Source organism: Yoonia sp. SWMV100, assembly GCF_056108365.1.
Genome location: NZ_JBWBAQ010000002.1, coordinates 676,559 through 730,704, shown reverse-complemented (window position 1 = coordinate 730,704; position 54,146 = coordinate 676,559). Strand labels below are relative to the sequence as shown.

Below are 54,146 nucleotides of genomic sequence, written 5' to 3'. Positions count from 1 at the left end.
CTGTTTGATCAATTGTGCGAAGAGGTGGCGGGATATTTCGCCGGGACGCGGGTGCAGTTTACGGTGCCGCTCGCGCCACGCGGGTCCGCATTTCAACAGCGGTTCTACACAGCGCTTTGTGCCATCCCTTACGGCGAAACCCGCACCTATGGAGACTTAGCCAAATCGCTAAATGTTTCCGCCCAAGCCATCGGACAAGCCTGCGGTGCCAATCCGATTGCCGTCCTGATCCCCTGTCATCGGGTGTTGGCCGCACAGGGTCTAGGCGGCTATTCTGGCGAGGGTGGGATTGAAGCGAAAGTTGCGCTGTTGCGGTTAGAGGGCGCGGCGGGCCTGTTGATTTGAATGCTGTTCCTAGTCGTCAACAATGGTGACGCTCTTGGTCCTGATTTCCTCCAATGACGGGGCGCCAAGGTCTGCTGCCTGAATTTCGCTAATAAATGCATGCGTAGGTGCGCTTCGGCTTCCTTTAACGTGCATCACTGACTCGCCGCTTTGCGCGCCGGTCGGCATCTCGGCTAAAGGGTGGTAGTGCACATAAAGCTCGACGTCTTGTACCCAAACTTTGAACTCAACGGTTTCTCCGGCCTCACCTCTGTGTCCCGATAGGCGCTTTGCATTATCCCAGCGCCGAATTTCGCCGCCACCGCTTTGGAAGTTTAGCATGGTTTGCATCAATACATCGGGAAAGCTCTGTCCATTGATCGCGCGCAAATCACTGAGGCTGCTACCTGCATCGGGCCTCGAAACAAGCGGGGTCGATTCCTTTGCCAACACGTAGCGTTCGGTCGCTGCAGACCAGCTGCCCAGTTCTTCCATGGCAAGCATAATCAGATCGACATCATTATCTGATAGTTTGCTTGCATCAAGCGTCGTTTTTTTGCCGATGGTTTTTCGTGCTGTAACGTAAGGGTCGGGCGCTTTTTCTGGTTCTGCGGATGCGCTGTTGGAACTCGATGGGATTCCCACCCCGTTATCGACATCCCGGAACTTGTGTTTGCTGATGTAGTCTACAATTTCCGACGCCGAATTGAAGGCTGCTGTTAAAGTTTCGACATATCCTGCACATGTTTCCGCGACATATTCGGCACCATATTGTGTTTCGATGGCTTCGCCCCATTTCGTAAGGGCATCAGACGTTATTTTTTTTTTTTGCTTTGCTGTGAGGTCAACAACCCGCTGTAATGTGAGTAAACTTGCTGATGACGTGATCGCCCGCATTTGTAATGCTGTGTCAGCTACGCGCTGTAACGCCTTCGCGCCCATTACATCCGCCTCTTGCTCCAGCCCCACGTCATCATTCACTGCGACGCCCTTCATTTGCATCGTCGGCTTTACCCGCCCTTGGGCTTGTTGCACCACGTGCCATGCCTCGTGGGGCAGGTGTTGTTCCTGACCGGGGCCGAGGTGGATGTTGCTGCCTTGGGCATAGGCGTGGGCCTGCACGGTGGCGGGTTTGTCAGAGTTGCGGCGAACCTTGACGTGGTCCATCGACATGCCAGACAGGTTTTCAATCCCAGCTTTCAGGTTGTCAGGCAGGCCGGTATTGTTTGCCTTGGGCGCAGGGGCTTCTGCACGCTGGATGAACTTGCCTTGCAGCTCGTCCTCTTCCATGCGCTGGATCGCTTTGCCCTGCATCAATTCTTCGTCTTCCATGCGCTGAATGAACTTGCCCTGCAATTCATCCTCTTCCATCCGTTGCAACGGCGGTCGGGCATTGGCCATGCGCTGCAACGCAGCAAGCGATTGGCTTCCGGCGCTTTGGTCAGCAACGCGCTGCAGCGCCGAGGTGGGCTTGGGCGATTGGCGGGCAGTGGCGGGCGCACGTAAATGTTGCGCAGCGTAAAGTGATTTCATCGAAAAATCCCCAATTCGGGCGAGCGTCAATTTAATAACGCTTTTATAGCACGGGGAATAATTTTCGCCTAACGTTAGTTCAACGCGATGATCTGGCCGGAATGATCTGCTGTGTCACGCCAACAAACAGCAGATAGATCGAGGTTGTGACCAACCCCCAATGCGCCAAGCTGTCGGGGTGAAATTTAACCCACGCAGCCCAGCCAGCGAAGAATGTCCAAGCCAAAGCGACAGGCAATGTCACGTTTCGCCACCGTTCGGTCCGCACCGGATGCACGAACTTCAGCGGCAAGAACATCGCGATGGCAAGGCTGGCAACAAGCGCCAATGAAACCCAAAAATTTGGCTCCAACGCAAAAATCACTAAAACCAGCATGTTCCAGCAACCCGGGAAGCCGGAAAAGGAGTTGTCCTTGGTTTTCATGCGTGTATCGGCAAAATACATCGCCGAGGTAAAGGTGATCAGGATGATCGCACACCAACCGGTCCAACCGGGCAAAAGCCCCGATTTGAACAGCGCATAAGCGGGCACAAAGACATATGTCAGGTAGTCGATGATCAGATCCAGCAGGACACCATCAAAGATAGGCGCGTTGGTTTTGACATCATATCGCCGGGCCAATGGGCCATCGATTCCATCCACGAAGAACGCGACGACCAGCCACAGGAACATAAGGTTCCATTTTTCTTCGACGGCGGCCAGCATCGCAAGCATCGCGAAAACGGCACCGGTGGCAGTGAGAAGATGAACAGCGAGGGCTTTGGTTTTTAAAGTCATGCGTGCTTCATTGCGTAAAACGCTCTGTTGGGCAATCTGTTAGTCACGCTTTCGGGTGGGCCTTATCGTAAACTTCCATCAGGCGTGCTGAATCTACCGCGGTATAGGCTTGCGTTGTGGACAGGGATGCGTGGCCAAGCAATTCCTGAATCGTGCGCAGGTCGCCGCCTGCCGACAACAAATGCGTCGCAAAGGAATGGCGCAGCGCGTGGGGCGTTGCGGTCGCGGGCAGGCCCATCTGCATCCGGGTTTGTTCCATCACTTTTTGAATTGCGCGGGGCGCAAGCGGGCCGCCGCGGATCGCACGAAACAGAGGCGCGCGCGGCTCTTTAGGGTAGGGACAGACCCGCAGATACGCATCAACCGCATCGCGCGCGACGTCGATCACGGGCACGATACGGTCCTTGTCGCCTTTCCCGGTGATCCGCAACACGCCCGGCAGGGGCGCGTCGGCGCCTTTCAGGCTAAGTGCTTCGGATATCCGCAGGCCGCAACCGTAAAGCAATGTGATTACGGCGGTGTCACGGGCGGCAACCCACGGTTGGCGGGCTTGCATTTCGACCATGTCGATCATTGCGCTTGCGGCGTCTTCGGCCAGTGGCCGCGGCAGCTTTTTCTGGAACTTTGGAGAGCGGGTCGACAGCACAGCGGTCGGTTCAAATCCTTCGCGTTCGGCCAGCCAGCGATAGAAAGACTTGACCGCTGACAAAGCGCGGGCAAGCGACCGCGCGCCCACACCGCGCCCGCGTTCATGGGCCATCCACGACCGCATGTCGCGCACGCCGATCTGGGCAATCGGCGCGAACCCTTGCAGCCCGCCGTTGTGCTGGGTCATGAAAGACAGAAACCCAAGCACGTCTGATTGATAGGCTTTGAGCGTGTTGTCTGATGCCCCCGCCAGCGCGCGCTGATGGTCCAGCCATCTGGCTAATGCGTCGGTAAGCGCGGCCGAAATCATCGGGATTACCCGAGCCAGCGGCGCATGACGCGTTCAAATACACCTGTGAAAAATGTCAATAAATCAGTACCTTGTTGGGCGCTGAACTGCTGCGGGTCTTCGGACCCCATGATCAGCATGCCGGGGCGGTTGCCTTTGCCAAGGTCGAGTTTAAGGCAGGCCTCGGATTGGATATAGCCAGCGCGGCTACCGTAAAGGCTGGCGCCCTTGTTGTCGAATTTGCGCAGCGTGATTTGACGCACAGGCATGTTGCGGCCAAGGGTGATGTAATCGTCAATAAACCCTTCTGGAACAACGGCGACCGCCGGCCCCATGTCATTGTCCGCCTCTGGTTCTGCGCTTTCCAGGACCAGCCGGATGGCATCGACGCGCAGGGTGTTCGCGACGTCCCCGGCGAGGTCTTCCAAAAAGGTGGTGAAGGTGTGCGCGTCCATCATCCGCAAGATTGCGCGGTGCACCTGGTTGGTGCCGGCAAGATTGTCGTAGGCGGCGGCGATGACGTTGCGGTGGGTGTCTTCAAGGCGGTCAAACCGCGCCTCGAGACGTTCCATCGCGATGCCGCGCAGGTCGACGATATTGCCGCCCATCTTGTCGTCGTTGCCGCCGACAAGGGCACGCATGACGTCTGGATCCTCTAGTAATAGGTTTGGATTCGCGATGATCTGTTCGCGCAGGGTGTCGTCCATCACAGGTTTTGTCATTGGCTGCTCTTTTGCTTTTTTTAAAACTGTAGCAGACTGGGGCGCGGGGTTCCGCAACTATTTTCGCGGGCGGCCAGTTGGTGACTTTTGGGACTCACTTTGCCGCGCCAAGGGACGTTGTCCGTTTCGCCATATCGCGGTTTGACCCGTTTGGCGCAGATCGTGGCCCGATGGCGCGGGTCTAAGTTACAAGCCAGGAATGGCAGTGCGGGGACGCATATGTTTGCGTGAGATAGTCTTCATCTCACCTGTCTGCTTTTTGCGGTCATTGATTCTGCGGGGCGTACGACTGATTTCTATCACGATCGCGCCGCAATCCATCGCAAAAGGGTGCCGCTCTGGTCGGGCCCTTGCCTGACGAGGACGCTGATCGGTCCCGCGCTGATAGGACGAGCTATCAGCGCGAAATTTACACCTGCGTCTTGCCTTTAGCATCAATATAGCTGCCCAAGTCCCCTTGGCTTCACAGACGAAAGAACAATCACTGACGCGCCGTGAACCGCGCGCTTGTGCAAATGAATCACATCTTGATTCAGCATACGGATACAGCCGGACGACACTGCCTTGCCCAATTCACGTGGCGACGCAGCTCCATGCACACGGTAGAGCGTGTCTTCGCCGTTTTGGAAAAGATAGAGTGCTCTTGCGCCCATCGGATTGCCCGGTCCGGGATCCATACCCCCATTTGCGACAGAGTACGGTTCGAGGTCGGGTTTCCTTAATATTGTTTCTTCAGGCACATTCCATCGCGGCCATTTACGGCAAAATTGGAGCCTTGCAGTCCCCTCCCAAGCGAATCCGGCAGCACCCACGCTGACGCCATATCGGGTCGCGTAATCTTCGGATTCGACAAAATAGAGCATGGCAGCGTCAGGATCGATAATGATGGTGCCACGGGGATGATTGGGCCATAAATTTATGACCTCTTGGCGCCAAAGGTGAGGAGCAATGGTTCCTTCCGGAATGGCCGGTACCGGGAAAGGTTCGTCCCAAATCGCTTGATAGAATTCGGGCAGCGCTGGATACGATGGCGCAGTGGGCACGGTTTCAGTGCGCGTTGCGTTGTCTTGGATCGGCTGGGTGCAGGCAGCAAGAACTGCCGCGCCACCAGTGGCGACGAAGGTACGTCTGTTCAACATTGGTATGATCTCTCGTTCTGGAGGAAAGTGGCGCGATACGCCGGGTTTCAATCAGACAGAACGAGGAGGCGAAGTTGGTGGCGCCTGGGCGTAACGCGGAACGAAATTTTGTTGTTCAAAGGCCAATTGCGCCTTGCGCGGGAAAAACAAGAGATCGTCAATGCCAGACAGTGATAGGGCGTTTGCTCCGCACTGCGGCTGTTGAAGCACGGCGATACGTTTGTTTTTCACGGGGGCGGCAAAGTTTGCTTTGGTCACATCAGCATCTTGTATAACGGGCGCTTCGTCCGAAAAATAGCCATTCCCATCAATGTCACCTGTCGCCGCCGACGCAGCAGCAATGCTGCACCAAGGCAGGATGCTAAAAAGCAACAGCGCGGTCATAATTGTTTTAAGAAAATGCATAGATGCAAGATACCCGTGAGCGGGATCGAATTCAAGGCACCGCAAAACCGTTGCTATGACGCGTGCAAACAGTGGCGGCATCCCCGCCAAGTCACGCGCGCGTCACTTGGCGGGGGTAGTTGGTTACAGGATTTTAATGCCCGCTTTTTCGATGTCGGCCATGAAACCAGCCAGACCTTTGTCGGTCAGGATGTGATTTGCCATCGCTTTGATCACAGCGGGTGGTGCTGTTGCGACGTCTGCGCCGATTTTGGCGCAATCGGACATGTGGTTGGCAGACCGGATCGACGCGGCAAGGATTTGCGTTTCAAACCCGTAGTTGTCGTAGATTGTGCGGATGTCTTCGATCAGGTCCAGACCGTCGATGTTGATGTCGTCCAAACGGCCGATGAAGGGGCTGATGAATGTGGCGCCCGCTTTGGCGGCAAGCAGCGCCTGATTGGCCGAGAAACACAAGGTTACGTTGACCATGATGCCTTCGTCGGTCAGGGTTTTACAGGTTTGCAGCCCGGCCCATGTCAGCGGCACTTTTACAGCGATGTTGTCAGCGATCTTCGCCAGTTTGCGGCCTTCGGCAAGCATGCCTTCGGCGTCAAGCGCCACAACTTCGGCAGAGACGGGACCAGCGACCATGTCACAGATTTCTTTGGTCACTTCTAGAATGTTGCGGCCTGATTTTGCGATCAGGGACGGGTTTGTTGTGACCCCGTCGACCATCCCAAGGTCATTGAGTTCTTTGATCTGGTCGATCTCGGCTGTATCTACGAAAAACTTCATGGCTTCACTCCGCGTATGGGTTGGTCTTTGTTGTGACAGCGTTTACCTGAAGGCAGGCGCAGCGTGAACCCTCAAAAGGTGGATATGACACAGAGCTATTTTCACGAAGGCGATTTGATTGGCGTGCTGACGGCGCAGCCTCTTGACCGGATGCTGGATTACAAGGCGCCCGAAGGCGGGTGTCATCTGGGCGCATTTGTCGAGGTGCCGCTGGGGCCGCGCAAGGTGTTGGGCGTCGTATGGGGACCGGGCAAGGGCGACTATGACCGCAGCAAGATCCGCGCGGTGATCCGTGTGCTGGATGTGGCACCGATGCGCGATGAAATGCGTATGTTCCTGACGCGTGCTGCGGATTACACCCTGACCCCGATGTCGGCGATGTTGCGCCTTGCAACCCGCGCGCCGGGTTTGGGTGAAACGCAATCCATGCGCACGGTGTACCGGCTGGGTACGGCAGAGCCGGCGCGGATGACGCCCGCGCGTGAAAAGGTGCTGGAGGTGTTGCGCGATTATGGCGGGCTGTCGTTTACGTTGGGCGAACTGGCCGAGATGGCGGGTGTTGGCACATCGGTTGTCAAAGGATTGGTCAAGCAGGGCGCTGTCCGCGAGGAAGACGCCCCGCGCGATACCCCCTATCCAACGCTGAACCCTGATCACGGCGGCAAAGCGTTAAGTGCCGATCAGTTGGTTGGGGCAGAGGCCCTGCGCGCCGCTTTGCGCACCGATACTTATGGCACGACGCTGCTGAAAGGTGTGACCGGATCCGGCAAGACCGAAGTTTATCTGGAGGCCGTCGCCGAATGTCTGCGCATGGGCCGTCAGGCGTTGGTGCTGTTGCCCGAGATTGCCCTTTCGGGCGAATTCATCAACCGCGTCGAAGCCCGGTTCGGCATGAAGCCTGCCGAGTGGCATTCGGGTGTGACCATGACCGAACGGCGCCGCTGTTGGCGGATGGTCGGGCAGGGCGACGCGCAGATGGTTGTCGGTGCGCGGTCAGCGTTATTTTTGCCCTATCAGAACCTTGGCTTGATCGTCGTCGATGAAGAACATGACACATCTTATAAACAAGAAGACGGTGTGCTGTATAATGCCCGCGATATGGCGGTGCTGCGTGCCGCGATCAATGGCGCGCAGGTGGTACTGGCGTCGGCCACGCCCAGCCTTGAAAGCTGGGCCAATGTCGAGGCGGGAAAGTACCGGCGGCTGACCCTGACGTCGCGATTTGGTGCGTCTGTCATGCCGAAGATGTCCGCGATCGATATGCGTGCCGAAGACCTGCCAAGCGGACGGTGGGTGTCACCCACCCTGCGTGATGCGATTGCGCAGCGTCTGGAAAAGGGCGAACAATCGCTCGTGTTTTTGAACCGCCGGGGCTATGCGCCGATCACTTTGTGCCGGGCCTGTGGGCATCAGATTGCCTGTGATCATTGCGATGCGCGGATGGTGGAACACCGGTTCCTCAAACGTCTGATGTGCCACCAATGCGGTGAGACGAAACCGATGCCCACGATCTGTCCACATTGCGAAGCCCAAGACAAGCTCAGTGCGGTTGGCCCCGGCGTGGAGCGGATGGGCGAAGAGGTGGCCGCGCTGTTCCCAGAGGCCCGCATCGCGGTATTGTCGTCGGACCTTTACGGATCGGCGCGTGCGATGAAAGCACATATCGAGAAGATCGCCCAAGGTGGCACCGATATCATTATCGGCACGCAGTTGGTGGCGAAGGGACACAATTTTCCTTTGCTGACGCTGGTGGGCGTTATCGATGCCGACCTGGGGCTGCAAGGGTCCGATTTACGCGCGGCGGAACGGACGTTTCAATTGATGCGGCAGGTGGCGGGCCGCGCCGGACGTGCACAGGTACCAGGCGAGGCGATGTTGCAGACCTATCAGCCGGAACATCCTGTGATCCGGTCAATCCTTGCCGGTGATGAAGAGGCATTTTGGGCAGCCGAAGCAGCCGAGCGGCGCGCAGCGGGCGTACCGCCTTATGGGCGCATGGCCGGGATAATTTTAAGCAGCCCCAATGTGCAGGACCTGTTTGATTTGGGGGCGGATATGGCGCGTCGGGACGAACCGCTGCGCCGGATCGGGGCGCAGGTGTTCGGCCCCGCGCCAGCACCGATTGCACGGGTACGTGGTCGCCACCGGGTGCGATTACTGGTGAAGGCCGACAAAGGGGCGCCGTTGCAACAGGCGCTCGCGCAATGGGTGGGGCAGTTTCGGTTGCCCACCAATGCCCGATTAACCATCGATATCGATCCGCAGAGCTTTTATTGACTTGGCAGTGGGTTCAAATCCACCCTAGGCGGTGTCGCCCATTGCTGCGCGCCAGTGCCGACGACACAGCGATACATAGCGGTCGTTACCGCCGATAGCGATTTGATCGCCAGCGGCAAGAACGGTCCCTTCGGCGTCTTTGCGCACGACCATCGTCGCTTTTTTTCCGCAGTGGCAAATGGTGCGAACCTCGCGCATTTCATCAGCAAGCGCGAGCAGCGCCGCAGACCCGGGAAACAGGTTGCCCAGAAAGTCCACCCGCAGCCCGAAGGCCATGATGGGCACCCCCAGATCGTCCACAGCACGGGCCAATTGCCAGACTTGCTCTGCATCCAGAAACTGGGCTTCATCGACAAAGATGCAGGCGCAGGGGCCTTGATCAAGGCGGTGTTTGATTTTGGTGAACAGGTTTTCTGACGGGGCGAATGTGTCGGCGTCCGCACCAATGCCAATGCGGCTGCCGATGCGCCCCTGTCCCGCGCGGTTGTCAAGCTGCGCAATCATCAGATATGTCTGCATGCCACGTTCGATATAGTTATGAGACGCCTGCAAAAGCACCGTCGATTTACCAGCGTTCATGGTCGAATAATTGAAGTATAGTTTTGCCATGCGGCTCCATACCGCTGGCGTGTTGATCTTGGCAAGACCAAGACAGGGGGTGTTGCCGGGCCCGGCAAAAATAGCCCCTGGATCGCGATCCGTAAACAAAGGCGCCCGTCGACGCCCAATACTTGTAACAACTACCTCAGAACACGAGGCAATTTCTAAATGACATATCGATCACGAATGATTAATGGGAATAAGATTGCGATTTTCCCCGCAAAGTGGGGCGTGGACGGAGATGATGAATGACGAACTACCTCAAACGGCACACTGAAAGTCTGGTTAAAGATGTTGGGATTGAAACAGCCTGCGCCCTGACCGGGAAATCTAAGGCGACGCTGGGGCGATATTATTCGGACAATCCTGAACACGCTGACCGGTATATGCCTGTTGACGCCGTCGCCCTGCTGGAGGCAAAGGCGTCATATCCGCATGTGACATCGGCGCTTGCTGAAATGCGGGGTATCACGCTGACCTATGATACGGACCAGTCCAATATCGACGGCGGGGTCAACGACGATGTGATCCGCCTGAGCCACCGCTTCGCGCTTTTGATGGCCGAGTATCAGACATCGATCGCGGACGGTGTGATCAGCGTGAACGAAGCAAAGCGGCTGTTGAATGAAACAACCGCGCTGCAAAAGGTGTTGATCGAAATGAAGCTTCACCTAGAGGAAAACAAATAGCGTCATGGACATATCCGATATGCCAAATGTTTTTCCGGGTGCGCTGCAACCTTTGGACTTTAAACAGCTTTCTCATCCTGACGACGACGGGCACCCACCGCGCATTTTGTTGTTATACGGGTCGCTGCGTGACGTGAGCTATTCGCGCCGCTGCGCAGAAGAAGGCGCGCGCGTGCTGCGGGCGCTGGGCTGTGAAACCCGGTTTTATGACCCATCAGGCTTGCCGTTGACCGATGACAATGCCGATGAAACCCACCCCAAAGTCGCGGAGCTGCGTGATTTGGTGATGTGGTCCGAGGGTATGGTTTGGTCCAGCCCCGAACGCCACGGCGCCATGACGGGGGTGATGAAAACCATCATCGACTGGCTGCCGCTGTCGCCAATCGGCGGTATTCGTCCCACGCAGGGGAAAACGCTGGCGCTGATGCAGGTCAGTGGCGGATCGCAGTCGTTTAACACCGTCAATCAAATGCGGATTTTGGGGCGCTGGATGCGGTTGATCACGATCCCAAATCAGTCGTCGGTCCCGATGGCATGGAAAGAGTTCGAGGAAGGACGCATGAAGCCATCGGCGTTTTACAACCGAATCGTTGATGTGATGCAAGAGCTTGCCCGCTTTACCGTCATGACACGTGGACGCAACGCGATGCTGACCGACCGCTATTCAGAGCGGGTGGAAACGCTGCAAGATGTCCACAAACGGGTCAGTGGTTAAATCAGCGGCACAAGCGGGACGCCACATGCGGACAGGCAACATAAGGTAGTCAGGATTATCAGGCGTTTCATGCGCGCTCCAAAATGACGGACCCGACAGAGTAGCCGGCCCCAAATGAACAGATCACGCCCTTGTCGCCGCGCAGAAAATCACTGGAGTGTTTGGCAAACGCGATGATTGATCCGGCGGATGACGTGTTGGCGTAGTCTTGCAAAATATTGGGCTGTTCGTGCGGTTCTGGCGTGCGCCCCAGCACTTTTTTGCCAATGTAATCGTTCATCGCCTTGTTCGCCTGATGCAGCCACAGACGGCGCAGATCAGACGCCGCGATGCCCGCATCAGCCAAATGCGCGGCGATATGTTCGCTGACCAGCGGCAGCACCTCTTTGAACACCTTGCGCCCGTTTTGCATGAACTGCATGTCGCGGCGGTCGTCCATTGCGTCATGGGTGCGGCGCAAGAAGCCGTTGTTATTACGGATATTATTGCTGAACTGGGTGGCGCAGCGGGTAGAGAGCACCTTGAAATGGCGCTGATCCAGTCCCTCGTCACGCTCAAGGTATGTGGCCGTTGCCACATCGCCAAAGATGAAATGGCAGTCGCGGTCGCGCCATTCGAGGTGGGCACTGCAAATTTCGGGGTTCACCACAATGGCAGACCGGATCGACCCGGCGCGGATCATGTCGGCGGCGGTCTGGATGCCAAAGGTCGCGCTGGAACAGGCGACGTTCATATCGAACGCAAAACCACCCGCACCCAAAAGCTGCTGAATTTCAATCGCGACCGCCGGATAGGCGCGTTCCATATTGGATGCGGCGCAGATCACCAGATCAATGTCGTCAGCGGTCCGGCCTGCCGCCGAGATCGCCTTTTGTGCGGCATCAACCCCGATTTCGGCCATATAGCCGGGTTCATCGTCACTGCGCTGCGGCAGATGCGGGAACATGCGGGCAGGGTCGAGCGGGCCTGCTTTATCAAGCACATAGCGCCGTTCGATTCCCGACGCCGCCACGATAAATTCAACAGAGGAATAGGGCTTTGCCGCGACCAATCCGGCCTCGATGGCGGGGGCGTTTTCGGCATTCCACAAGTCGGCATAGGCGTTGAACGCGTCGACCAGTTCTGCGTTGGTGATCACCTGCGATGGCGTGTAAACCCCGGTGCCTGTGATGGCGACTTTATGCATGGATCCCTCGCAATCTGGTTCAGGATCACCCTAAAGCGGAGCAGGGTACGATGTCCACACCGAGACAAAGTGACCTAGGGGAATATGGCAGTTTTTGACCCGTCTGGGGGCTGCCACAATGGGCCGAACCTTTGCGGGCGGTCAGGTGAACACAACGATCCAGCCATGGAACGGGCCAGAGGACTCCCTATGTATCGCGTATCAGCCGGGCGCTGCGTGATCAGTGGTTCGATGGTTTTGTGGTTGTCGTATTAAACCACTGGTTTTGTATTTCTCAGCGAATTACGTTTCCTAATAAACCGACGACCTTCAAAGGTGTCGTTACTTAAATTGATCAAAAAATATAAAGTGGATGTTCGTATTCCAATAGGAATGGCTGTTTGCTATCTCTACCGAGCTTGGAGAGAAGGATAAAATTTTGACAGATTCGACAGCAGGCGCGAAAATTTTCGAGGCCAAAATTTCAAACGTAAATTATGCGTCTTCAATTTCTATCTTTGATTCATCAGCACCTATTATGTTTACCTTTGACAATATGGGTAGTGCCGGACCATTTTGCGCAGCGGAATGGATGGGGACATGAATTTTTTGCGAAGCAGCGCATAAATGTTGTGTCCTTCATGGAGGGACGTCAAACGCGGTGGTATCGCCATGAAAGTTTCGTTGATATTGTAGAGAAGGCGTATAGGCTATCCAATGCAGACGCATTTCCCGCGAGGATCGCCTACGGAGTATCTATGGGAGGCTACGCCGCGGCGGCATTTGGACCACTGCTAAATATAGACCGTGCCCTGTTAATGAGTCCGATATCGAGTTTGAGTAGAAATATCGCCCCATGGGAGACGCGCTGGCCTATCGCACAAAAGCAAGACTGGGAATCCGCTTACAATGACGCAGCGGTCGGGGCATCCAAAATAAAAGACGTTTCGATCATTGTAGACCCGATTTTTTCACTTGATATGCGTCATGTGATGCGACTTGTGGATGCGAATGCTGCAACAAGAATCTTTCGTTTGCCGGGTGTCGGCCACAGGACTGCCGATCATGTCCAAGCACTGAATATGCTAAAATTTGCAGTGATGAGCGTATACTCTGGCGAAGGGATTGATCCCTTACGGTTTAGACAGTTGGCGCGAAAACGGCGTGACTACGACGGGTATTATTCATGGATGTTGTCTGAAAAAAGCTCAAGACGCACGCCCTTGCGCACCCAAATTATAGAAAAGTATGCTGGGATGCATCGCAGCAGATAAGGTTTGCGAACAAAAGGTGCGCTGCCCAAATTGGGGCAGCGCATCTTTTTTGCTATCAACCTTGCAGTGACCGCACCCCAACATCGCCTTCTTCGCGTGCTTGCATCGCCAGTGCTGCTGCATGTGACGCGGCGGCTGTCGTGAAATACGGAATTTTGTCGTAAAGCGCGACGGCGCGGATGGAGCGGCTGTCGTCGACGGCGGCGGCGCCTTCGGTGGTGTTCATGACCAGCGCGATGTGCCCGTCTTTGAGACGGTCAACGATGGTAAGGCCGCCCTCGTAGACTTTGTTCACGATTTCGCAGGTGACGTTGTTTTCGGTCAGCCATGCCGCCGTGCCGCGTGTCGCAATGATGTTCAGGCCGAGGCTGACCAGAATCTGCGCCGCCTCGATCATTGTGGCGGTTTTATCCATGTCTTTGATCGACAAGAACACATTGCCTTCGGTCGGCAGGTTGGTGCCTGCACCCATCTGCGCCTTGAGGAATGCGCGCGGGAACGAACGGTCCCAGCCCATGACTTCGCCGGTAGAACGCATTTCCGGACCAAGGATGGTGTCGACGCCCGGGAAACGGGCAAACGGCAGAACCGCCTCTTTGACCGAGAACCACGGTGTATTCGGGTCGGCCAAGGTAAAGGCATCCCCCAACGGCAGCACGTCCATCGGGTTTTCGGTGACGGGGTAGGGCGCGCGCAGCGGGAAGTTGGACAAAGGTTCGCCCGCCATCAACCGTGCGGCGATGGATGCAATGGCGCTGTCGGTCGCTTTGGCCACGAATGGCACGGTGCGTGACGCACGGGGGTTCACCTCGATCAGATAGACGGTTTCGTCTTTGACGGCGAATTGGATGTTCATCAGACCGACGACATTCAGCGCCAGCGCCAGTTTTTCGGTCTGGCTGCGGATTTCGGCAATCATCGCGTCGGACAGCGAATAGGGCGGAAGCGAACATGCACTGTCGCCCGAATGAACGCCGGCTTCCTCGATGTGCTGCATGATCCCGGCCACGTGGGTGTGTTTCCCGTCGGACAGGCAATCCACGTCGACCTCGACCGCGCCAGACAGGTAGCTGTCAAGCAGAACCGGGCTTTTGCCCGAGACCACGACAGCCTCTGAGATGTAGCGGCGCAAGTGGTCCATATCGCGCACGATTTCCATGGCGCGGCCACCCAGAACGAAGGACGGGCGGATGACCAGCGGAAAGCCGATGCTTTCAGCGATCTCGAGCGCCTGCGCATCGGTGGAAGCAATACCGTTGACCGGCTGTTTCAGCCAGAGTTTTTGCACAAGCTGCTGGAAACGCTCGCGGTCTTCGGCCAGATCGATGCTGTCAGGGGTGGTGCCAAGGATCGGAATGCCCGCTTCATGCAGCGCGTTGGCGAGCTTCAGCGGGGTCTGCCCGCCGAATTGCACGATCACACCGTGCAGGGTGCCGTTTTCCTGTTCGACCCGCAGGATTTCCATGACGTGTTCAAAGGTCAGCGGTTCAAAATACAACCGGTCCGACGTGTCATAGTCGGTCGACACCGTTTCGGGGTTGCAGTTGATCATGATGGTTTCATAGCCCTGATCGGTCAGCGCATAGCAGGCGTGGCAGCAGCAATAATCGAATTCGATCCCCTGCCCAATCCGGTTGGGGCCGCCGCCAAGAATGACGACTTTTTTACGGTCTGACGGGCGTGCCTCGCATTCGACCTCGCCCATGACGGGGGATTCGTAGGTGGAATACATGTACGGTGTTTGCGCCTCAAATTCGGCGGCGCAGGTGTCGATGCGTTTGAAGACGGCGTTGACGCCAAGATTTTGCCGGGCGCGGCGCACGTTGTCTTCGTCGCGGCCTGTCAGTTTGGCCAAACGGGCATCGGTAAAGCCCATCATTTTGACGCGGCGCAGACCGTCTTCGGTGACGGGCAAGCCGTTCACAGTGATTTCGGCCTCCATCTTGATGATTTCGCGGATACGGGCCAGGAACCATGGGTCAAATTTGGTGACCGCGTTGATGTCAACATCGGACATGCCGTGGCGCATCGCTTGGGCGATGACGCGGATACGGTCAGGCGTCTGTTTTGCCAGCGCTTTGGTGATGGCGGCCGCATCGGGTGCGCCGGGGATCGCGATTTCGTCAAAGCCGGTCAGACCCGTTTCAAGCGACGCCAGCGCCTTTTGCATGGATTCGTGGAAGGTCCGGCCAATTGCCATCGCCTCGCCCACGGATTTCATGGCGGTGGTCAGGTGCGGTTCTGACCCTGCGAATTTTTCAAAGGCAAAGCGCGGAATTTTGGTGACGACATAGTCGATTGTGGGTTCGAATGATGCAGGCGTGACGCCGGTAATGTCGTTGTCCAGTTCATCCAGCGTATACCCTACCGCCAGTTTCGCCGCAATTTTCGCAATCGGGAAACCCGTGGCCTTGGACGCCAAAGCGGATGACCGCGACACGCGCGGGTTCATTTCAATCACAACCATCCGGCCATCGTCAGGGTTCACGGCCCATTGTACGTTGGACCCGCCGGTTTCGACCCCGATTTCACGCAGCACATTGATGCTGTGCGTGCGCATGATCTGGTATTCCTTGTCGGTCAGGGTCAGGGCAGGGGCAACGGTGATACTGTCGCCGGTGTGGACCCCCATCGGGTCAACGTTTTCGATGGCGCAGACGATGATCGCGTTGTCGGCCTTGTCGCGCACGACTTCCATCTCGAATTCTTTCCAGCCGAGCAGGGATTCGTCGACAAGGATCTGGGCCATTGGCGACGCTTCCATGCCGGTGCGGCAGTAAAATTCGTATTCTTCGCGGTTATAGGCCACACCGCCGCCTGTCCCGCCAAGGGTAAAGGCGGGGCGGATGATGGCGGGCAGGCCGACGTATTCAATGGCGTCGATGGCCAATTGCAGGCCCGCCTTGATGTCGAACTTGCCGTTGTCCAGTTTCGGCGCAGTGATAATTGTGGCTTTGGGGTTTTCGATGCCCAAACGATCCATGGCTTCGCGGAAAAGTTTGCGGTCTTCGGCCATTTCAATGGCTTCGCGTTTCGCGCCAATCATTTCGACGCCGAATTTTTCCAGCACGCCCATATCGGCCAGTGCCAGCGATGTGTTCAGCCCGGTTTGGCCGCCCATCGTTGGCAGCAACGCATCAGGGCGTTCCTTTTCAATGATCTTGGCGACGATTTCCGGTGTGATCGGTTCGATATAGGTCGCATCGGCCAGCCCCGGGTCTGTCATGATGGTGGCCGGGTTCGAGTTGACCAGAATCACGCGGTAGCCTTCTTCGCGCAGGGCCTTACAGGCTTGTGCGCCGGAATAATCGAATTCGCAGGCTTGCCCGATAATAATGGGACCTGCACCGATAATCATGATTGACTGGATGTCAGTGCGCTTTGGCATGGCCGTGCCCCCTATTTTGCAAATCTTCGTGGGTTATAGGGATGGCGGCAAAAGGTGCAAGCGAGCATATCGAATTTCTGGAAATTTGATGCCTCGGGCGGGGATATTTAGGCTCGCAAGACGCTGGAGGTTGACATAAGCAAGGCAAAGAGGTGTATCGAGCCGACACAAAAGCCGATTTTAAGGACATTATCATGCACGCCTACCGTAGCCACACCTGTGCCGACCTGACCGCAGCCAACGTGGGCGATACCGTTCGTCTGTCGGGGTGGGTGCATCGCGTGCGCGATCATGGCGGCATTCTGTTTATCGATCTGCGCGACCATTACGGCATCACCCAAGTGCTGTGCGATCCGGATTCGCCGGTTTTCGCCGAAGTGGAAAAGGTGCGGTCGGAATGGTGTATCCGCATTGATGGCGTGGTAAAGGCCCGCGACGCATCGCTGATCAACGCCAAGCTGCCCACCGGCGAGATCGAAGTTTTTGCCCGTGGCATCGAAGTTTTAGGCGCCGCCAAAGAATTGCCGCTGATGGTGTTTGGCGACCAAGAGTACCCCGAAGAGACGCGGTTGAAGTACCGCTATCTGGATCTGCGCCGCGATGTGATGCAAAATAACATGAAACTGCGGTCGGATGTTGTGGCATCCATGCGCCGCCGCATGTGGGATGGCGGTTTCCGCGAATACCAGACCCCGATCATCACGGCGTCCAGCCCTGAAGGCGCGCGCGACTTTCTGGTGCCGTCCCGACTGCACCCCGGCAAATTCTATGCGCTGCCGCAGGCGCCGCAACAGTTCAAGCAATTGCTGATGGTGTCGGGTTTCGACAAGTATTTCCAGATTGCGCCTTGTTTCCGCGATGAAGACCCGCGCGCCGACCGGTCGCCCACCGATTTCTACCAGTTGGATTTGGAAATGTCGTTTGTAGAGCAGCAGGATGTGTTTGATACCATCCAGCCGGTTCTGACGGGGATTTTCGAGGAATTCGGCGGTGGCCGTAAGGTTGACCAAACGTGGGAGCAGATTTCCTATCGCGATGCTGCGTTGTGGTACGGGTCGGACAAGCCGGACCTGCGCAACCCGATCAAGATGCAAGTTGTGTCCGAACATTTTGCCGGATCTGGCTTTGCCATTTTCGCCAAGCTGCTAGAGCAGGACGGCACGCAAATCCGTGCAATTCCGGCCCCGACAGGCGGCAGCCGCAAATTCTGTGACCGCATGAATGCCTTTGCGCAAAAAGAAGGTCTGCCCGGCATGGGCTATATCTTCTGGCGGGAAAAGACGGCGGACAGCGTGGCGCAAGAAATGGGCATTTCCGTCAAAGAAGCCCAAGCAAAGATGTCATCCGGCGAAGTGGTCGGCGGTATGGAAGCCGCTGGTCCACTGGCCAAAAATATCGGCCCAGAGCGCACGGAAGCAATCCGTCAGCAGTTGGGCCTGGGTGTGGGTGACGCGGCGTTTTTCTTGGGCGGCAAGCCAAAGGCATTCGAAGCAGTCGCTGGTCGTGCCCGCAACGTGATTGGCGAAGAATTGGGCCTGACTGACAAGGACCGTTTTGCTTTTGCGTGGATCGTGGATTTCCCGATTTACGAACGCGATCCGGAAACCGGCAAGATCGACTTTGAACATAACCCGTTCTCGATGCCGCAGGGTGGCATGGCGGCGCTGGAAGGCGCACCAGAGGATGTGCTGGGTTATCAGTATGATCTGGCCTGTAACGGTTACGAACTGGTGTCGGGCGCGATCCGCAACCACAAGCCCGAGATCATGTTCAAGGCGTTTGAAATTGCCGGCTATGGCAAGGACGAGGTTGAAAAGCGGTTCGGCGGCATGGTCAATGCGTTCCAATATGGCGCACCACCCCACGGTGGCTGTGCCGCCGGGATCGACCGCATCGTGATGCTGCTGGCCGACGCGAGCAACATCCGCGAGGTGATCTTGTTCCCCATGAACCAACGCGCCGAAGACGTCATGATGGGCGCGCCAAGCGAGCCGATGAACGAACAGCTGCGTGAATTGCGCCTGCGTGTGCTGCCGCCAGAAAGCTGATGTTTGACGTCCGCGTTCCTGCTGCATGTCAGGTGACTGATTTGTTGCGGCAGGCCAGCGCGGGCGTCTGAACGGCCCCTTTGCGCCACGATATGCTTAGCCGCGCCGGACAGCTTCGCACTGTCGCATTCCTGGCGCTGCCTGCGGCCGTGTTAGTGGCGGGACTGACGTACCGCGCCCTTAGATGATGCCGACGACATTGAAGGGTTTCAGGCACGGTCGACGCACTTTCGTTGACCGTACCGCTACCCTGCAAAATTTGCGCGAACTACCTAAAGCGGGCCCGCAGCCGACAGACGTTTCTGCACCAAGTTAGACAGCGCAATTCTGCCCGGAGCAAGATCGTGTCCGGTGGTCCGCAAATCCGCAAGGTTTTTTACAGCAGTCCCTAACGCCTTGTCCTTGGCACAACGTGCAACACCGCCAAGAAACTGGGTGACGTAGTCGATATTGCTATCGGCGTTTTCCAGAACTTGGGCGATGTGGTGCAGGTCGTCTTGGAAGGCCATCAAGTCAGGGTTGACCATTTCGTCCGTCACGACGCGGGGGCCGGGTGGCTGACGGTCAAGCGGAAGATGTTTGAGGATCGCGGACTGAAACGCCGCAAGATTAGAGATGGGTTTGGGGATGAACCCATCGGCGCCGGCGCTGATGACGTCGTCTTGAACCGTGGTGTCGCCACTGATCCCCAAAATCACATCGATCCGTGGGGTGGCCTGCGCCAAGGCGCTGATCAAATCCAACCCGCATCCATCTGGCAACCCGACATCGACAAGCACAACAGACGGGCGATAGACCGCAAGATGCCGGCGCGCATGTTGAAGGCTGTCGGCGCGGCGAATGCGCGCACCTGATCGCTGACACAGCAGGCGCATTGCCTCGCAGGCAAAACGGCTGTCTTCAACAACCAGCACTGTTAGCCCTAATAATGGGCGGTTCGCGGTTGGTGTCCGCGTGAGTATCATGTCGTCCATCGCGATTCTCCCCTTTGAATGCGGCTTGCTTCATTCAAAGCAGCACAAGGTGAATAGATCATTAACCGCAATCCGTGTTGCGCTTCATCGGGAACCACAAGATACTTTGGAAAAAAGGGAGATAATGATGATTGGTCGTTTGAATCACGTGGCGATTGCCGTTCCTGACTTGGACGCGGCAAGCGCGCAGTACCGCAGCATGTTGGGGGCGGACGTCGGCCAGCCCCAAGATGAACCCGATCACGGTGTGACAGTTGTTTTCATTACCCTGCCCAACACCAAAATAGAACTGCTATATCCGATGGGTGACGCATCACCAATCCAAGGATTTTTGGACAAAAATCCGTCGGGCGGCATTCATCATATTTGTTACGAAGTTGATGATATTTTGGCGGCGCGTGACCATTTGCAAGCCGAGGGCGCACGCGTTTTGGGCAGCGGAGATCCCAAGATCGGCGCACACGGCAAGCCGGTGTTGTTTTTGCACCCCAAAGATTTCAACGGCTGTCTGATCGAACTAGAACAGGTTTAGCGCAGCATCCGCACGACAATCACCGGCAAGATGCGCCAAAGTCATGGGAGCATCCGCGCCTTGCCGTCAATTGCGCCTGATTGCGTGCGACGCCAATGACCTGCGCGCCCTGCGCGAGCAATTGTTGGCAGAGCGCCCGCCCGATCCCACGCGTCGCCCCTGTCACGACAATGGTTTTACCGCGAAAAAAATCTTGACTACGCCGCATTTTCAAATGCCTCAAAGCCGTTTTCAAAAGCTGGAATGATGTCGATGATCTTGAAATAGGGGGTGGTGAACAGGGCGGTGTCGCGCAGGCGTTCGATGGCGAAATAGTAATCCTGTGGGCTGTCAGCCGTCATCATGGCAACATCGCTGACCCGACCGTGAAACGCCTCGGCGTCGAAAAATCGCAGCGTGACGGTTGAGTCTGGCAGGGCATGTTGCAGCGCTGCGGCTGCAATTTCGCGGCGCTGGGTGCGGTCGAGGGCCAGCCAGGTCGGTAGCGCACGTAAGTGAAGAAAGGCGGTCAATTGCATCGGGTTTCCAGTGTTCTTGCGATTGCGTCTAAATTATGAGTAAATGCTCATATTTGGTACTCGCATTTGGAATGACCCATGTGTTCTGCCCTGACCCCAAGGAAAACGGCCCAGCAGGCGCGTGCCAAGGTGACGTTGGACGCGATCATAGAGGCGGCGGCTCGTATTTTGGAAACACAGGGACTTGACGGGCTGACCACCAATCATATCGCCGCCACGGCAGGTGTGAGCATTGGTTCACTGTATCAGTATTTTCCGAACAAAGAGGCGGTGATCGCCGCCTTGGTGCAGCGCGAAAAAGCAACGCTATTGCAAGATTTTCTGGTTGTTGTCACGGCTGATCTGCCGGCCGATCAGGCGATCTCGGCGTTGATCGCTGCAACGTTGGCGCATCAGTTTACGCGCCCGCGTCTGGCGTTGATATTGGAGTATATCGAGCCTGGTCTTGGCATGGATGCCGATATTCGCGACACCGACGTCGCCCTGATTGATCTGGTCACCCAAATTGTGCGCCGTGTGGCCCCCACCGCCGGTCCGTACGCTGCGCAGGATCTGGTCGCGATGTGTCGTGCGATCACAAACACCGCGGCGATGGCAGGGGAAACCGACCCGGCGGCAATTGCGCCGCGACTTCACCGTGCTGTTGATGGGTATTTGGGTATTGCCCCTGAGACAAATCGCGCGCGGATAGCGACGGCGCTTGCTTGATCCGCGTAGGGGACTATTTAAGAGCTAACCGTCTGAAAGGATCAGCCATGGGACCGACCTCTGCCTTTGTACTTTTTGCTATCATCTGGGCGATGGTATTCTTTATCGTGTTGCCACTGCGCATGGTCACCCAAGGCGAAGCGGGTGAGGTTGTACCCGGCACCCACGCATCGGCCCCCGCAGACGCACAGGTCAAACGCAAGGCCAAGATTACCACGCTGTGGGCTGTGCCGATTTGGATTGTGATCGCAGGCACGATCCTGTCCGGTGCGATATCCGTACGCGATTTCGATTGGTTTAACCGAATGGCGACGCCGGATCTGAATAACGACTAAGTGCATGGTAAAGGTGGGTAAATGTTGCCGCACCCAAAATCGGAATGACCAAATTCACCAAGGGCAGCGAAAGCGGCAATGCCATCAAACAGCCCGCCGCCCAGATCGTGCCTTGATGTTTCTTGCGCATCGCTTTCGCGCCCGCTCGCCCCTCGCGGCGGGTGGCGGCCAGTTGGAAATACTCGCTCCCTAACAGGTAGCCGTTCATCGCATAAAAGATGAATACGGCCGCAAAGGGTAGAAACGCGTAGAGCACAAAAGCGGCCAGATTGGCCCCGATGAGCACGCCCAGAAAATTCAACGTGTCGCGCATTCCATCCCAAAAACTGACGTCGGGCACCGCAGGCAGGTGGGGATAGTATTTTTCGTCAACGGCATCTGCGACCTCGTCCAAGAAAAACGATGTCATCGCGGATGCGATCGGCACCATCAAAAATACCGAAAGGAAGATCATCAGCGCCAGTGATCCCCATCCGAGCAGATCGCCGAACCACGTGACCTCTCCGACGCCGGGAATGCTGATCGGGTCGGCGGTCAGCCAGTTGATCAACCCCATAAGGCCAGAATAGGCGCCAATCAACAGCACGATAGTAAGTCCGATGCCGCGCCAAAGCACCGACTGGAACCGTGGGTCTGGCAGTTGCGACAGCGCCTTGAAAAATGCGGAAAAGATCATGCATCAACCCATGTGGTGATTTTCGCAAGATCCGGGCGCGGGCGTTCGGGTGGGGCGCTTGTTTCGGTCCCTAAATGAATAAAGCCTGCGACGGTTTCATGATCTGCAAGCCCAAGACCGTCGCGAATAAAATCCCGGTCGTGACTGGCCCAGCCGGACAGCCAATTGGCGCCCCAGCCTGCCGCAAGCGCGGCGTTTACCAGCGCCAAACATACGGCCCCCGCAGAATAGACCTGTTCGATCTGCGGCACTTTTTGCGAAGCCACGGGTGCGCAGATCACCACAACCGCCAAATTAGCATAGGCGTATTGGCTGTGGGTTTTGGCGATCTGATCCGGGTCTATGCCCAAGGCCGCGCCACGGGTTTCTGCCAAAGCCGCAAGCCGCATCAACGCGGGTTTCGACAGAACAATAAACCGCCAAGGCTCCAGCTTGCCGTGATCGGGGGTGCGCGCGGCGGCAGTCAGCAGCGTGTCCAGCATCGCGCGATCCGGCACCGGGGTGGTCAGCGTTTTGGAAGGACGCGAGCGCCGGGTCAACAGAAATTCGAGGGCAGCAGGGTTTGGGGTGGGCATCATTTGTCCTTTGTGTCGTTGTCTTCAAATAAGAAGCACATGAAAGCGCCGCAAGCAGCTGCACCCGATTTTTACAAAGCGGCAGCCATTTGTGCGATGACCCCGTCAAGATAGCGGTCAAATCCTGCATCCGGTTGGCGCAGCGGAAACACGTCGGCAAATGGGTCAGGGGCGGTTACGCTGCTGCCCGATAAGGTCTGCAATACGGCATGGCCGCAAAAGGGAACGTAGGTTTCAGAATAGCCGCCTTCGTGCACCATCACCAGCTTACCGCCGCAAATGTCACGCGACAGCTGCATCACCTGCGCCGTCATCCTGGCAAAGGTATCCGCAGTGGCAAGCATCCGCCCCAGCGGGTCGTTCGCTGCCGCATCATACCCGCAGGCGATGATCAGCACATCGGGGGAAAAGGCACGGATCGCGGGCAGCGCGAGCCTCTCCATCGCAGCCAGATACCCACGGTGGCCGGTGCCCGGAGGCAGTGGGATATTAAGGTTATAGCCCGTACCTTCACCGTGGCCCCTGTCACAAAAGCCGCCGGTGTCCATCGGATAATTGCGGTCTTGGTGGATCGACACAGTCAGCACGTCGTTACGGTCATAGAACACGGCTTCGGTGCCGTTGCCGTGGTGCACGTCCCAATCCAGCACGGCAAAGCGCTGCGCAAGGCCTGCTGCCTTCGCCGCCTCGATGGCGATGCCAATGTTGTTCAGCAGACAAAACCCGTTCGGAAAATCCGGCAGACAATGATGCCCGGGTGGGCGCGACAGCGCATAGGCGTTGTCCAACGCGCCATTCAGGACCCCGGTCAGTGCGGATTTAGCCAAGCCAGCCGAAAGCGCGGCCAGTTCATAGCCGCCGGGCCCGAATGGCGTCCGGCGCCCCAACTCTCCGCCGCCTGCGTCGGACAAGGCTTTGAATTCACCCAGATAATGTGCGGGATGAACACGCAAAAGGTCATCGGTGGTCGCCATATCGGCCCCTTGCATCACAAGGTCCTGGTCGAGCCCGGTCACCGCGATCAGGTTCTTGAGCCGCCGCTTGGTTTCGGGGCTTTCGGGCAGGCCGCCGTCCATCGGTTGGACCAAACCACCGACTGGGAGCATTCCAGCATAATTGCCGCCGCTGTGCCAAAAACTGCGCTCGTCCCAGAAAAAACCCGTGCTCATGTCGCCCTCGTATCATCTTGCCTTAAGTACTCTCGCCGAAGGCATCCCCTGATTGCAACCCAGGTTGACGGTCCATTTCAAAGCGACCACATCAGTGTCATGACAGATTTATCGCACCTTGCCGTTGCAGGCACACAATTTGCAGTGCGCGTGACCCCCAAGGCCGCGCGCGATGATGTGTTTTTGCGTGATGGGCAGGTCAGGGTGAACGTGACCACCGTTCCAGAGGATGGCAAGGCCACGGCCGCCGTGATCAAACTGCTGGCGAAGGCAATCGGGGTGCCGAAATCGCGTCTGACGGTCATCAGGGGCGACACGAGCCGGGACAAGGTGATTGGTGTCACTTAGTCTTTGCGCAACCGATAGACGCCCTCTGGCAGGTCAAGCGCCGCTTGCAAATCATTAAGTTGGCTGAAGGACAGGGTGATTTGCACCACTTTTTGCGTGTGCAGGTCAAGCTGTGTGACGGTCACGCAATCTTCGAAGGCATTGATTGTGACATCCTCGACCAAAGGGGCTTCGCCCTCGTCGATCAGGGTAACCACGGTCGCGTCAAATTCGTGTTCAATGGTAAACATGCGACCAGCGTATCGCGCCCGAAGCACACGTGCAATCATGGAGTGATGCGGGCTGGTGTTCGATCTGACGTTTGTAAAAAGGGCACTGCTATAATACGCAGCACCCTTTGATACAGTGGTTGAGCTAACCCCGGGACACGGGCCTCAAACGAAAACCGGCAAACTTGTTATCGGTCTGTTATACTGTGCGCAGAAGCTGACGTCAGGTCATGTATTCCATACCGTGCCCAAGGTGCATCATGGCGATTGTGATCGCAATGAAGAAGCAGGCCGAGGCGGTAACAACAAACCCATGCCAAATTGCGTTGGAAAAACGCATGTTGTCGGCCACGTAAAACACGACACCACCTGAATATAACAGCCCGCCAACCGCAATCAGCACCATGGTGCTGACAGGCACAACGGGCCATAGCGACCAGATCAGAAGCACGCTAAGCCAGCCCATAACCAGATAAAGCGCGGGGCCAAACCGGCCCGGCGTTTGCCAGAAAAAGAGCTTGAGGATCATGCCGATCACAGCCAGCCCCCAAACCACGGCCAGCACAAAATACGCAAATCCGCTGCCGATTATCACAACCAGCGGTGTGTAGGTTCCCGCGATTTTAAGATAGATCGCGGCGTGATCGAACCGGCGCAAGGTCGGCCGTATGTTTTCCCATGGGGTCATATGATAGCTGGCGGACGCGACGAAAGTCGCGATCAGCGTCGCGCCATAAATCGCGATGGCGGTGGTATAGCCGGTTCCCGCGAACCAGACGGCCAACAAGACGGACCCGGCAATCGCGCCGATGACCCCGATGGCGTGCATCGTGCCGTCGGCGATCCGTTCAGACCGGGAATAGACTGGGTACATCGCGTCGTCCTTATTGTTGCCACCAAGCTAGGGGCCGCATAAGTTTGGTCAATTGTTCCGTTGGGTCAGACACTATGGCCGCGCGGTAAAGAAATGGTGAAACGGGAAAAGCGCGATGTGGCAGCAGATGATGCGGGTGAAACAGCGGGCCATCTGGTCGTGGGACGGGTTCGTTCACGTCTGGAAAACCGAAGGGTCATTGGCACAATGGGTTGTTTTGAATGTCATTTTTGGGGCGCTTTCACTGGTTCTGCCGTTGACAGCGGGCGAACGGGGGATGCTGCTGATGGGCGGCATTCTCGTGTTGGCGGCGGAATGCATGAACACGGCGATTGAACGGGTGGTGGATGACATCAGCACCGACAAACGCGACGCGGCAAAGCAGGCCAAGGACTGCGGGTCGGCCGCAGTGGCGGTAACGGCGATCGGCGTGGGCGTGGCGTGGGTTTGTGTGATCGCGCGTTTGCTGTGAACATCATTGAAAATGTTATCAGTGACCGCGGATCGAAATATGCGGTGTCGGGTGGGCCTGTAGGGTCCGCCGAAGACGCACGTGATTTCATTAAGGCGCTGTGCCGCAACAAGAAATTCGCGAAGGCCACGCATAATACTTGGGCCGTTCTGCTGCCCGATGGACCGCTGAAAAACGACGACGGCGAAAGCGGCGCGGGCATGGTGATTGTGCGGATGTTAGAGCGCGCCGCGCTGCACGGCCATATCATCGTGGTGACGCGGTGGTACGGCGGCAAGCACCTTGGCGGGGACCGGTTCCGGCATGTGCAGGACTGCGTGCGGACGTATATTGAGGCGCTTTAGGCCGGTCGGCAAAGCGTCGGATTATTGTCGGACATGCGTATGGCAGTTTTGTGTGACACAATGCGCAACAAGAGGGCAGCGTCTGGACCTCGGGGTGGGTGCGAAGCGCCCTCCCCATGGGGGAGGTCCGGGCGCTGCCCGGCTATGCCGGGCTGGGACTTGAGAGAAGGCTGTCGCTTGCGTTTTAGCGAATTCGGGTGTGAAGTATCTTGATTGGTTCTTGATGTAGTTGAATAGCAAAATGTTGGCACTTGGACGAAATCTTATTAAATGGGCTGTGAAATTGGCTCACGACAAACCACTCCCGGATACTACTCCGCTTAGCGGCGAGGATCGATTAAAAGCTAGAGACTACTATGAAGTGAGTTTTAGAACCACAGATAGAGAGCAATGTTTTCTTTCGAAAGATTATCATGACCTAGGTATGACAGGAATGTGGTTTCAGGAGAGAACTGGAAAGGGTCAACAAGCCTCTCTTTCGTTTGTTTCATTGAGCGGTATGAAGTTTTATATCCGGCACTATTTTCGCCGCTACGAGATAGAATACCATTCCCCGATATCGTTTTTAATTGGTACATTGACGCTCAAAAAGTATCGTGTCTGGTTTGGTGATCGAGTTGGGCAGTTTTTCTTCAATCGTAAAACGTTGACACGTTCTAGTCGTCTGCAGCTACTGGAAGAAATTGTTGAGAACTCGCTTTCTGACCGCCGATTCGTTATTGATGAAATTACATATTTTTATCGTAGATTTGGTTCTCGTGTGCACTTTCATCCCGAGGCTTCGGCTGAGCGAAGGTATCTTGGCTTCATACTCGAATCATTAGTGGACACAGGTGACTTGAAGAAAGTACCTAATGGCTATCAGGTCACAGGGCGTGCCTTTTCAACAATAAGTCAGGCCGAACAGGAAGATCGCAAACATCAAGAAAATGTCACAATGCAGCGGATACTGGCTGTTCTTACTCTCTGTTTGGTTGTTGTGGGAGCGCTTCAAGTGTCTATGACTTAGCATACGAAATAGTGGTCACTTACTAGTCGCAAACACCTAAAATTTTAGGTTTCAAAGTTTGTTGATTCACGACGCCGCGCCCCCCACAAATCATACTCCCCAGCTTCCTCAACCTCGACCTTCACCACATCCCCCACGGCCAACCCGTCAGCGCCTTCATCAATAAACAGGTTCCCGTCGATTTCGGGCGCGTCGGCCCATGTGCGGCAGGTGGCGATGCCGTCTTCGTCGATGTCGTCGACGATGACCTCGAGGGTCTTGCCGACTTTGGCCTCTAGCTTGGCCTCGGAAATGGCTTGGGCTTTGGCCATGAAGCGGTCCCAGCGGTCTTGTTTGACCTCGGGCGCGACGTGGTCGGGCAGGGCGTTAGAGCGGGCGCCCGCGACGTTTTCGTACTGAAAACAGCCAACGCGGTCGAGCTGGGCCTCGTCCAGCCAGTCCAGCAGGTGCTGGAATTCTTCTTCGGTTTCACCGGGGTAGCCCACGATAAATGTGGACCGCAGGGTGATGTCGGGGCAGATTTCGCGCCACGCGCGGATTTCATCCAGCGTTTTGGCGGCGGCGGCGGGCCGTGCCATGCGCCGCAGCACATCAGGGTGCGAATGCTGGAACGGGATATCCAGATAGGGCAGGATGCCGTTGCTAGGGTCCGCCATCAGCGGGATCAGGTCGCGCACATGCGGGTAGGGGTAGACGTAGTGCAGCCGCACCCACGCGCCCAGCTTGCCCAGCTCTCGCGTCAGGTCGAGGATATGGCTGCGCACCTCGCCGTCTTTCCACGAGTTGGTGTCGTATTTGCGGTCCAGCCCATAGGCAGAGGTGTCTTGGGAGATGACCAGCAGTTCTTTGACGCCCGCCTGCACCAGCTTTTCCGCCTCGCGCAGGATGGCGTGCGCAGGACGCGAGGCGAGTTTACCACGCATATCGGGGATGATGCAGAATTTGCACTTGTGGTTACAGCCCTCGGAAATCTTGAGGTAGCTATAGTGGCGGGGCGTCAGGGACACGCCGGTCGCGGGCAGTAGATCGATGAACGGATCGGGGCTGGGCGGCACGGCAAGATGCACGGCGTCCAGCACCTGTTCGTATTGGTGTGGCCCGGTCACCGCCAGAATGTTGGGATGGTGTTCGCGGATGTAATCGGGTTCGGCGCCCAGACATCCGGTGACGATGACCTTGCCGTTTTCGATCAGGGCCTCGCCGATGGCATCAAGGGATTCCGCCTTGGCGGAATCGAGGAACCCGCAGGTATTGACGATCACTGCTTCGGCCCCGGCATAGTCGGCCGAGATCGCGTAGCCTTCGGCGCGCAGCCGGGTCAGGATGCGTTCACTGTCGACCAATGCCTTGGGACACCCAAGTGAAACCATGCCGATTGTCGGCTGGCCTTCGCGCTTGGGTTCAGAGAAGCGGGCTTGCGGGGCAAGGTCGGGGCGGAGGTTTGGCGGGTTCTGGGTCATCCCCGCCATATAGCGCGGGTCGGGGGCGTTGGGAATGGGTTGTTGCGCGACGTGACATAGGTAATGGTCAGCGCAACGTGAGGTGGTGTGATGCGTAAAGTTGAGCTGAAAGACCCAAACCAGAACCCGTGGTATATCCTGATGACCCTGCATGGGGAGCAGGAGGGGGATGGCGTTAATGGGAAATTGCACGAGAACAACCGCAATCTGTGGAATGCGTGGGCGTGTCAGGGGATGCCACTCGAAAAGCGGCAAGCGATTGCCGCCATAATCAGGGTCGATCTAGAGGCGACCGTTTGGACTGACGTCGTCGCCAAGGAGGTCGCAGCGCGATTTCGAAAGGAGTGGTGCCGGCGAAACGGGCCGAGTGATATTGTCCCCGAAATTCCACACCCCAGCAAAATGGCGCAAATGGATAGGTTGCATTTCAAACACAGGCTCTTAGCAAAACAAATGGTGTTTCATACGAGTTTTTTTCAGGGGTCACATTTTGAGCGTGGAGCAGAGTTTGCATCAACTTACTTTTCTCAGCTGGCACATTTTAATTGGGTGGTTTTCGACGACGCGGCCAACTTTCAAGGGGCGAATTTCAACGCCGATCTGATTGTGCTGAACGCCAACTTTCATTGCTCAGCGAATTTTCTAAGCGCAAGGATGGAACGTAACGCGAATTTTGACGGGACTCGTTTTTTCAAACCCGCTCTTTTCAGCAATGCAAAATTTCAACGAATTGCGTCTTTTAGAAAAGGATCTTTTCCAAACGGGTGCTCATTCAGAGGATGCGCATTCTCGGGTCTGACCTACTTTTCAGGCGCTCACTTTGGTGACCCGGACCGTAGCACAGATCAGCCAATGGATTTTTCGGAGGCGATTTTTGGGGCACCAACGTCGTTTGCAGAGGCTTGCTTCCTGTCGCGTTTTCCCGATTTTACGAATGTGATGTGGCACGACAAAACAGTCTTTACGACAGGTGAAACGAATTGGCCTTTAGTGGATACCCGGGTGCTGCCAAAAATCAAAATTTCTGGACACTTTAAGACACCGCCAAAGACAGTGATGTATCACGACCCCTCTGTTGCCAAAGGATCCGCCGCTGCATTGCGGCATGTGATGGCCAAACAGGGCTTGCCAGAAGAAGAGCATTTCTTTTTCCGCCGTGAGATGCATCATGCGGCCCGGTCAGGGCCGGTGGTGCCGCGCATTCCGATACTGGCCTACGAGGTGCTATCGAATTTTGGCTATTCGATCAGCCGACCCGTTCACTGGTTGATTGGCGTGTTTGCATTTGGGTTGGGGACGCTCTTTGCCGGATTACTTCAAACTTATACACCGTGGCCGGCGATGGGCCTTGCAGTGGCAACCAGCTTTTCAAATTTGCTTCCGGTGTTCGGGTTTGGGCGTGTTTTCTTGGAGGATGTTTTGCAGGAGTTGCCTGTGTCCCTAAAGATCATTTCGGGATTTCAGACGGTCGTCGCGCTGCCGCTGCTGTTCTTCCTTGGTCTTGGTCTGCGCACGCGGTTTAGGTTGCGATAGTTATGCTTTCCCGTTCGGGCGTGTCAGGACAAAGGCTGCGGCGCCGGTCATGCAGAGGGCTTGGAGTGTGATCACCAGGGGCCGCATCCCCATGAGGATGCTGGCGGTCAGGGCCGCGGTCATCATGATCACGGCGATGGCTTTGTATTTCGGGGCGATTGCGCCTGTTTCTGTCCATTCCGCGATGATCGGGCCGAAGGTCGCGTGATCGTGCAGACGTTTTTGCAGCCGCGGTGATCCGTTGCCAAAAGCAAAGGCGGCCAAAATCACAAAGGGTGTGGTCGGCAGGACAGGCACGACGATTCCGATCACGCCAAGCGTTAGCGCCCCCCACCCGACCAGTAGCCAGATTCCGCGTATCAGGACCGTTTTTGATGCCTTGAGGTGGCGCACGATGGGCCTCTCCGCTGTAGGTTCTGCGCCACAATATCACATCGTGGCGGGAAGCCAATTTAGGAAAAGCTGGGTCGGCTTTTCACATCGCGTGGTCCAATTTTGTTTTCCTTGCGTGTGGATCAGGGTGGGCTGCACCCTATTTTTCCTGTAGCTTGCGGATGTTTTGCAGGGCCATGCGGCGCGGTAGCATAGGTAAAACCCAGTTCAGCAGGAATGACAGTTTGCCGTCGTTGATGATGCGCAGTTTGCCTGCCAGCATGGCGTCATACCCGCACTTTGCGGCTTCGGCGGCTGTTGCGCCTTTTTGTTTGACCAGATCGGTACCTGCAAGGTCGGCGGTGGTGGCGAATTCGGTATGCACATAGCCGGGTTCCAGTGCGGTGACTGTCACGCCTTTGTCGCGCAGTTCTTCGTCGAGAGCTTGTGAGAAGCTGGATACAAAGGCTTTGGTTGCGAAATAGGTCGCTTGCAATGGCCCCGGCATATATGCAGGGGTCGAGCTGACGTTCAGGATTTTACCGCCGCCGTTTTTGACCATGGCGGTGCCGATGTGGTGGCACAGTGTGACCAGTGCTTTGACGTTAAGGTCGATCATGGCCAAATCAGCCGCGAGCGCACGGTCGATAAACAGGCCGTGCCCCCCGAATCCCGCGTTATTGATCAAAATGTCGATCTGGCGGTCTTTCACGGCCTCACACAGCGCGTCCGCGCCGCCATCGGCCCCAAGGTCAAGCGCAACCGTCGTCACAGAAATGGCATGGGCAGCCTCGAGTTCTGATTTGAGCGCATCAAGTTCGGCGCCGCGGCGTGCGGTAATGATCAGGTCGCCGCCTGTACTGGCGTGCAGCCGGGCGAATTCGCGGCCGATCCCTGACGAGGCACCGGTGATAAGAGCCGTGTTGGGCATGATGAATCCTTTTGTCAACGTTTGTTGACATGAATATGGGGCGATAGTGGGCCGTGTCAACGACTGTTGACAAATTTTATGAAGACGGTAGGTGGGGCGTATGAAAAACGCTGACGTGACCCGTGAAAAGCTGTTGGAAGCTGCGATGCAGGCCTTTGTGGTGCAAAGCTATTCAACCGTATCATTGCGGGAGATTGCGCGCGCGGCTGGTGTCGATGTGGCGCTGGTGTCGCGGTATTTTGGCGGTAAACTGGGGCTGTTCAAAGCGGTGCTGGATGTCGCATTTGATTGGCCAGAGATGCGCGAAGGGGAAAACCCGGTCGCGGTGGCGATTGCCAAATACACAAACCCCGATGCAACCGACGACCATATGGCGGTGATCCGGCTGATTATTGTAAATAGTGCCGATCCCGAGGTGGGTGAAATGATGCGCGACAGTTTGCGCCGCAAGCTGATGGATCCGATGCTGGCGCGGATGGGCGGGGCGCAGGCCGCGCCGCAGTTGGCGCTGTTTGTTGCGGCGACATTGGGGATGGCAATGGTGCGCCATTCGCTAAAGCTGCCGGGGGTCGCGGATGCATCGCCGCAGGAATACGCAGCGCAGCTGCGTCATATGATCGACGCGGCGCTGGGGTATGGCGATAGCAAGGTGGGATCATCAACCAGCGGTGCCGCGCAAACCTAAAAAGGCCGCCAATCGGCGGCCTTTTGTTTTTGGGATGGGGCAAACCATGCCCGATGCGTCGGGCCTTAACGCCGGCGATCACGGCGCGATGACATTGGCTGGAACGCCACGCCAACATGGGCCTCGCAATACGGTTTCCCTTGTTGGACGCCCAACCCACAGAACCAGAAATCTTCGGTTGCGGGGTCGCCGATCGGCCATTTGCAGGTCTTTTCGGTCAATTCCATCAGGCTGATGCGCTTGGCGGTCTTTTCGACTTCGCTGACTTTGGCCAAAGCTTCGGGGCTGATTTCGTTGGCGGATGGCTGTGGGGGCAGGGGTTGACCCGCAGGAATGATCGCGCGACGTGCAGCCGAGATTGGAATCCCGTTTTCATCCAGTTCCACCTCTTCGACCACGGCTGGGACCGACGCCGCAGGCGCAGCAGGCGCTGCCGGTTTGGCCTTTGGTGCTGGTTTGGGTGCCGAAGGTTTCACGGTCGGGCTTGCTGCCTTTTCCTTAACGGCGGGTTTCGCCGCTGTTGGCGCGGCCGTTGTCCCGGCGCGGTTCGACAACCCCAAACGGTGCACTTTGCCGATCACAGCATTCCGGGTGACGCCGCCCAATTCCTTGGCGATCTGGCTGGCCGACTGGCCCTCGCCCCACATCTTCTTGAGCGTCTCGACGCGCTCGTCTGTCCAGGACATATGAATTCCTTCGGGTTATTTATTGGTCGGTTGCTGCCAGCGGACACCGGCAGTCACAATGTATCAGTTCCCTATATTAGTCACTGTCGCGGGTGATGTGAAGGCGGCACGGGACTTTTCGCACCGATGCCTTGGCGCGAGGGCAACATCTGGGTCGCAAAAGGCGTCTATTGCGGCCCGACAACCACCGCACGCTCATGCTGACTAACAGCCGGCGCAGATTTTTCGATCTACCGGCTGGTCAATTTTGACCCATAGGTTATGTCCTTGGCAAATGCTGAGGAAATGTGATGACTGATAAGACTGCAATGGGCGTACGCCGCTTCGGGCGGGTAAACTGGCTGGGCACATGGACATTGGTCCGCCGCGAGATCCGCCGTTTTATGAATGTGTGGTCGCAGACGGTGATGGCACCGCTGATCAATGCGGGGCTGTTTTTAATGATCTTTACCATCGCCATTGGTCCGCAGCGCGGCGATGTGATGGGGGTGCCGTTCATCCAGTTTCTGGCGCCGGGCATTTTGACCATGACCGTCATCCAGAACGCATTCGCCAATACATCGTCCAGTTTGGCGTCGGCCAAGGTGCAAGGCAATATCGTGGATACGCTGATGCCGCCTCTTTCAGCCGCTGAACTGGTGTTTGGCTATATTGGCGGGGCAGTCGCGCGTGGCGCGTTGGTGGCTGTTGTGATTTCGGCGGGTTGCGCCCTGTTTTTGGGTGTGGGCATTCTGCATCCGGTTTGGGTCGTGCTGTTTGTGTTGTTGGGGTCGATCCTGATGGGCGGTCTAGGGCTGATTGCGGGAATATTTGCGAATAAGTTCGATCAGTTGTCCGCGATTTCGAACTTTTTGATCACGCCGCTCGCGTTCCTGTCGGGGACATTTTATTCTATCGACGCGTTGCCGCCATTTTTGCAAAAGCTAAGTCATGTGAATCCGTTCTTTTATATTATCGACGGAGTGCGGTTTGGCATGATTGGTGTCAGCGACAGCAGCCCGTGGATTGGGCTGGGCGTTGTGGGCGCAGCCTGTGCTTTGGTTGTCACAATCTGTTGGCGCTGGATGCGCAGCGGATATCGCCTAAAAGCATGACCGGAATGGGTGTCGGTTACGATTTTGCCTTTCGCAGCCGACACATCCGCGCTATGTCAGCGATATGATGAACCGTATGACATATGTAATCCGACGCCGACGCTAACCCAGCGCCGCGTTTTGTCACGACCATCAGTACCCCTAAAACATTGACACCGCGCCCTTGGTCCTGCACCAATCGGGCGTATTGATAAGGATGATTGCAATGATCCCTTCTATTTTGCCGACCTATTCACGTGCGCCGTTGACCTTTGTATCCGGCGACGGATCGTGGCTAACAGAGGCAGACGGGCGCCGATTTTTAGATTTGGGTGCGGGGATCGCGGTAAACGCGCTGGGCCATGCAAACCCTGAACTGGTGGCCGCACTGACCGAACAAGCCGGAAAAGTCTGGCATTTGTCCAACCTGTACAACATCCCAGCGCAGCAAAAGCTGGCGGATGCCTTGGTTGATAAAACCTTTGCGGATACAGTGTTCTTTACCAATTCGGGCACAGAAGCCTGTGAACTGGCTGTAAAGATGGCGCGCAAATATTGGTATGACAAAGGCGTAGACCGGACCGAAATTATCACGTTCTCGGGGTCTTTTCATGGCCGGTCTAGCGCTGGGATTGCCGCTGCCGGATCCGAGAAAATGACCAAGGGATTTGGCCCGCTGCTGCCCGGCTTTACACATCTGGAATTTGGCGATCACGATGCATTGAATGCGGCCGTCAGCGACCAGATTGCCGCGATTATGATCGAGCCTGTGCAGGGCGAAGGCGGTATTCGTCCGGTCCCGGATCACTGTCTGAAAGGACTGCGCGACCTGTGTGACCAGCATGGAATTTTGCTGATATTGGACGAGGTCCAATGTGGCATGGGGCGCACAGGAAAACTGTTCGCACATGAATGGGCAGGGATCACACCTGACATCATGATGGTTGCCAAAGGCATCGGAGGCGGCTTTCCTTTGGGTGCGGTTTTGGCCACGGAAAACGCGGCATCGGGCATGACGGCAGGCACCCATGGGTCAACTTATGGTGGCAACCCGCTGGCCTGTGCGGTGGGCGCCAAAGTGATGGAGATCATCGCCGACGATGCGTTTCTGGCTCAGGTCAACCGCAAAGCCGGACTGTTTCGCCAAAAACTTGAAGGGTTGATCGCGGCGCACCCGGATGTGTTTGAAGGCGTGCGCGGGTCGGGGTTGATGATGGGCCTGAAATGCAAGGCGCTAAACACCGATATCGTAAAAGCGGGTTATGCGCAGGGTGTTTTGACGGTGCCTGCGGCGGATAACGTGATCCGGTTGCTGCCCTCGCTGAATATTTCGGACGAAGATATTGGTATTGCTGTCGCAAAGCTTGATGCGTCGGCGTCCCAACTGCAGGGGGCGAATGCGTAATTACGATTTTCGCAAGGTAACGATGGCTGACATCCCTTTGCTGCGCCGCTGGTTGCAGGTGGCGCATGTCAGGGCATGGTTTCCTGACGCGGAAAAACACATTGCGCAGATCACGCAGGATATGGACAAGATAAACATCGATATGCGGATCGTCGAAGTCGGACGGATTGCCTTTGCTTACGTCAGCGATTTTGACGTGCACGCGGCAGGAAAGATCGAATTCGGCGATTTGCCGCAAGGGACGCGGGGGCTGGCGACGTTTGTTGGCAACCCGGATTTTATGGGGCCGGGTCACGCCGCGGGCTACATCGCGGCGCGCGTGCGCGAATTGCGACGACGACATGCATTGGTCGCCGTGGGCCCCAATACGACGGACACCCGCGCAATCGGGATTTTCCGTCAGGCGGGGTTTCACCCGCGGCGCTTGGCCTCTACCAATGATGGCAAACTGGTGCAGGTAATGACGCACCTGTAAATTTTATGGCTGCAAGGCCCAACAAAAGCGAAAACGATGACCCATTTTCTAGATATCCATACGACCCCCGCCAAAGATCTTCATGATATCATCCGCAACGGTCGCGCGATGAAAGATGCCCGTGCCGGCCTGCCAAAGGGCACGCCGGACGCGGAATTGCCGCTGGCCAATCACATGGTCGCGCTTATTTTTGAAAAACCTTCCACCCGCACCCGTGTGTCGTTTGACGTTGGTGTCCGCCAAATGGGCGGGCAGACGATGGTGCTGTCCGGGGCTGATATGCAACTGGGCCACGGCGAAACCATCGCCGATACCGCCCGCGTGCTGTCGCGCTATGTTGATCTGATCATGATCCGCACCTTCGAGGAACAGACGCTGTTGGATATGGCGGAATATGCCAGTGTTCCGGTCATCAACGGGCTGACCAACCGCACGCACCCCTGTCAGATCATGGCAGATATCATGACCTTCGAAGAACATAACGGCCCGATCAAAGGCAAAAAGGTGGTCTGGTCCGGCGATGGCAACAACGTCTTTGCCAGCTTTGCCCATGCGGCGAAACAGTTTGATTTTGAACTGGTGTTCACCGGCCCGCCGCCATTGGACCCGGAACCGGCGCTGGCTGGGCTCTATACCACCGTGCGCGACCCGAACGAGGCGGTGAAGGGCGCGGATCTGATCGTGACCGATACTTGGGTATCGATGCATGATCCGCAATCCGCGCGTGAACGGCGGCACAACCAACTGCGTGGGTATCAGGTCAATGATGCCCTGATGGCCAAGGCCAAACCTGACGCCCTGTTCATGCACTGCCTGCCTGCGCACCGCGACGACGAGGCAACAAGCAGCGTGATGGACGGCCCGCATTCGGTAATCTTTGACGAGGCCGAAAACCGTCTGCACGCCCAAAAGGCCGTGATGCGCTACTGTTTGGGAAAGTAACAAAAAGTGGGGCAATGCACCTTGCCCCATCTCGGCGCAAGGCGGTTGTCCATAACCTGCGCCACATGCGAATTTCGAAGTATCTGCGACCCCAGTGCGACGCATAGCAGCCTTCCGACCGACAAGACGGAAAGGCTGCTTTGGTGGGCGTGCAGGGTGGGTTTTGACCCACCCCTGTCGTCAGACAAACGCTGCGTGCAGACCGAGAAAGATGATTGCGGACATGAGCGCGGCGGCGGGGACTGTGATAATCCACGCTGCGATGATTGTCATGAAATGCGAACGGCGTACCAGTTTGCGGCGGCGCCGTTCCTCGAGCGCGACGCGTTTGGCGGCGGGGCGTTTGGCCGAAGACTGGCGTGCGCGTCGTTCGGCGTGCCATTCCCGAAAGAAACCGACACCAAAAACACCGCCGACGGCGATATGCGTTGACGACACGGGCAGGCCCATCCAGCTTGCGATGATCACCGTGATCGCCGCCGACAGTGCCACGCAATAGGCGCGCATCGGGTTCAGTTTGGTGATTTGTCCACCGACCATGCGGATCAGTTTCGGCCCAAACAGGATCAAGCCAAAGGAAATCCCGAAGGCGCCAATGACCATCACCCACGTGGGAATATCGACTTTGCCCGCAAATGTGCCAAAGCTTTCGGCGTGCACGATTGCGGCAAGCGGCCCAACGGCGTTGGCCACATCATTTGCGCCATGTGCAAACGACAAGAGTGCGGCCGAAAAGATCAGCGGAATGTTGAACAACACCTTGAGCGATTTGTTTTTGTTTTCCAGCCCTTCGGACTGGCGCCGCACCAGTGGCGCCGAGATCACATAGATCACTGCGCCCAAGACCACGCCAATCAAAACGGCGGTTAGTAAATCAACTTCGATGATTTTCTTGAGGCCTTTCATCGCCAGATACATGGCAAAAACGCCGCCCATAATGCCGATCAGCACCGGCACCCACCGCCGTGCCGCAGCGATTTTATCGTCCTGATAGATGATGGCAGACTTGATAAAGGCCAGAAACCCGGCGGCAATGATCCCGCCAAGCAAGGGTGAAATCACCCAGCTGGCAGCAATTGCGCCCATCGATGGCCAATTTACAGCAGCAAAGCCTGCCGCGGCGATGCCTGCGCCCATCACGCCACCGACAACCGAATGGGTGGTGGACACAGGTGCGCCAATCCATGTCGCCAAATTCACCCAAAGCGCGGAAGAAATCAGCGCCGACATCATGGCCCAGATAAACACATCGCTGCTGGCGACGCTGTCGGGGTCAATGATCCCTTTGGAAATCGTCGACACAACGTCGCCGCCTGCCAGCAATGCGCCCGCACTTTCACACAGGGCCGCAATCACGATGGCACCGCCCATCGTCAACGCATTGGCCCCGACGGCTGGGCCCATGTTGTTGGCAACGTCATTGGCGCCGATGTTGACAGCCATATAGGCGCCAAAGGCGGCCGCAGCGATCACAACGTAGGATACGGATTCGCCGCCGAAGAACAGCGTACTGCCGAGCGCGGCGACGATGATAAAGACCAGCGAAATTCCAAGGCCGACCAATGGTTTGCTGACGTACTGCGTCGCGTATTCGACGGCACCAATGCGCCCTAGGTCGCGGTCAAGCGTCTTCCACTGATGTGTTGGCTTTGAATCAGGCATTGCGTCCCCCATTTTGAATTGAAAAGGGGGGTACAGTTTTTAGACAAGTGTCACAACATGTTTACGCAGCAGCGTTGTCATCTGCAAAGTTTCTAAGAACTTCCTGCAGACCAGCATCATCAACCATTTCTGCTGCGCTCGCGGCGGAAACCCACACCCGCTTGCGCAGTTCTGCTTCGGGGTAGTCGTTCGAGGTCTTTTTGACCTTGATAGGGAAGACCTTGATTTCACAGGGGATAACCGCGCCGCCGTCGAATTTTTTTTCGCCCAGAAACGACTGCATCCCGGTTTCATCTGCGGAGGCCTTTTTGACGCCGCCTTCTTCCCAGGCTTCTTGTTTGGCGGCCTCAGCCGCGGATAACCCGTCAATCGGCCAGCCTTTTGGCAAAATCCAACGCCCGCTGGAACTGCTGACAAGCAACACCTCGGTGCCAGATTTACCTTTGCGGTGGCATAGCGCGGCCACCTGCAACGCAGGCGGGCGTTTGACAAGCGGCCGAAGGGTCCCTGTCCAGAAGTTGCGAAGCATTGATTGCATGGTGTGCCTGATAATCGTCTTATTTTATTACGCTTTTCTTAGCACAGCATGATTCGATTTGCAAATCCCCTTCATGTGCCGCGCGGTTTGGCGCGCAAGGTGGGATCTGCTTGGGTCGGGTCTTCGGGCCAAGGGTGGCGGGGATAGCGGCCGCGCATGTCGCGGCGAACGTCGGCATATGACGTCGCCCAGAACCCGACGATGTCTTGTGTGACCTGCACGGGCTTTTGTCCGGGCGACAGTAACGTCACGCGAAGCGGCGTTTGCCCGACCATCGGGTGCGCGGTGACACCGAACATTTCTTGCAATCGCAAGGTGATGCCCGGTGCATCGCCATCGTAGTCGATTGGAATGTGCCGCCCCAGCGGCGTTTCAAAGTGTGAGGGTGCGGCCCGGTCGAGCCGCTGAAGTTGGTCCCAATCCAGCATCGCCCGCAAGGGCGGCAACAGGTCAAAGCGTTTCCAGTCTTCGGTGCTGCGCACCCCATGCAGATGCGGCAGCAACCAGTCGTTCAGATTGTCCAGCAACGTTGCGTCATCCATCGCAGGCAGATCATCCAGCAGCGCCACGCGTGCCCGAAACCGTTGTGCGGCCGGGCTGGGCCGCAAGCCAATCTGGCGCACGCCTTCGATCATGGCGCAGGCGACCGCATCAGGCGGGGCATCCGCCCAATTGCGATCATCAAGCACCAGCGCACCAAAGCATTCTTGCCGTCGCGTCAAAACCCGTCCTTCGCGCCGCGACCACAGACAGACGTCATGCCATTGGATTTGATCGCCAAAGGTGTCGCGCAATTCTGCTTCGGTGATGGCGGTGGCCTGCCGAATTTTTGCTTCGCGGGTGTCACCGTCAAGGTCGGTTGCCACGATCAGGCGCTGCCCTGCCAAGGGATCGGTCGCATCCATGACCGCCCCTTTGCCCCCCGATAGCACATAGCGGGGTTCGTCGCCTTTGCGCCGCAATCCGATCCGGTCAGGGTAGGCCAGCGCGACCTGTTGCGCCAGTGGCAAGGGGGGCGCCTTGGGCAGACCTTTGGACAGGCGAGGTATCTCGGCCTTGATCTGGGCCAAGGCCGCAGGGTTGACCTGTCCAGGCCCATCATAGCGCCCCGTGAGCGCGGTGATGCGCAGACCAAGGTCGATGGGCGCGCCGCGCAAAGGGTCACGCGCGCCGAGCAGGGCCGCCAGTGGCGCGGCTTGGGCGCCTGCCACCTGCAACATATGTGCAAGGCGCGGGTGCAGGGGCAAAGCCGCAAGAGCACGCCCATGGGGGGTAATTCTGAACGCCCGGTCAAGCGCCCCGAGCCCTTGCAGCAAGGCGCGGGCCTCTGCCAAAGCACCGGGTGGCGGTGGGGTCAGAAATGCCAGATCGTCACTGCCCCAGATCGCCAGTTCAAGCGCGAGGCCGGACAGATCGACCGCTTCGATTTCAGCGGGGGCAAAGGCGGGCAGGGCGCCGTCTTCGCCTTTGGTCCACAGACAGTAGGCGTCACCGGGGGCAACTCGACCGGCGCGGCCCGCGCGTTGGGTGGCCTCGGCGCGGCTGACCCGTTCGGTGACAAGGCGCGACATGCCCGAGGCAGGGTCGAAACGGGCGCGGCGGGCGCGGCCCGCGTCGATCACCACGCGGATGTCTTCGATCGTCAACGAAGTTTCGGCGATGGACGTCGACAGCACGATCTTGCGGCCCGCACTGACTGGGGCAATCGCCGCGCGCTGGTCTTTGAACGGGAGCGCGCCGTAAAGCAGACGGATTTGGCAATCGGCGGGCAGGCGTCCCGCAAGTGCGGCTTGGGTCCGTTTTATTTCGCCTTCGCCCGGCAGAAAAACCAGAATGCCGCCGGTGGTGTCCCCGGCAACTTGCACGATCAGGTCGGCGGTGGCGGATTCGATCCGGATGCCTTTGGCGGTGGCTTTGTCCAGATGGTGTCGCGTGACCGGATACGCGCGCCCTTCCGATGTGATCACGGGTGCGTCGTCAAGCATGGTCGCGACGGGGGCGGCATCCAGTGTGGCGGACATGACAAGGATGCGCAGGTCGGGGCGCAGAACCAGACGCGCCTCCCATGCAAGCGCGAGGCCAAGGTCAGCGTTGAGCGACCTTTCGTGAAATTCGTCAAAGATAATTGTGCCGACGCCGGGAAGAGACGGGTCAGATTGAATCATGCGGGTCAGGATGCCTTCGGTCACCACCTCGATCCGGGTTCCGGGAATGCTTTCGCCGCGCATCCGGTAGCCGACGGTTTGTCCGGGCTTTTCGCCCAAACCCTCGGCCAGCCGTTCGGCGGCAGCACGGGTGGCCAGCCTGCGCGGTTCAAGCATGATGATTTTGCCGTCGGTCAGGCCTGCGTCCAGCATTGCCAAAGGCACGCGCGTCGTTTTGCCGGCACCGGGTGGGGCTTGCAATACGGCACAGCCACGCGACCGCAGTGCGGCGATCAGGGCGGGCAGGATGGGTTCAATGGGCAGGGCAGTCATGGGGTCTGTCTGTGCCATCGGGTAGGGGCGGGTCAAGACCCGCCAGCAGGCCAAAGAAAAACCCGGCAGCCAAGGGCAACCGGGTTTTCTAAAACGTCAGTGAAGCATCAATTAAGCAGCAGTTGCCTTGTTGATTTCGTTCTTCACTTTCAAAGCGTCTGACGACAGTTCCGCATCCTTGGCTTTCGCCATGAACGCGTCCAGACCACCGCGGTGATCGACTGTGCGCAGTGCAGCATTCGAAATTTTGAACTTGAACGAACGGCCAAGCACGTCCGACTGCAGTGTTACGTCCTGCAGGTTTGGCAAAAACCGACGACGTGTGCGGTTTTTGGCGTGGCTTACGTTGTTGCCCGACATCGGGCCTTTTCCGGTCAATTCGCAGCGGCGCGACATGAGCGTTTTCCTTGTCCTGTGGACTACACCAAACCAAAGCGGCCGGACGTCCTGTCATACGGGTGATGGCCCCACGTGAGCAGGGTCGTGAATAAGATCACCGCGAGATAGGCGGATTCCGCGTGGGCGTCAACCCGATTTGGCGGCTACGCCCTTCGATTTACATAGATGATTTGGTATCCTTTACCAATAACACCGCGGCATTCCGAAATATCGGCGCCGGAATCTGGGCTGCACCACAGCAAGAATCGGCCCCGCTGTCGGTGTCCGTCACAAAAGCATGTCGCGCAGCGGTGCCAGTACAGCCTCTGCTGCAGCGGCGGGCGCGCGGATACCTGCGACCACATCGTCGCGCGCGGCTTGCATCCGTGCTTGGGTTGCCGGATCATCCCGGATCATTTGCATCAGGCCTTGGTGGACTTCTTGGGTGAACCAATAGCTGGCTTGGTCTTTGCGGGTTTGGTCCCAGATGCCTGTTTCAACCCGCCAGTTCACCAGTGCCTGCATGTCATCCCACGCGCGGTCGATGCCTGCGGTTTCAAGCGCTGAAACCGTCAGCGCCTTGGGGAACCCTTCGGGGTCTTGCGCCCGTTTGCGCAGCAATCGCAACGCCCCCGCGTAATCGGCGCAGGTGCGCATGGCTTGTGGTTTCAGGTCGCCGTCGGCTTTGTTGACCAAAATCAGATCGGCCATTTCCATGATGCCGCGTTTGACCCCCTGCAGTTCGTCCCCGCCTGCGGGCGCGAGCAGCAACACAAAGATATCCGCCAGTTGCGCGACAACTGTTTCGGATTGCCCCACCCCCACGGTTTCAATCAGCACGACGTCAAATCCTGCGGCCTCGCAAAGGGCGACAGCTTCGCGGGTGCGCCGGGCGACGCCGCCCAGTTGTGTCTGGCTGGGTGACGGGCGGATAAAAGCCAAAGGATCGCGGGCCAGATAATCCATCCGGGTTTTGTCGCCCAAGATGGACCCGCCGGACCGCGCTGATGACGGATCAACCGCCAAGACGGCGACACGTTTACCGATCCCTGTCAGCATCAACCCAAAACTTTCGATAAACGTGGATTTGCCCACGCCAGGGGTGCCCGACAGCCCGATCCGCAACGCCTGTTTCGTCTGCCCCAAGGCATCAAGCAGCGCGAGCGCCTGCGTGCGGTGGTCGGCACGCCCGCTTTCCACCAGCGTGATGGCGCGGGCCAATGATCTGCGGTCGCCCGCGCGGATGCCTGCGGCCAAGGCGTTAATATCGGTGTGTCTGCTCATACCCCCATTCATATCCGGCGCACAGTTGCTGTCTAGTGCAAGCCCGAGGGCACGGCGCAAATCTGTTGCACCGGCGCAGGCTTTGTTGTTCAAACACACAAAGCGATGGTGCGAAGGGTTTGTGTATGTTTGGCAATGATACGGTTGTGTTTCAGTTTACCGGGCCTTTTGGCGTGCGCGTTGATGTCGGGCAGTCGCTGGCGATGCTGGTTTTGTTTCTTGTGGTGATGTCGGGCGGGAATTTGATTGGCGCTATTACCTTTGCTGTGATGCTGGTGCTGGCGATCTTTCTGCACGAATTGGGTCATGCATGGGGTTGTATCGTGCAAGGTGTGCCAGTCCGCCGGATCATGATCCATGGCGGCGGCGGATTTTGTGAATATGCACGATCACCGACCCGCCTGCAAAGCGAGCTGATCATCGCGATGGGGCCGATTGTGAACCTTGCGCTTTGGGCGCTGTGTTCGCTGGGGCAGAATATGATCGTCAATCATGCAACGATACCGTCGCAGGCCGTGATCCAGATCTATATCTATCTGGATATGTTTGGGTCGCTGAACCTGTTCTTATTCCTGTTTAACCTTGTGCCAGTGCAGCCGCTGGACGGGGGCAAACTGCTGCATCTGGGTTTGCTGCGGTTTTTGGCGCCCGCGACCGCCCATCGGGTCACGGGTGTCATCGGGCTGGTCTGTGCAGTGCTGTGGATCCCTGTGATGCTTTATCTTTATATGACCCAAGGCTGGATTTTGTTTTTCTTCCCGTCGATCCCCGCGCATTTGCGGATGGCACGCGGGCAATTGGCCTGATGCGGGTATTAATGGTCTGCTTAGGCAATATCTGCCGGTCCCCTGCGGCCGAAGGGGTGATGCGCGCACGCGCACCTGATCTGGAACTGGATAGCGCCGGCACCAGCGGCTGGCATATCGGTGATCCGCCTTATGGGCCAATGCAGACTGCTGCTGCTGCCCGAGGATACGACCTGTCAGGATTACGCGCGCGCCAGTTTACCATGGCTGATTTCGACAGCTTTGATCTGATAATTGCGATGGATGCGCAGAACCAAGCGGATATTGAACGCCTGCGCCCGGCGGGCAACGCCACCCCCGTGCTGATGATGGCCAGCCGCGACGTACCCGACCCCTATTACACCCGCGATTTTGACGGGTGCTTGGATATGATTGAAGATGCGGCGCTGGCTATGCTGCGGGCAGACATATTTGCGTCGCGAGATCGGTAAAGCTTTTGTAGCGCTTCCAGAATGCTTCGTCGCGGCTGTTGTCAGATTGCCGTGTGTCTTGGGCCCGCTGCGGGTCCTTGAAGAAAGACACCGCGCGGGACTGATCGCTGCCGGACAGGGTTTGGTCCGCGACACTTTGCACACATGAACACATCGCCGAGGATGCCGCATTGCGGCCCGACGCCTCGCAGGCGCGGCTGATGTCGCCCGTCGCGCTGGGCACACCACGGCCACCACCGCCGCCACATGACGCCAAAGACACCACAGCCCCGATCAAAAACAAATACCGCATATCGCCTCTCTCTGGCCGCTGTCTGCGCAGACGGTCCGACTGATAGATTTTCGGGGATTATGGCGGGGGAGGGGGCGTGATGCAATTGCGGAATAGGAAAATGAAGGTGTGCGTCTTACAAAAGGCCGCGCCATTTTCTGGCGGCTTTGATGGCGGCCATCATCGTGCAGCGATGCATGCACGTCATCAACGTCGCCCGGTCCGTGAGAGTGGAAGCTTACGGCGGCCTTTGCTAAAACGGCCATTGCGGCCGATTAAGATGCAGAGCAGCGTGATGAACCTGCTGCGCAAAAGACATTTCGAGTGAATCCATCCGCTGAAGGGGTGAATTTTTCGATAGCTATTTTTGTTTACGCCAGTGATGCACTGAGCCCCCTTGCGACAGCAAAAGTGCGGTCGCGGTTCGCAAAATCTGCGTCCCTGACCAATCCGGCAAAAGCCCGCAGCGCAGATCTGACCGGGCAGCCATGCTTTGGCAGTTGGTCTGTCTGTGACATCGATCATAGGAAACCCTTGGTCCCAACGGTATCCTTAACTATTCATCAGTAGAAGGCAGCGTTCTCGGCCCTTGCAAAATGTTGTTTATAACGCCATTGACAGGTTCAAACTTTGCACAGGGCCTTCCGTCATGACCGACCTCGCACATATCCGCAATTTCTCCATTGTCGCGCACATCGACCATGGTAAATCCACGCTGGCTGACCGGTTGATCCAAGAGACCAACACAGTGGCTTTGCGCGATATGAAGGCGCAGATGCTGGACAGCATGGATATCGAGCGCGAGCGTGGAATCACCATCAAGGCCAACACGGTCCGCATTGATTACACTGCCCAAAACGGCGAGGCCTATGTGCTGAACCTGATCGACACGCCCGGTCACGTCGATTTTGCCTATGAGGTGTCGCGGTCGATGCGTGCTGTCGAAGGATCGTTGCTGGTTGTTGATAGCACCCAAGGCGTCGAGGCGCAGACCCTTGCAAACGTCTATCACGCGCTGGACGCGGACCACGAAATTGTGCCGATCCTGAACAAGATCGACTTGCCTGCGTCGGAATGTGATCAGGTGGCGGCGCAGATCGAAGACGTGATCGGGCTGGATGCGTCGAACGCGATCCGGGTGTCAGCCAAGACAGGGGTTGGCATTAAAGAAACGCTTGAGGCGATTGTGCACCGTTTGCCGGCGCCAAAAGGTGACGCCGATGCGCCGCTGAAGGCGATGCTGGTTGATTCATGGTATGACAGTTATCTGGGGGTCATCGTGCTGGTCCGCGTGATCGACGGGAGCATGAAGAAAAACGACCGGGTCAAGTTCATGTCGAACGGCACCATCCACCAGATCGACAAGATCGGTGTGTTCCGGCCACAGATGCAAGACGTGACCACGCTTGGCCCCGGCGAAATCGGCTTTATCACGGCATCAATCAAACAGGTGCGCGATACGCGGGTGGGGGATACCATCACCACCGAACGCAAAGGCACCGAAAAGGCGCTGCCGGGCTTTAAGCCTGCGCAGCCTGTGGTGTTCTGTGGGCTGTTCCCCGTGGACGCCGCCGAATTCGAAGACCTGCGCGATTCGATTGAAAAGCTGGCCCTGAATGACGCCTCGTTCAGCTTCGAGATGGAAACATCAGCGGCGCTGGGGTTCGGGTTCCGCTGCGGTTTCTTGGGGCTGCTGCACCTCGAAGTCATCCGCGACCGCATTGAACGCGAATATGATATTGACCTGATCACCACGGCACCGTCGGTGGTGTACCACGTCTATATGCGCGACGGGACGATGCAGGACCTGCACAACCCCGCCGACATGCCTGACCTGACACATGTGGACCACATCGAAGAACCCCGGATCAAGGCGACGATTTTGGTGCCTGATGAATACTTGGGTGACGTGCTGAAACTGTGCCAAGACCGCCGCGGCGTGCAAAAAGACCTGACATATGCCGGGTCGCGCGCGATGGTGGTTTATGACCTGCCATTGAACGAAGTGGTGTTTGATTTCTACGACCGCCTGAAATCGGTGACCAAGGGATATGCGTCATTCGACTATGTGCTGACCGGCTATCAAGAGGATGCGCTGGTGAAAATGTCGGTATTGGTCAACGACGAACCCGTCGACGCGCTGTCGATGATGGTGCACCGTGACCGCGCCGAACAGCGGGGCCGGGCGATGGTTGAAAAGCTCAAAGACCTGATCCCCCGCCACATGTTCAAAATCCCGATCCAAGCGGCCATCGGCGGCAAAGTCATCGCCCGCGAGACGCTATCCGCCCTGCGCAAAGACGTCACGGCGAAATGCTACGGCGGCGACGCCACCCGCAAACGCAAGCTGCTGGACAAGCAGAAGGCAGGGAAAAAGAAGATGCGCCAGTTCGGTCAGGTGAACATCCCGCAAGAGGCGTTTATTTCCGCTCTAAAAATGGACAGCTAAAGCTGGCCATTTTTAGAGCGCGTGCGGGGAAGTGATTGGCGAAGCCAATTACGGCCGCACTTGCTTGCGGTTTGAGCCTGTTTAAGATTTCTTCGGAAGGGTGGCGATAATCGATAAGTACAGAACAAAAGATAAACCGACACTCGATGATCTGAAATATAGATTGAAACGTGAGTTTTACCGTCTTGTTTCTGAATTATCATTTTGTGACGAGCTCTTGGGGCGTACCTATTTGCTTGCACCGGATGCGGATCGAGATGATATGGCGGTCCAATCAGTTTGGATAATACTTGAGTCCTGCAAAGAATGCGCGATTTCCGCGACTGCGCGCCTTTGGGAGGAAAGCCCTGACGCTATTTCTTTTTCCAATGTTAAGAGCAAACTTATTGATCTCTGGGCGGACTGTGAACAATTGCCCGACGATTACTTGGGCACATGGGCTGCTGCATACCATGGTCTATCTAAGTCAAAGGATAGAGAAAGCTTGCTTTTACTCCGAGACGAAGAGTTCGGGCACAATATTATTGACTCTGGAAAACGGACAGGCTCCTTGCGTCTTTTCGATGCTGGGGCAGTTGGCGCCCGAGAATTTGATATTACAAATGGCGAAGCTCTCGAATTTTGTAAAAATTCTGCTCGGTTGTTGTTTCAAGCGATCGCGCCATGGACGGAACCAAATCCCTGTTTGATTCCGAATTGGTCGAGACGCTTTGATACTAAGTTTGAACATCACCGTCGAATTCACGGAGCGTTGTTAGAAAAATTAAGGTAACGCCTCACCTGATAAACCGCATGCGTTCGACAGGTCGTCGACGCGCTGATTGCTGCTTTTGCTTCTTGATACATCGTGATTTAAAATTGCCAAATTTTCAATTTGGCAGCGCCCGAACCACCCCCACGGGGCGGGCGCGGTGCCAGAGGTTACCGGGTGTCGTTGTGCGCAATCGGTACACGCGCATCCAAACAGATAGGCGTTTGACCCACATCAAAGCCTGCGCTGCCAATCCTCGCTAACATTTCCTGCGAAACATACCTTTCGGAGGGTCTTATGCTGCGTCTTTCATCTGCGCTTTATTCCATCATCGGCACCAGCTTGGCTGGGGGATTGATCGTTGTGGCTTTGACCTTGGGGTATGATACGGCACTGCCGATTATCATCGCGGCGGCGGTCGGCGCTGTGGTGGCTGTGCCGGTCAGTTATCTTGTTGCGCGGGCCATTACACAGAACATAAAATAAAACAGGCCCCGCGTGGTGCGAGGCCTGCTAAGGTGCTCCGGATGATCGTTACAGATCGCTCTGCACCTCTTGGCTTTCGGATGTAATCGCGTCGCCGGCGGCGGAAATATCTTGGCCCGCACCTTGGATGGTTTCGCAGGCGCTTAGGGCAAATGTTGCAATCAGCAGGGCAATCAGGGGTGACTTACGCATGGGGTTCGTCCTTTTGTCTAATGACGTTCTGACACACCAACGCATGACCGCCCAAAAGGTTCCATGCCCGCGCCGAATATTTTCTTGACCCACATCAAAGCACTGCGGGCAAAACCGCGCCACTGTCATTTCAACCTAAGGAGAAACCACATGGATACCGCAATTCAAAAGCAAGCCTTGCTGGCCCGCCGCGCAGAGTTGGTGGGTGAGATGTTTGAAATCGAAGACCAGTTGGATGACCCCCCATCCAAGGACTGGGAGGACCGTGCGTCCGAGCGCCAAGGCGACGAGGTTCTGGAGGCGCAGGGCAATAGCGACCGCGACGAGGTCAGGCGCATTGATGCAGCCCTGGCGCGGATCGAGGCGGGCACCTATGGCACCTGCCAGAAATGCGGTGACCCGATCTCGCAGGCGCGTCTGGAATTGTTGCCCGATACACCGTTTTGCAAGGTTTGTGCGTGAACCGCCACTGGTCCTTGGGGGTGAATTGGGTTAAGGCACGGGGATGATATGCCCCCTGTGCCAAACACCCGACGTTGCCTTGCAGTCCTTTCCCGTGACAGGGGGGCCAGACGGTGCAACGGTTGATATTTGTGATGCCTGCATTGCGCAGCTCGATGCCCCGACCGAGGATCATTTTCGCGCGCTGGCCAGTACGATGTGGTCCGACGATCCGGCGATCGCCGTGATTGCGGCACGGACGCTGGGCAAGATCGGCACGCCTTGGGCAGTTGATCTGGCGGAACAGCAGTATCTGGACGATGACACGCGTGCCTGGGCTGATAATGTCGTCGCGGAAAGTGACCATAAAGACGCCCATGGCGCGACCTTAAGCAATGGCGACACTGTGGTTTTGATCAAGGACCTGCCGGTCAAGGGCGGCGGATTTACCGCCAAGCGCGGCACCGCAGTGCGCGGCATTTCACTGGTCGCTGATAACCCTGCCCATATCGAGGGACGGGTAGAAGGCCAGCGCATCGTGATCCTGACCGCGTTCGTTAAAAAGAAATAGCGCCGGAATAGCCGGCGCACCGCGTATAACCTGCAACCCACCGATGGAGCAGGTTATGCAGTATATCCCCTACGTCTTTACAGCCCTGATGGGCGCCTTATGTCTGGCGACGTTTCTGACGTCAGCGGTGCTGTGACGCTAAAGCGCGTTATCAACCACCTGTCCCGCATTGGTGATGTCGCGACCGACACCTTTGACGGTTTCACAAGCCGTTAGGCCAAGGACAGACAAGATAAGCAGCGCACGGATCATGGGGAACCTCTGGGTTATGATGTTGGGTGACTTTAGCTGGGTGCGCAGGTGCGTTCAAGACGGGTTTGCCATCGACAAGAACGTCCTGACGGCGGCCATAAATTCAAGCGGCTTTTCCGCATGAAGCCAGTGCCCTGCATCCGGAATTTTCGCACACTTTGCATGCGGGAACAGGGCCTTGATCCGTGGTCGGTCCTCTGGGCGGACATAGTGTGATGCGCCGCCAGACAGGAACAGCGTGGGTCCGGTGAACTGGGCGTCCAGATCCGGGAAGCCAACGATCTTGTCCATCTCGGCTTGCAGTACATCAAGGTTCAACCGCCAGCGTTTTTCTTTCATATCAAGACTTTGCAGCAGAAAATCGGCCACGCCGGGTTCAAGCGTGCCCAGCTTTTCCTTGGCGTCCGCACGTGTGGTCACTTGGGATGGGTCAAGCTGCTGCATGGCGGCAAGCGGCCCCATCTGGGTGTGTGTGTAGGCCACAGGTGCGATGTCGGCAACGATGAGACGGTTGACTTTCGCCGGGTGGGTCAGCGCCAAAATCATCGCGGCCTTTCCACCCATCGAATGGCCCAGCACATCCATCGGTTGGTCAATCACCTCGGCCAAATCCTGCGCAAGGTCGTGATAGCTGTGGGTGTTGTACCACGGGCTGTCTGCGTGGTTGCGCATATCCACTGCGATAACGGGTCGATCGGCCGATAATTTCTTGGCGATAACACCCCAGTTACGCGCTGATCCGAATAGACCATGCGCGATCAAAAGAGGCGTCCCCGCAGGGCCATCGTAGTGTACCGTGTTTAACATGCATCTGTTTTAACCCTTTGTGTCGCCAAAGTGCCAGACCCATTGAGGTAGTGCCGCTTTCAAATTAATCGGTGCGCATGGCACAGACATTCGATCAGCAGGTAGACGAGATTCGCGCGTTGCTTTTGCAAAGGCTGCGCGCGCGCGGTCGGTCGTTGGCGGTGCAAACCCGCAAGGCAGGCCGTCAGTTGCCACGCGCCGTGCGCCGCGATCTGGCGTTTCTGGTGCAGGCCGAAGGGTTGATGCACAACCCTAAATTGGCGCGGATGGTCGATGCAAACCGCATCGACACCGCGCACCGCAATGCGATAAATTACTTGCAGACCGTCAATCCCAATGCCCGCCGCAAGGACATGTTGCTGACGATCACCGCGTCAATTGCGCTGGGTGTTTTGGTTGTTGGTGTGGTGTTGCTTTACGTGCTGGTGCAACGGGGTTTCGTTTAAGCGGGTCTTTGACCACCAGTGTGACCGTGGCAAAGGCCACATAAAGCAACAGATACCACGACCCGATTTTCGACAGGCTGACCAGATCAAACGGGTTTTGCCCTGTGTACATCCATGTGCCAGTCAGCGTGCCGATGTTTTCCGCGACCCAAAGGAACAAGCTGCTCAGGAAGGCGGCGACGGGCAGGGGCATCCAGTACCAATTTGCGCCGATGCGAAACCAGATGCGCGTGCGGATGTAGAACACCACCGTCGCGGCGAACAGCACGCTGCGCATGTCCCACATGTAATGATGGCTGAAGAAATTGACGTATACCGCAACGGCCAGTCCAAAGTGCAGCGCCATCGGCGGGAAGGGCGCGAATTGCATGTCAAACAAACGGATGACCCGCGCCATATAGCTGCCGACGGCGGCATACATGAACCCTGAAAACAGTGGCACGCCGTAGATTTTGAAAAATGCGATCTCGGGATAGGCCCACGACCCGGCGCTGACCTTGAACCACTCCATTGCTGTGCCGGTGACGTGAAACAAAAGGATCACGCGCGCCTCTGACCACGTCTCTAGTTTGTACCAAAGAAATAGGCCCTGCAGCCCGAGCGCCAGCAAAAACAGCGCGTCATAGCGGGCCAGCGGCCAGTTGGGTTGCCAAATCAGTTTCGTCGCGATGATCGCCGCCAAAAGACACGCACCAAACAAACAGGCCCATGCCTGTTTGAGGACAAACATGACAAATTCCATCACCCCAGCGGGCAGACGGCGGCGCATCGCATCGCCAAGACGGCGTTCGGTGAGGTGGGTTTGGTTCATAAAGTTTTTTGTAGCAGGCGCGACGGCAATGAAAATGCAGAAAATGGGCAGTTTGTTATGAGAGTTTATCTGTCGACTATGCGGACTTAGTCGCCGTTCCCGCTCGAACAGTCAACTACCGCGCGCATCCCTAGATTGACTTGTCTGAACGTCCATGTTGTATTTTTCTCATTTGGCACGGAGTGATTTTGATGGACGGGCATAATTTTGAACGCTTGAAAGCACATATAATCACACTCTCGATCTCGCAGAATTTCGATGCCGCCCGTACAGAGTGGGATTTGATATCCGTAGAGATCAGCGAAGAGACTGCCTCTTGCCCCTGCGGACAGCAGATCTTGGAGCATTGCTATATTCAAAATCGCCTTACCGGGTATAAGACATACGTTGGCAATGTCTGCATCAACCGCTTTCTAGGAATAGACACGGGACACCTCTTTGATGGATTAAAGCGCATTCGTGATAACCCTGAAGCGAACGCCAATGAAGCGGTAATCGAGTATGCACAGAAGAACGGCTACCTTTATGAGAAAGAATACAAATTTCTGCACGACACTAAGAGGAAAAGAAAACCAAGTGGCCCTGTGGCTGCTTGGAAAAGAAAAATTAACCACAGGATACTGAATAAGACGGTAGTGCGAAGAAGGTCAGAACCATCGGCCAGTTGATCTAGGCATTTACGCAATCGTCATGCCGCATAGGTATATCATTAATCCGTCAGAACTCGCGACTTTGCAAACTCCGCTTTCTGCGCATCGCTGAATTTTGCGCATATCGTAGCATCTTTCAAGCGGGTCTCAAATCAGACATTCAACTAGATCGGCGTAGCGACGGGCATCAGGTGGGCCGAAGCCCACCCGATTTTTTTCACAGGTTCGGATACATCGGGAACTTTTCGCACAGCGCTTCGACTTCGGCGCGGACTTTGGCTTCGACGTCTGCGTTGCCCTCTTCGCCGTTGGCGGCAAGGCCGTCGACAACTTCGACGATCCAGTCGGCGATCTGGCGGAATTCGGCTTCGCCAAACCCACGTGTGGTGCCTGCGGGTGATCCGAGGCGGATGCCAGAGGTCACGGTCGGTTTTTCAGGGTCAAACGGGATGCCGTTTTTGTTGCAGGTGATGTGCGCACGGCCAAGCGCGGTTTCGGTCGCGTTGCCTTTCACGTTTTTGGGGCGCAGATCGACCAGCATCAGGTGGCTGTCCGTTCCGCCTGACACGATATCAAGCCCGCCTTTCATCAATTGATCAGCCAAGGCTTGGGCGTTTTTCACAACCTGTTCCTGGTAGGATTTGAATTCGGGGCGCAGCGCCTCGCCAAAGGCAACTGCCTTGCCCGCGATTACGTGCATCAAGGGGCCGCCTTGGATGCCGGGGAAGATGGCAGAGTTTACCTTTTTCGCGATGTCCGCGTCGTTGGTCAGGATCATGCCACCACGCGGGCCGCGCAGGGTTTTATGTGTGGTTGTTGTTGCGACATGTGCGTGCGGGAACGGCGATGGGTAAATGCCTGCCGCAACAAGACCCGCAAAATGGGCCATATCAACCATCAAAAGCGCGCCGACGGAATCCGCAATTTCGCGCATTTTTGCGAAATCAATGATGCGGGGGATAGCGGAGCCACCAGCGATGATCAGCTTGGGGTTATGTTCGGTTGCAAGGCGCTGCACCTCGTCGTAGTCCAACAGGCTATCCTGACGGCGCACACCGTATTGGATTGCGTTGTAGATTTTACCGGATTGGTTCGGTTTTGCACCGTGGGTCAGGTGGCCGCCCGCATCCAGTGACATCCCCAGAATGGTGTCGCCGGGTTTAATCAAAGCTTGATAAACGCCCTGGTTCGCCTGAGAGCCAGAGTTCGGCTGCACGTTCACAAATTCACAGCCAAACAATTCTTTGGCGCGGTCAATCGCGAGGTTTTCCGCAACGTCGACGTGTTCGCAACCACCATAGTAGCGGCGGCCGGGATAGCCTTCGGCGTATTTGTTCGTCATCACGCTGCCTTGGGCTTCCATGACG

Annotated in this window: 61 protein-coding genes (2 of these 61 running past the window's edge); 28 read left to right on the top strand and 33 right to left on the bottom strand. The window is 56.9% G+C overall.

Going from position 1 to position 54,146, the window contains the following annotated elements:
* Positions 1–345 carry the 3' portion of a methylated-DNA--[protein]-cysteine S-methyltransferase gene (locus ACXJGX_RS03735; RefSeq protein WP_474778789.1) on the top strand. The gene continues 132 nt to the left of window position 1, outside the view, so the window shows 345 of its 477 coding nt (coding positions 133–477); its start codon lies beyond the left edge, outside the window; it ends in the stop codon at positions 343–345.
* 9 nt (positions 346–354) lie between these two features.
* Here the strand turns inward: ACXJGX_RS03735 and ACXJGX_RS03730 are convergent, their stop codons facing one another.
* The 7 genes from ACXJGX_RS03730 to fsa form a co-directional block, all read right to left on the bottom strand.
* Positions 355–1,695 carry an eCIS core domain-containing protein gene (locus tag ACXJGX_RS03730; RefSeq protein ID WP_474778788.1) on the bottom strand — a complete coding sequence of 447 codons (1,341 nt, stop codon included), beginning with the start codon at positions 1,693–1,695 and terminating at the stop codon, positions 355–357.
* 241 nt (positions 1,696–1,936) lie between these two features.
* Entirely contained in the window at positions 1,937–2,635 is a 699-nt protein-coding gene (locus ACXJGX_RS03725; RefSeq protein ID WP_474778787.1) for a CDP-alcohol phosphatidyltransferase family protein, read from the bottom strand.
* Positions 2,636–2,678: 43 nt separating this feature from the next.
* Positions 2,679–3,593 carry a tyrosine recombinase XerC gene (locus tag ACXJGX_RS03720; RefSeq protein WP_474778786.1) on the bottom strand — a complete coding sequence of 305 codons (915 nt, stop codon included), beginning with the start codon at positions 3,591–3,593 and terminating at the stop codon, positions 2,679–2,681.
* Between the two features lie 5 nt (positions 3,594–3,598).
* Positions 3,599–4,294, bottom strand: a complete 696-nt coding sequence (locus tag ACXJGX_RS03715; protein ID WP_474778785.1) for a DUF484 family protein — start codon at positions 4,292–4,294, stop codon at positions 3,599–3,601.
* Positions 4,295–4,728: 434 nt separating this feature from the next.
* Positions 4,729–5,433 (bottom strand): L,D-transpeptidase, encoded by a 705-nt coding sequence (locus ACXJGX_RS03710; RefSeq protein WP_474778784.1) that lies wholly within the window; start codon positions 5,431–5,433, stop codon positions 4,729–4,731.
* A gap of 51 nt (positions 5,434–5,484) precedes the next feature.
* The gene (locus tag ACXJGX_RS03705) at positions 5,485–5,838 is read right to left on the bottom strand and encodes a hypothetical protein (RefSeq protein WP_474778783.1); all 354 of its coding nucleotides are present in this window, start codon (positions 5,836–5,838) and stop codon (positions 5,485–5,487) included.
* A 123-nt stretch (positions 5,839–5,961) separates the two neighbouring features.
* On the bottom strand, positions 5,962–6,615 hold the full coding sequence (gene fsa, locus ACXJGX_RS03700; protein ID WP_474778782.1) for a fructose-6-phosphate aldolase: 654 nt from the start codon (positions 6,613–6,615) through the stop codon (positions 5,962–5,964).
* An 84-nt stretch (positions 6,616–6,699) separates the two neighbouring features.
* On the opposite strand from fsa, the gene ACXJGX_RS03695 reads away from it, so the two are divergent.
* The gene (locus tag ACXJGX_RS03695) at positions 6,700–8,892 is read left to right on the top strand and encodes a primosomal protein N' (RefSeq protein WP_474778781.1); all 2,193 of its coding nucleotides are present in this window, start codon (positions 6,700–6,702) and stop codon (positions 8,890–8,892) included.
* Between the two features lie 24 nt (positions 8,893–8,916).
* Here the strand turns inward: ACXJGX_RS03695 and ACXJGX_RS03690 are convergent, their stop codons facing one another.
* The gene (locus ACXJGX_RS03690) at positions 8,917–9,501 is read right to left on the bottom strand and encodes a thymidine kinase (RefSeq protein ID WP_474778780.1); all 585 of its coding nucleotides are present in this window, start codon (positions 9,499–9,501) and stop codon (positions 8,917–8,919) included.
* Positions 9,502–9,740: 239 nt separating this feature from the next.
* Here ACXJGX_RS03690 and ACXJGX_RS03685 point away from each other — a divergent pair, with 239 nt between their 5' ends.
* Positions 9,741–10,181 (top strand): hypothetical protein, encoded by a 441-nt coding sequence (locus ACXJGX_RS03685; protein WP_474778779.1) that lies wholly within the window; start codon positions 9,741–9,743, stop codon positions 10,179–10,181.
* A 19-nt stretch (positions 10,182–10,200) separates the two neighbouring features.
* Complete coding sequence (gene arsH, locus ACXJGX_RS03680; RefSeq protein WP_474778778.1) at positions 10,201–10,896, top strand: arsenical resistance protein ArsH; 696 nt, start codon at positions 10,201–10,203, stop codon at positions 10,894–10,896.
* A 67-nt stretch (positions 10,897–10,963) separates the two neighbouring features.
* Here arsH and ACXJGX_RS03675 read toward each other — a convergent pair whose 3' ends face one another.
* Positions 10,964–12,082 carry a beta-ketoacyl-ACP synthase III gene (locus tag ACXJGX_RS03675; RefSeq protein ID WP_474778777.1) on the bottom strand — a complete coding sequence of 373 codons (1,119 nt, stop codon included), beginning with the start codon at positions 12,080–12,082 and terminating at the stop codon, positions 10,964–10,966.
* A 476-nt stretch (positions 12,083–12,558) separates the two neighbouring features.
* On the opposite strand from ACXJGX_RS03675, the gene ACXJGX_RS03670 reads away from it, so the two are divergent.
* Positions 12,559–13,335 carry an alpha/beta hydrolase family protein gene (locus tag ACXJGX_RS03670; RefSeq protein ID WP_474778776.1) on the top strand — a complete coding sequence of 259 codons (777 nt, stop codon included), beginning with the start codon at positions 12,559–12,561 and terminating at the stop codon, positions 13,333–13,335.
* A 55-nt stretch (positions 13,336–13,390) separates the two neighbouring features.
* On the opposite strand, the gene carB is transcribed toward ACXJGX_RS03670, so the two are convergent.
* Positions 13,391–16,723, bottom strand: a complete 3,333-nt coding sequence (carB, locus tag ACXJGX_RS03665) for a carbamoyl-phosphate synthase large subunit (RefSeq protein ID WP_474778775.1) — start codon at positions 16,721–16,723, stop codon at positions 13,391–13,393.
* Between the two features lie 194 nt (positions 16,724–16,917).
* Between carB and aspS the strand changes: the two genes are divergently transcribed.
* Positions 16,918–18,771: an aspartate--tRNA ligase gene (gene aspS, locus ACXJGX_RS03660; RefSeq protein ID WP_474778774.1), complete on the top strand. Its 1,854-nt coding sequence runs from the start codon at positions 16,918–16,920 to the stop codon at positions 18,769–18,771.
* A gap of 272 nt (positions 18,772–19,043) precedes the next feature.
* Here aspS and ACXJGX_RS03655 read toward each other — a convergent pair whose 3' ends face one another.
* A complete protein-coding gene (locus ACXJGX_RS03655; protein ID WP_474778773.1) occupies positions 19,044–19,745 on the bottom strand; it encodes a response regulator in 702 nt (233 codons plus the stop codon).
* Positions 19,746–19,872: 127 nt separating this feature from the next.
* Between ACXJGX_RS03655 and mce the strand changes: the two genes are divergently transcribed.
* Positions 19,873–20,277: a methylmalonyl-CoA epimerase gene (gene mce / locus ACXJGX_RS03650; protein ID WP_474779190.1), complete on the top strand. Its 405-nt coding sequence runs from the start codon at positions 19,873–19,875 to the stop codon at positions 20,275–20,277.
* A 19-nt stretch (positions 20,278–20,296) separates the two neighbouring features.
* Here the strand turns inward: mce and ACXJGX_RS03645 are convergent, their stop codons facing one another.
* Positions 20,297–20,485, bottom strand: a complete 189-nt coding sequence (locus tag ACXJGX_RS03645) for an SDR family NAD(P)-dependent oxidoreductase (RefSeq protein WP_474778772.1) — start codon at positions 20,483–20,485, stop codon at positions 20,297–20,299.
* Complete coding sequence (locus ACXJGX_RS03640) at positions 20,475–20,795, bottom strand: darcynin family protein (RefSeq protein ID WP_474778771.1); 321 nt, start codon at positions 20,793–20,795, stop codon at positions 20,475–20,477. The genes ACXJGX_RS03645 and ACXJGX_RS03640 overlap by 11 nt, the downstream gene beginning before the upstream one ends.
* A 78-nt stretch (positions 20,796–20,873) precedes the next feature.
* On the opposite strand from ACXJGX_RS03640, the gene ACXJGX_RS03635 reads away from it, so the two are divergent.
* Positions 20,874–21,503 carry a TetR/AcrR family transcriptional regulator gene (locus tag ACXJGX_RS03635; protein ID WP_474778770.1) on the top strand — a complete coding sequence of 210 codons (630 nt, stop codon included), beginning with the start codon at positions 20,874–20,876 and terminating at the stop codon, positions 21,501–21,503.
* 47 nt (positions 21,504–21,550) lie between these two features.
* Positions 21,551–21,838 (top strand): DUF1467 family protein, encoded by a 288-nt coding sequence (locus ACXJGX_RS03630; RefSeq protein WP_474778769.1) that lies wholly within the window; start codon positions 21,551–21,553, stop codon positions 21,836–21,838.
* On the opposite strand, the gene ACXJGX_RS03625 is transcribed toward ACXJGX_RS03630, so the two are convergent.
* From ACXJGX_RS03625 to ACXJGX_RS03615, 3 genes are all read right to left on the bottom strand, one after another.
* Positions 21,801–22,514, bottom strand: coding sequence for an EI24 domain-containing protein (locus tag ACXJGX_RS03625; protein WP_474778768.1), 714 nt, complete (start codon positions 22,512–22,514; stop codon positions 21,801–21,803). The genes ACXJGX_RS03630 and ACXJGX_RS03625 overlap by 38 nt on opposite strands.
* Positions 22,511–23,089: a nitroreductase family protein gene (locus tag ACXJGX_RS03620; protein ID WP_474779188.1), complete on the bottom strand. Its 579-nt coding sequence runs from the start codon at positions 23,087–23,089 to the stop codon at positions 22,511–22,513. Before ACXJGX_RS03620 ends, ACXJGX_RS03625 begins: the two co-directional genes overlap by 4 nt.
* A gap of 71 nt (positions 23,090–23,160) precedes the next feature.
* On the bottom strand, positions 23,161–24,258 hold the full coding sequence (locus ACXJGX_RS03615) for a class II histone deacetylase (protein ID WP_474778767.1): 1,098 nt from the start codon (positions 24,256–24,258) through the stop codon (positions 23,161–23,163).
* 99 nt (positions 24,259–24,357) lie between these two features.
* Here ACXJGX_RS03615 and ACXJGX_RS03610 point away from each other — a divergent pair, with 99 nt between their 5' ends.
* Positions 24,358–24,606: a DUF167 domain-containing protein gene (locus ACXJGX_RS03610; RefSeq protein ID WP_474778766.1), complete on the top strand. Its 249-nt coding sequence runs from the start codon at positions 24,358–24,360 to the stop codon at positions 24,604–24,606.
* Here the strand turns inward: ACXJGX_RS03610 and ACXJGX_RS03605 are convergent.
* Positions 24,603–24,836, bottom strand: coding sequence for a hypothetical protein (locus ACXJGX_RS03605; RefSeq protein WP_474778765.1), 234 nt, complete (start codon positions 24,834–24,836; stop codon positions 24,603–24,605). The genes ACXJGX_RS03610 and ACXJGX_RS03605 overlap by 4 nt on opposite strands.
* Positions 24,837–25,038: 202 nt before the next feature.
* Positions 25,039–25,689 (bottom strand): PAQR family membrane homeostasis protein TrhA, encoded by a 651-nt coding sequence (gene trhA, locus ACXJGX_RS03600; RefSeq protein ID WP_474778764.1) that lies wholly within the window; start codon positions 25,687–25,689, stop codon positions 25,039–25,041.
* Between the two features lie 115 nt (positions 25,690–25,804).
* On the opposite strand from trhA, the gene ACXJGX_RS03595 reads away from it, so the two are divergent.
* The 3 genes from ACXJGX_RS03595 (at position 25,805) to ACXJGX_RS03585 (ending at position 27,514) form a co-directional block, all read left to right on the top strand.
* Positions 25,805–26,161, top strand: coding sequence for a diacylglycerol kinase (locus ACXJGX_RS03595; RefSeq protein ID WP_474778763.1), 357 nt, complete (start codon positions 25,805–25,807; stop codon positions 26,159–26,161).
* The gene (locus ACXJGX_RS03590) at positions 26,158–26,505 is read left to right on the top strand and encodes a YigZ family protein (protein ID WP_474778762.1); all 348 of its coding nucleotides are present in this window, start codon (positions 26,158–26,160) and stop codon (positions 26,503–26,505) included. Before ACXJGX_RS03595 ends, ACXJGX_RS03590 begins: the two co-directional genes overlap by 4 nt.
* Before the next feature lie 241 nt (positions 26,506–26,746).
* The gene (locus tag ACXJGX_RS03585; RefSeq protein ID WP_474778761.1) at positions 26,747–27,514 is read left to right on the top strand and encodes a hypothetical protein; all 768 of its coding nucleotides are present in this window, start codon (positions 26,747–26,749) and stop codon (positions 27,512–27,514) included.
* Between the two features lie 44 nt (positions 27,515–27,558).
* Here the strand turns inward: ACXJGX_RS03585 and rimO are convergent, their stop codons facing one another.
* On the bottom strand, positions 27,559–28,974 hold the full coding sequence (rimO, locus tag ACXJGX_RS03580; protein ID WP_474778760.1) for a 30S ribosomal protein S12 methylthiotransferase RimO: 1,416 nt from the start codon (positions 28,972–28,974) through the stop codon (positions 27,559–27,561).
* Positions 28,975–29,064: 90 nt separating this feature from the next.
* Here rimO and ACXJGX_RS03575 point away from each other — a divergent pair, with 90 nt between their 5' ends.
* On the top strand, positions 29,065–30,507 hold the full coding sequence (locus ACXJGX_RS03575) for a pentapeptide repeat-containing protein (RefSeq protein ID WP_474778759.1): 1,443 nt from the start codon (positions 29,065–29,067) through the stop codon (positions 30,505–30,507).
* Here ACXJGX_RS03575 and ACXJGX_RS03570 read toward each other — a convergent pair whose 3' ends face one another.
* Both ACXJGX_RS03570 and ACXJGX_RS03565 read right to left on the bottom strand, forming a co-directional pair.
* Entirely contained in the window at positions 30,508–30,900 is a 393-nt protein-coding gene (locus tag ACXJGX_RS03570; RefSeq protein WP_474778758.1) for a YbaN family protein, read from the bottom strand.
* Positions 30,901–31,039: 139 nt separating this feature from the next.
* On the bottom strand, positions 31,040–31,810 hold the full coding sequence (locus tag ACXJGX_RS03565) for an SDR family NAD(P)-dependent oxidoreductase (RefSeq protein WP_474778757.1): 771 nt from the start codon (positions 31,808–31,810) through the stop codon (positions 31,040–31,042).
* Between the two features lie 100 nt (positions 31,811–31,910).
* On the opposite strand from ACXJGX_RS03565, the gene ACXJGX_RS03560 reads away from it, so the two are divergent.
* Entirely contained in the window at positions 31,911–32,495 is a 585-nt protein-coding gene (locus ACXJGX_RS03560) for a TetR/AcrR family transcriptional regulator (RefSeq protein WP_474778756.1), read from the top strand.
* A 65-nt stretch (positions 32,496–32,560) separates the two neighbouring features.
* Here ACXJGX_RS03560 and ACXJGX_RS03555 read toward each other — a convergent pair whose 3' ends face one another.
* Entirely contained in the window at positions 32,561–33,181 is a 621-nt protein-coding gene (locus ACXJGX_RS03555) for a GcrA family cell cycle regulator (RefSeq protein ID WP_474778755.1), read from the bottom strand.
* 290 nt (positions 33,182–33,471) lie between these two features.
* On the opposite strand from ACXJGX_RS03555, the gene ACXJGX_RS03550 reads away from it, so the two are divergent.
* The 4 genes from ACXJGX_RS03550 (at position 33,472) to argF (ending at position 37,076) form a co-directional block, all read left to right on the top strand.
* On the top strand, positions 33,472–34,275 hold the full coding sequence (locus ACXJGX_RS03550) for an ABC transporter permease (protein WP_474778754.1): 804 nt from the start codon (positions 33,472–33,474) through the stop codon (positions 34,273–34,275).
* A gap of 205 nt (positions 34,276–34,480) precedes the next feature.
* Positions 34,481–35,659: an acetylornithine transaminase gene (locus ACXJGX_RS03545; protein WP_474778753.1), complete on the top strand. Its 1,179-nt coding sequence runs from the start codon at positions 34,481–34,483 to the stop codon at positions 35,657–35,659.
* On the top strand, positions 35,652–36,134 hold the full coding sequence (locus tag ACXJGX_RS03540; RefSeq protein ID WP_474778752.1) for a GNAT family N-acetyltransferase: 483 nt from the start codon (positions 35,652–35,654) through the stop codon (positions 36,132–36,134). The genes ACXJGX_RS03545 and ACXJGX_RS03540 overlap by 8 nt, the downstream gene beginning before the upstream one ends.
* Positions 36,135–36,170: 36 nt before the next feature.
* Positions 36,171–37,076, top strand: coding sequence for an ornithine carbamoyltransferase (gene argF / locus ACXJGX_RS03535; RefSeq protein WP_474778751.1), 906 nt, complete (start codon positions 36,171–36,173; stop codon positions 37,074–37,076).
* A 180-nt stretch (positions 37,077–37,256) separates the two neighbouring features.
* Here argF and ACXJGX_RS03530 read toward each other — a convergent pair whose 3' ends face one another.
* From ACXJGX_RS03530 to meaB, 5 genes are all read right to left on the bottom strand, one after another.
* Positions 37,257–38,738, bottom strand: a complete 1,482-nt coding sequence (locus tag ACXJGX_RS03530) for an inorganic phosphate transporter (protein ID WP_474778750.1) — start codon at positions 38,736–38,738, stop codon at positions 37,257–37,259.
* Between the two features lie 61 nt (positions 38,739–38,799).
* Positions 38,800–39,276, bottom strand: a complete 477-nt coding sequence (locus ACXJGX_RS03525) for an NUDIX hydrolase (protein ID WP_474778749.1) — start codon at positions 39,274–39,276, stop codon at positions 38,800–38,802.
* A gap of 71 nt (positions 39,277–39,347) precedes the next feature.
* Positions 39,348–41,753 (bottom strand): ATP-dependent helicase HrpB, encoded by a 2,406-nt coding sequence (gene hrpB, locus ACXJGX_RS03520; RefSeq protein WP_474779186.1) that lies wholly within the window; start codon positions 41,751–41,753, stop codon positions 39,348–39,350.
* A 111-nt stretch (positions 41,754–41,864) separates the two neighbouring features.
* Positions 41,865–42,149, bottom strand: coding sequence for a 50S ribosomal protein L28 (gene rpmB, locus ACXJGX_RS03515; protein ID WP_474778748.1), 285 nt, complete (start codon positions 42,147–42,149; stop codon positions 41,865–41,867).
* Positions 42,150–42,419: 270 nt separating this feature from the next.
* Entirely contained in the window at positions 42,420–43,415 is a 996-nt protein-coding gene (gene meaB, locus ACXJGX_RS03510; protein WP_474778747.1) for a methylmalonyl Co-A mutase-associated GTPase MeaB, read from the bottom strand.
* A 125-nt stretch (positions 43,416–43,540) separates the two neighbouring features.
* On the opposite strand from meaB, the gene ACXJGX_RS03505 reads away from it, so the two are divergent.
* Positions 43,541–44,221, top strand: coding sequence for a M50 family metallopeptidase (locus ACXJGX_RS03505; protein WP_474778746.1), 681 nt, complete (start codon positions 43,541–43,543; stop codon positions 44,219–44,221).
* Positions 44,221–44,652: a low molecular weight protein-tyrosine-phosphatase gene (locus ACXJGX_RS03500; protein ID WP_474778745.1), complete on the top strand. Its 432-nt coding sequence runs from the start codon at positions 44,221–44,223 to the stop codon at positions 44,650–44,652. Before ACXJGX_RS03505 ends, ACXJGX_RS03500 begins: the two co-directional genes overlap by 1 nt.
* Here the strand turns inward: ACXJGX_RS03500 and ACXJGX_RS03495 are convergent.
* Entirely contained in the window at positions 44,612–44,944 is a 333-nt protein-coding gene (locus ACXJGX_RS03495; protein WP_474778744.1) for an arginine transporter, read from the bottom strand. The two genes, ACXJGX_RS03500 and ACXJGX_RS03495, sit on opposite strands and share 41 nt — an antisense overlap.
* A 628-nt stretch (positions 44,945–45,572) precedes the next feature.
* Here ACXJGX_RS03495 and lepA point away from each other — a divergent pair.
* The 3 genes from lepA (at position 45,573) to ACXJGX_RS03480 (ending at position 48,609) form a co-directional block, all read left to right on the top strand.
* Positions 45,573–47,372, top strand: a complete 1,800-nt coding sequence (gene lepA, locus ACXJGX_RS03490) for a translation elongation factor 4 (protein ID WP_474778743.1) — start codon at positions 45,573–45,575, stop codon at positions 47,370–47,372.
* Between the two features lie 163 nt (positions 47,373–47,535).
* A complete protein-coding gene (locus ACXJGX_RS03485) occupies positions 47,536–48,144 on the top strand; it encodes a hypothetical protein (RefSeq protein ID WP_474778742.1) in 609 nt (202 codons plus the stop codon).
* A gap of 276 nt (positions 48,145–48,420) precedes the next feature.
* Positions 48,421–48,609 carry a CTP synthetase gene (locus ACXJGX_RS03480; RefSeq protein ID WP_474778741.1) on the top strand — a complete coding sequence of 63 codons (189 nt, stop codon included), beginning with the start codon at positions 48,421–48,423 and terminating at the stop codon, positions 48,607–48,609.
* A 48-nt stretch (positions 48,610–48,657) separates the two neighbouring features.
* Here ACXJGX_RS03480 and ACXJGX_RS03475 read toward each other — a convergent pair whose 3' ends face one another.
* Positions 48,658–48,801, bottom strand: coding sequence for an entericidin A/B family lipoprotein (locus tag ACXJGX_RS03475; RefSeq protein WP_474778740.1), 144 nt, complete (start codon positions 48,799–48,801; stop codon positions 48,658–48,660).
* Between the two features lie 150 nt (positions 48,802–48,951).
* Here ACXJGX_RS03475 and ACXJGX_RS03470 point away from each other — a divergent pair, with 150 nt between their 5' ends.
* Positions 48,952–49,263, top strand: a complete 312-nt coding sequence (locus tag ACXJGX_RS03470) for a TraR/DksA family transcriptional regulator (protein WP_474778739.1) — start codon at positions 48,952–48,954, stop codon at positions 49,261–49,263.
* Between the two features lie 43 nt (positions 49,264–49,306).
* Positions 49,307–49,813 (top strand): alkylphosphonate utilization protein, encoded by a 507-nt coding sequence (locus tag ACXJGX_RS03465; RefSeq protein WP_474778738.1) that lies wholly within the window; start codon positions 49,307–49,309, stop codon positions 49,811–49,813.
* Positions 49,814–49,951: 138 nt separating this feature from the next.
* On the opposite strand, the gene ACXJGX_RS03460 is transcribed toward ACXJGX_RS03465, so the two are convergent.
* On the bottom strand, positions 49,952–50,065 hold the full coding sequence (locus tag ACXJGX_RS03460) for an entericidin A/B family lipoprotein (protein ID WP_474778737.1): 114 nt from the start codon (positions 50,063–50,065) through the stop codon (positions 49,952–49,954).
* 54 nt (positions 50,066–50,119) lie between these two features.
* Positions 50,120–50,872 (bottom strand): alpha/beta fold hydrolase, encoded by a 753-nt coding sequence (locus ACXJGX_RS03455; RefSeq protein ID WP_474778736.1) that lies wholly within the window; start codon positions 50,870–50,872, stop codon positions 50,120–50,122.
* Between the two features lie 77 nt (positions 50,873–50,949).
* Between ACXJGX_RS03455 and ACXJGX_RS03450 the strand changes: the two genes are divergently transcribed.
* Positions 50,950–51,318 carry a hypothetical protein gene (locus tag ACXJGX_RS03450; RefSeq protein WP_474778735.1) on the top strand — a complete coding sequence of 123 codons (369 nt, stop codon included), beginning with the start codon at positions 50,950–50,952 and terminating at the stop codon, positions 51,316–51,318.
* Here ACXJGX_RS03450 and ACXJGX_RS03445 read toward each other — a convergent pair.
* Positions 51,239–52,129 (bottom strand): DUF817 domain-containing protein, encoded by an 891-nt coding sequence (locus ACXJGX_RS03445; protein WP_474778734.1) that lies wholly within the window; start codon positions 52,127–52,129, stop codon positions 51,239–51,241. The genes ACXJGX_RS03450 and ACXJGX_RS03445 overlap by 80 nt on opposite strands.
* Before the next feature lie 191 nt (positions 52,130–52,320).
* Here ACXJGX_RS03445 and ACXJGX_RS03440 point away from each other — a divergent pair, with 191 nt between their 5' ends.
* Positions 52,321–52,797 (top strand): hypothetical protein, encoded by a 477-nt coding sequence (locus tag ACXJGX_RS03440; RefSeq protein ID WP_474778733.1) that lies wholly within the window; start codon positions 52,321–52,323, stop codon positions 52,795–52,797.
* A 199-nt stretch (positions 52,798–52,996) separates the two neighbouring features.
* Here the strand turns inward: ACXJGX_RS03440 and glyA are convergent, their stop codons facing one another.
* Positions 52,997–54,146 carry the 3' portion of a serine hydroxymethyltransferase gene (gene glyA, locus ACXJGX_RS03435; protein WP_474778732.1) on the bottom strand. The gene runs 146 nt beyond the window's last position, so 1,150 of the gene's 1,296 nt are visible here — the last part of the coding sequence; the start codon falls outside the window, past its right edge — the gene reads right to left on this strand; its stop codon occupies positions 52,997–52,999.

Bases quoted from the DNA above. Each gene is read 5' to 3' on its own strand.
- ACXJGX_RS03725 (WP_474778787.1), bottom strand. From the start codon at position 2,635: ATGACTTTAAAAACCAAAGCCCTCGCTGTTCATCTTCTCACTGCCACC.
- ACXJGX_RS03615 (WP_474778767.1), bottom strand. From the start codon at position 24,258: ATGAGCACGGGTTTTTTCTGGGACGAGCGCAGTTTTTGGCACAGCGGC.
- trhA (WP_474778764.1), bottom strand. From the start codon at position 25,689: ATGTACCCAGTCTATTCCCGGTCTGAACGGATCGCCGACGGCACGATG.
- ACXJGX_RS03720 (WP_474778786.1), bottom strand. From the start codon at position 3,593: ATGATTTCGGCCGCGCTTACCGACGCATTAGCCAGATGGCTGGACCAT.
- ACXJGX_RS03595 (WP_474778763.1), top strand. From the start codon at position 25,805: ATGTGGCAGCAGATGATGCGGGTGAAACAGCGGGCCATCTGGTCGTGG.
- ACXJGX_RS03655 (WP_474778773.1), bottom strand. From the start codon at position 19,745: ATGGACGACATGATACTCACGCGGACACCAACCGCGAACCGCCCATTA.
- ACXJGX_RS03465 (WP_474778738.1), top strand. From the start codon at position 49,307: ATGATATGCCCCCTGTGCCAAACACCCGACGTTGCCTTGCAGTCCTTT.
- ACXJGX_RS03550 (WP_474778754.1), top strand. From the start codon at position 33,472: ATGACTGATAAGACTGCAATGGGCGTACGCCGCTTCGGGCGGGTAAAC.
- ACXJGX_RS03670 (WP_474778776.1), top strand. From the start codon at position 12,559: ATGCGTCTTCAATTTCTATCTTTGATTCATCAGCACCTATTATGTTTA.
- arsH (WP_474778778.1), top strand. From the start codon at position 10,201: ATGCCAAATGTTTTTCCGGGTGCGCTGCAACCTTTGGACTTTAAACAG.
- ACXJGX_RS03705 (WP_474778783.1), bottom strand. From the start codon at position 5,838: ATGCATTTTCTTAAAACAATTATGACCGCGCTGTTGCTTTTTAGCATC.
- ACXJGX_RS03715 (WP_474778785.1), bottom strand. From the start codon at position 4,294: ATGACAAAACCTGTGATGGACGACACCCTGCGCGAACAGATCATCGCG.
- carB (WP_474778775.1), bottom strand. From the start codon at position 16,723: ATGCCAAAGCGCACTGACATCCAGTCAATCATGATTATCGGTGCAGGT.
- ACXJGX_RS03730 (WP_474778788.1), bottom strand. From the start codon at position 1,695: ATGGAAGAGGATGAATTGCAGGGCAAGTTCATTCAGCGCATGGAAGAC.
- rpmB (WP_474778748.1), bottom strand. From the start codon at position 42,149: ATGTCGCGCCGCTGCGAATTGACCGGAAAAGGCCCGATGTCGGGCAAC.
- ACXJGX_RS03440 (WP_474778733.1), top strand. From the start codon at position 52,321: ATGGACGGGCATAATTTTGAACGCTTGAAAGCACATATAATCACACTC.
- ACXJGX_RS03565 (WP_474778757.1), bottom strand. From the start codon at position 31,810: ATGCCCAACACGGCTCTTATCACCGGTGCCTCGTCAGGGATCGGCCGC.
- ACXJGX_RS03640 (WP_474778771.1), bottom strand. From the start codon at position 20,795: ATGCAATTGACCGCCTTTCTTCACTTACGTGCGCTACCGACCTGGCTG.
- lepA (WP_474778743.1), top strand. From the start codon at position 45,573: ATGACCGACCTCGCACATATCCGCAATTTCTCCATTGTCGCGCACATC.
- ACXJGX_RS03500 (WP_474778745.1), top strand. From the start codon at position 44,221: ATGCGGGTATTAATGGTCTGCTTAGGCAATATCTGCCGGTCCCCTGCG.
- hrpB (WP_474779186.1), bottom strand. From the start codon at position 41,753: ATGACTGCCCTGCCCATTGAACCCATCCTGCCCGCCCTGATCGCCGCA.
- rimO (WP_474778760.1), bottom strand. From the start codon at position 28,974: ATGACCCAGAACCCGCCAAACCTCCGCCCCGACCTTGCCCCGCAAGCC.
- meaB (WP_474778747.1), bottom strand. From the start codon at position 43,415: ATGAGCAGACACACCGATATTAACGCCTTGGCCGCAGGCATCCGCGCG.
- mce (WP_474779190.1), top strand. From the start codon at position 19,873: ATGATTGGTCGTTTGAATCACGTGGCGATTGCCGTTCCTGACTTGGAC.
- ACXJGX_RS03475 (WP_474778740.1), bottom strand. From the start codon at position 48,801: ATGCGTAAGTCACCCCTGATTGCCCTGCTGATTGCAACATTTGCCCTA.
- ACXJGX_RS03605 (WP_474778765.1), bottom strand. From the start codon at position 24,836: ATGTTTACCATTGAACACGAATTTGACGCGACCGTGGTTACCCTGATC.
- ACXJGX_RS03530 (WP_474778750.1), bottom strand. From the start codon at position 38,738: ATGCCTGATTCAAAGCCAACACATCAGTGGAAGACGCTTGACCGCGAC.
- ACXJGX_RS03505 (WP_474778746.1), top strand. From the start codon at position 43,541: ATGTTTGGCAATGATACGGTTGTGTTTCAGTTTACCGGGCCTTTTGGC.
- ACXJGX_RS03460 (WP_474778737.1), bottom strand. From the start codon at position 50,065: ATGATCCGTGCGCTGCTTATCTTGTCTGTCCTTGGCCTAACGGCTTGT.
- ACXJGX_RS03685 (WP_474778779.1), top strand. From the start codon at position 9,741: ATGACGAACTACCTCAAACGGCACACTGAAAGTCTGGTTAAAGATGTT.
- ACXJGX_RS03710 (WP_474778784.1), bottom strand. From the start codon at position 5,433: ATGTTGAACAGACGTACCTTCGTCGCCACTGGTGGCGCGGCAGTTCTT.
- ACXJGX_RS03675 (WP_474778777.1), bottom strand. From the start codon at position 12,082: ATGCATAAAGTCGCCATCACAGGCACCGGGGTTTACACGCCATCGCAG.
- ACXJGX_RS03690 (WP_474778780.1), bottom strand. From the start codon at position 9,501: ATGGCAAAACTATACTTCAATTATTCGACCATGAACGCTGGTAAATCG.
- ACXJGX_RS03635 (WP_474778770.1), top strand. From the start codon at position 20,874: ATGTGTTCTGCCCTGACCCCAAGGAAAACGGCCCAGCAGGCGCGTGCC.
- ACXJGX_RS03525 (WP_474778749.1), bottom strand. From the start codon at position 39,276: ATGCAATCAATGCTTCGCAACTTCTGGACAGGGACCCTTCGGCCGCTT.
- ACXJGX_RS03620 (WP_474779188.1), bottom strand. From the start codon at position 23,089: ATGCCCACCCCAAACCCTGCTGCCCTCGAATTTCTGTTGACCCGGCGC.
- ACXJGX_RS03495 (WP_474778744.1), bottom strand. From the start codon at position 44,944: ATGCGGTATTTGTTTTTGATCGGGGCTGTGGTGTCTTTGGCGTCATGT.
- ACXJGX_RS03540 (WP_474778752.1), top strand. From the start codon at position 35,652: ATGCGTAATTACGATTTTCGCAAGGTAACGATGGCTGACATCCCTTTG.
- ACXJGX_RS03585 (WP_474778761.1), top strand. From the start codon at position 26,747: ATGTTGGCACTTGGACGAAATCTTATTAAATGGGCTGTGAAATTGGCT.
- fsa (WP_474778782.1), bottom strand. From the start codon at position 6,615: ATGAAGTTTTTCGTAGATACAGCCGAGATCGACCAGATCAAAGAACTC.
- ACXJGX_RS03455 (WP_474778736.1), bottom strand. From the start codon at position 50,872: ATGTTAAACACGGTACACTACGATGGCCCTGCGGGGACGCCTCTTTTG.
- ACXJGX_RS03445 (WP_474778734.1), bottom strand. From the start codon at position 52,129: ATGAACCAAACCCACCTCACCGAACGCCGTCTTGGCGATGCGATGCGC.
- ACXJGX_RS03625 (WP_474778768.1), bottom strand. From the start codon at position 22,514: ATGATCTTTTCCGCATTTTTCAAGGCGCTGTCGCAACTGCCAGACCCA.
- argF (WP_474778751.1), top strand. From the start codon at position 36,171: ATGACCCATTTTCTAGATATCCATACGACCCCCGCCAAAGATCTTCAT.
- aspS (WP_474778774.1), top strand. From the start codon at position 16,918: ATGCACGCCTACCGTAGCCACACCTGTGCCGACCTGACCGCAGCCAAC.
- ACXJGX_RS03480 (WP_474778741.1), top strand. From the start codon at position 48,421: ATGCTGCGTCTTTCATCTGCGCTTTATTCCATCATCGGCACCAGCTTG.
- ACXJGX_RS03645 (WP_474778772.1), bottom strand. From the start codon at position 20,485: ATGCGGCGTAGTCAAGATTTTTTTCGCGGTAAAACCATTGTCGTGACA.
- ACXJGX_RS03560 (WP_474778756.1), top strand. From the start codon at position 31,911: ATGAAAAACGCTGACGTGACCCGTGAAAAGCTGTTGGAAGCTGCGATG.
- ACXJGX_RS03450 (WP_474778735.1), top strand. From the start codon at position 50,950: ATGGCACAGACATTCGATCAGCAGGTAGACGAGATTCGCGCGTTGCTT.
- ACXJGX_RS03555 (WP_474778755.1), bottom strand. From the start codon at position 33,181: ATGTCCTGGACAGACGAGCGCGTCGAGACGCTCAAGAAGATGTGGGGC.
- ACXJGX_RS03610 (WP_474778766.1), top strand. From the start codon at position 24,358: ATGACAGATTTATCGCACCTTGCCGTTGCAGGCACACAATTTGCAGTG.
- ACXJGX_RS03470 (WP_474778739.1), top strand. From the start codon at position 48,952: ATGGATACCGCAATTCAAAAGCAAGCCTTGCTGGCCCGCCGCGCAGAG.
- ACXJGX_RS03630 (WP_474778769.1), top strand. From the start codon at position 21,551: ATGGGACCGACCTCTGCCTTTGTACTTTTTGCTATCATCTGGGCGATG.
- ACXJGX_RS03575 (WP_474778759.1), top strand. From the start codon at position 29,065: ATGCGTAAAGTTGAGCTGAAAGACCCAAACCAGAACCCGTGGTATATC.
- ACXJGX_RS03545 (WP_474778753.1), top strand. From the start codon at position 34,481: ATGATCCCTTCTATTTTGCCGACCTATTCACGTGCGCCGTTGACCTTT.
- ACXJGX_RS03695 (WP_474778781.1), top strand. From the start codon at position 6,700: ATGACACAGAGCTATTTTCACGAAGGCGATTTGATTGGCGTGCTGACG.